General features: G+C 50.7%; 56 protein-coding genes, 3 tRNA genes, 3 pseudogenes and 1 other annotated feature (2 of these 63 only partly in view). Of the genes and pseudogenes, 49 read left to right on the top strand and 13 right to left on the bottom strand.

Annotation, left to right across the window (positions count from 1 at the left end; genetic code table 11):
- The 12 genes from ACESZP_RS13005 to ACESZP_RS13060 form a co-directional block, all read left to right on the top strand.
- Positions 1-779, top strand: the 3' portion of a protein-coding gene (locus tag ACESZP_RS13005; RefSeq protein ID WP_178040044.1) for a L,D-transpeptidase family protein. The gene continues 589 nt to the left of window position 1, outside the view; only the last 779 of its 1,368 coding nucleotides appear in the window; the start codon falls outside the window, past its left edge; it ends in the stop codon at positions 777-779.
- Positions 780-909: 130 nt separating this feature from the next.
- The gene (serC, locus tag ACESZP_RS13010) at positions 910-1,989 is read left to right on the top strand and encodes a 3-phosphoserine/phosphohydroxythreonine transaminase (RefSeq protein WP_178040043.1); all 1,080 of its coding nucleotides are present in this window, start codon (positions 910-912) and stop codon (positions 1,987-1,989) included.
- A gap of 3 nt (positions 1,990-1,992) precedes the next feature.
- A complete protein-coding gene (locus ACESZP_RS13015; protein ID WP_178040042.1) occupies positions 1,993-3,156 on the top strand; it encodes an NAD(P)-dependent oxidoreductase in 1,164 nt (387 codons plus the stop codon).
- Positions 3,156-4,391, top strand: a complete 1,236-nt coding sequence (locus ACESZP_RS13020; RefSeq protein ID WP_499709196.1) for a DUF1015 domain-containing protein — start codon at positions 3,156-3,158, stop codon at positions 4,389-4,391. The genes ACESZP_RS13015 and ACESZP_RS13020 overlap by 1 nt, the downstream gene beginning before the upstream one ends.
- 109 nt (positions 4,392-4,500) lie before the next feature.
- The gene (locus tag ACESZP_RS13025) at positions 4,501-4,962 is read left to right on the top strand and encodes a DUF6465 family protein (protein ID WP_499709197.1); all 462 of its coding nucleotides are present in this window, start codon (positions 4,501-4,503) and stop codon (positions 4,960-4,962) included.
- A 264-nt stretch (positions 4,963-5,226) separates the two neighbouring features.
- The gene (locus tag ACESZP_RS13030) at positions 5,227-6,438 is read left to right on the top strand and encodes an ABC transporter substrate-binding protein (RefSeq protein ID WP_178040039.1); all 1,212 of its coding nucleotides are present in this window, start codon (positions 5,227-5,229) and stop codon (positions 6,436-6,438) included.
- Between the two features lie 96 nt (positions 6,439-6,534).
- The gene (locus ACESZP_RS13035; protein ID WP_178040038.1) at positions 6,535-7,419 is read left to right on the top strand and encodes an ABC transporter permease subunit; all 885 of its coding nucleotides are present in this window, start codon (positions 6,535-6,537) and stop codon (positions 7,417-7,419) included.
- A 14-nt stretch (positions 7,420-7,433) separates the two neighbouring features.
- Entirely contained in the window at positions 7,434-8,519 is a 1,086-nt protein-coding gene (locus ACESZP_RS13040; protein ID WP_499709198.1) for a branched-chain amino acid ABC transporter permease, read from the top strand.
- The gene (locus ACESZP_RS13045) at positions 8,516-9,367 is read left to right on the top strand and encodes an ATP-binding cassette domain-containing protein (RefSeq protein ID WP_178040036.1); all 852 of its coding nucleotides are present in this window, start codon (positions 8,516-8,518) and stop codon (positions 9,365-9,367) included. The genes ACESZP_RS13040 and ACESZP_RS13045 overlap by 4 nt, the downstream gene beginning before the upstream one ends.
- Position 9,368: 1 nt before the next feature.
- Positions 9,369-10,076 (top strand): ATP-binding cassette domain-containing protein, encoded by a 708-nt coding sequence (locus ACESZP_RS13050; protein ID WP_178040049.1) that lies wholly within the window; start codon positions 9,369-9,371, stop codon positions 10,074-10,076.
- A gap of 168 nt (positions 10,077-10,244) precedes the next feature.
- On the top strand, positions 10,245-11,528 hold the full coding sequence (locus tag ACESZP_RS13055) for an adenylosuccinate synthase (RefSeq protein ID WP_499709199.1): 1,284 nt from the start codon (positions 10,245-10,247) through the stop codon (positions 11,526-11,528).
- An 8-nt stretch (positions 11,529-11,536) separates the two neighbouring features.
- Positions 11,537-12,136, top strand: a complete 600-nt coding sequence (locus ACESZP_RS13060) for an HAD family hydrolase (RefSeq protein ID WP_349163413.1) — start codon at positions 11,537-11,539, stop codon at positions 12,134-12,136.
- A gap of 46 nt (positions 12,137-12,182) precedes the next feature.
- Here the strand turns inward: ACESZP_RS13060 and ACESZP_RS13065 are convergent, their stop codons facing one another.
- The gene (locus ACESZP_RS13065) at positions 12,183-12,383 is read right to left on the bottom strand and encodes a hypothetical protein (protein ID WP_499709200.1); all 201 of its coding nucleotides are present in this window, start codon (positions 12,381-12,383) and stop codon (positions 12,183-12,185) included.
- Between the two features lie 358 nt (positions 12,384-12,741).
- On the opposite strand from ACESZP_RS13065, the gene ACESZP_RS13070 reads away from it, so the two are divergent.
- From ACESZP_RS13070 to ACESZP_RS13140, 15 genes are all read left to right on the top strand, one after another.
- Entirely contained in the window at positions 12,742-13,248 is a 507-nt protein-coding gene (locus ACESZP_RS13070) for an SEC-C metal-binding domain-containing protein (RefSeq protein ID WP_158364874.1), read from the top strand.
- Between the two features lie 19 nt (positions 13,249-13,267).
- Positions 13,268-15,181, top strand: coding sequence for a threonine--tRNA ligase (gene thrS / locus ACESZP_RS13075; protein ID WP_499709201.1), 1,914 nt, complete (start codon positions 13,268-13,270; stop codon positions 15,179-15,181).
- A 75-nt stretch (positions 15,182-15,256) separates the two neighbouring features.
- Positions 15,257-16,099 (top strand): NAD(+) diphosphatase, encoded by an 843-nt coding sequence (gene nudC, locus ACESZP_RS13080; RefSeq protein WP_499709202.1) that lies wholly within the window; start codon positions 15,257-15,259, stop codon positions 16,097-16,099.
- A 173-nt stretch (positions 16,100-16,272) separates the two neighbouring features.
- Positions 16,273-16,345 (top strand) — tRNA-Val (locus ACESZP_RS13085).
- 5 nt (positions 16,346-16,350) lie between these two features.
- Positions 16,351-16,424 (top strand) — tRNA-Met (locus ACESZP_RS13090).
- 201 nt (positions 16,425-16,625) lie between these two features.
- Positions 16,626-17,120 carry a DNA-deoxyinosine glycosylase gene (locus tag ACESZP_RS13095; protein ID WP_178040030.1) on the top strand — a complete coding sequence of 165 codons (495 nt, stop codon included), beginning with the start codon at positions 16,626-16,628 and terminating at the stop codon, positions 17,118-17,120.
- A gap of 150 nt (positions 17,121-17,270) precedes the next feature.
- Positions 17,271-17,819, top strand: a complete 549-nt coding sequence (gene ispF, locus ACESZP_RS13100) for a 2-C-methyl-D-erythritol 2,4-cyclodiphosphate synthase (protein ID WP_178040029.1) — start codon at positions 17,271-17,273, stop codon at positions 17,817-17,819.
- Positions 17,820-17,893: 74 nt separating this feature from the next.
- Positions 17,894-18,754 (top strand): GNAT family N-acetyltransferase, encoded by an 861-nt coding sequence (locus ACESZP_RS13105; protein WP_499709203.1) that lies wholly within the window; start codon positions 17,894-17,896, stop codon positions 18,752-18,754.
- Between the two features lie 98 nt (positions 18,755-18,852).
- Positions 18,853-19,100: a binding site (T-box leader), on the top strand.
- Positions 19,101-19,160: 60 nt separating this feature from the next.
- Complete coding sequence (epsC, locus tag ACESZP_RS13110) at positions 19,161-19,883, top strand: serine O-acetyltransferase EpsC (RefSeq protein ID WP_499709204.1); 723 nt, start codon at positions 19,161-19,163, stop codon at positions 19,881-19,883.
- A complete protein-coding gene (cysS, locus tag ACESZP_RS13115) occupies positions 19,870-21,276 on the top strand; it encodes a cysteine--tRNA ligase (RefSeq protein ID WP_178040026.1) in 1,407 nt (468 codons plus the stop codon). Before epsC ends, cysS begins: the two co-directional genes overlap by 14 nt.
- Positions 21,261-21,692 carry a ribonuclease III domain-containing protein gene (locus tag ACESZP_RS13120; protein WP_178040025.1) on the top strand — a complete coding sequence of 144 codons (432 nt, stop codon included), beginning with the start codon at positions 21,261-21,263 and terminating at the stop codon, positions 21,690-21,692. The genes cysS and ACESZP_RS13120 overlap by 16 nt, the downstream gene beginning before the upstream one ends.
- A 4-nt stretch (positions 21,693-21,696) precedes the next feature.
- Positions 21,697-22,440 carry a 23S rRNA (guanosine(2251)-2'-O)-methyltransferase RlmB gene (gene rlmB / locus ACESZP_RS13125; protein WP_178040024.1) on the top strand — a complete coding sequence of 248 codons (744 nt, stop codon included), beginning with the start codon at positions 21,697-21,699 and terminating at the stop codon, positions 22,438-22,440.
- Between the two features lie 3 nt (positions 22,441-22,443).
- The gene (locus ACESZP_RS13130) at positions 22,444-23,025 is read left to right on the top strand and encodes a sigma-70 family RNA polymerase sigma factor (protein WP_178040023.1); all 582 of its coding nucleotides are present in this window, start codon (positions 22,444-22,446) and stop codon (positions 23,023-23,025) included.
- 67 nt (positions 23,026-23,092) lie between these two features.
- Positions 23,093-24,697 carry a VanZ family protein gene (locus ACESZP_RS13135; protein ID WP_499709205.1) on the top strand — a complete coding sequence of 535 codons (1,605 nt, stop codon included), beginning with the start codon at positions 23,093-23,095 and terminating at the stop codon, positions 24,695-24,697.
- A 303-nt stretch (positions 24,698-25,000) separates the two neighbouring features.
- Complete coding sequence (locus ACESZP_RS13140) at positions 25,001-26,197, top strand: S1C family serine protease (RefSeq protein WP_499709206.1); 1,197 nt, start codon at positions 25,001-25,003, stop codon at positions 26,195-26,197.
- Between the two features lie 185 nt (positions 26,198-26,382).
- On the opposite strand, the gene ACESZP_RS13145 is transcribed toward ACESZP_RS13140, so the two are convergent.
- Positions 26,383-27,474 (bottom strand): PucR family transcriptional regulator, encoded by a 1,092-nt coding sequence (locus ACESZP_RS13145; protein WP_499709207.1) that lies wholly within the window; start codon positions 27,472-27,474, stop codon positions 26,383-26,385.
- 200 nt (positions 27,475-27,674) lie between these two features.
- Here ACESZP_RS13145 and ACESZP_RS13150 point away from each other — a divergent pair.
- A tRNA-Thr gene (locus ACESZP_RS13150) sits at positions 27,675-27,747 on the top strand.
- A 148-nt stretch (positions 27,748-27,895) separates the two neighbouring features.
- Here the strand turns inward: ACESZP_RS13150 and ACESZP_RS13155 are convergent.
- Positions 27,896-28,522: a DUF1836 domain-containing protein gene (locus ACESZP_RS13155; RefSeq protein WP_349163428.1), complete on the bottom strand. Its 627-nt coding sequence runs from the start codon at positions 28,520-28,522 to the stop codon at positions 27,896-27,898.
- 169 nt (positions 28,523-28,691) lie between these two features.
- On the opposite strand from ACESZP_RS13155, the gene ACESZP_RS13160 reads away from it, so the two are divergent.
- From ACESZP_RS13160 to rlmD, 6 genes are all read left to right on the top strand, one after another.
- Positions 28,692-29,366, top strand: a complete 675-nt coding sequence (locus tag ACESZP_RS13160; protein ID WP_178040018.1) for a PspA/IM30 family protein — start codon at positions 28,692-28,694, stop codon at positions 29,364-29,366.
- Positions 29,367-29,379: 13 nt separating this feature from the next.
- A complete protein-coding gene (locus ACESZP_RS13165) occupies positions 29,380-30,585 on the top strand; it encodes a TFIIB-type zinc ribbon-containing protein (protein WP_499709208.1) in 1,206 nt (401 codons plus the stop codon).
- Complete coding sequence (locus tag ACESZP_RS13170; protein WP_178040016.1) at positions 30,552-31,532, top strand: SPFH domain-containing protein; 981 nt, start codon at positions 30,552-30,554, stop codon at positions 31,530-31,532. The genes ACESZP_RS13165 and ACESZP_RS13170 overlap by 34 nt, the downstream gene beginning before the upstream one ends.
- Before the next feature lie 39 nt (positions 31,533-31,571).
- The gene (pcrA, locus tag ACESZP_RS13175) at positions 31,572-33,803 is read left to right on the top strand and encodes a DNA helicase PcrA (protein ID WP_499709209.1); all 2,232 of its coding nucleotides are present in this window, start codon (positions 31,572-31,574) and stop codon (positions 33,801-33,803) included.
- Positions 33,804-33,902: 99 nt separating this feature from the next.
- Entirely contained in the window at positions 33,903-34,151 is a 249-nt protein-coding gene (locus ACESZP_RS13180) for a DUF4366 domain-containing protein (protein ID WP_499709210.1), read from the top strand.
- A gap of 101 nt (positions 34,152-34,252) precedes the next feature.
- A complete protein-coding gene (rlmD, locus tag ACESZP_RS13185; protein WP_499709211.1) occupies positions 34,253-35,917 on the top strand; it encodes a 23S rRNA (uracil(1939)-C(5))-methyltransferase RlmD in 1,665 nt (554 codons plus the stop codon).
- Between the two features lie 587 nt (positions 35,918-36,504).
- Here rlmD and ACESZP_RS13190 read toward each other — a convergent pair.
- From ACESZP_RS13190 to ACESZP_RS13210, 5 genes are all read right to left on the bottom strand, one after another.
- Entirely contained in the window at positions 36,505-36,948 is a 444-nt protein-coding gene (locus ACESZP_RS13190) for a hypothetical protein (RefSeq protein WP_015534247.1), read from the bottom strand.
- Between the two features lie 3 nt (positions 36,949-36,951).
- Positions 36,952-37,410: a DUF1700 domain-containing protein gene (locus ACESZP_RS13195; RefSeq protein ID WP_499709212.1), complete on the bottom strand. Its 459-nt coding sequence runs from the start codon at positions 37,408-37,410 to the stop codon at positions 36,952-36,954.
- Entirely contained in the window at positions 37,407-37,766 is a 360-nt protein-coding gene (locus tag ACESZP_RS13200) for a PadR family transcriptional regulator (protein ID WP_015534245.1), read from the bottom strand. The genes ACESZP_RS13195 and ACESZP_RS13200 overlap by 4 nt, the downstream gene beginning before the upstream one ends.
- A gap of 564 nt (positions 37,767-38,330) precedes the next feature.
- The gene (locus ACESZP_RS13205) at positions 38,331-38,993 is read right to left on the bottom strand and encodes a sigma-70 family RNA polymerase sigma factor (RefSeq protein ID WP_499709214.1); all 663 of its coding nucleotides are present in this window, start codon (positions 38,991-38,993) and stop codon (positions 38,331-38,333) included.
- The gene (locus tag ACESZP_RS13210; RefSeq protein WP_499709216.1) at positions 38,974-39,813 is read right to left on the bottom strand and encodes a helix-turn-helix domain-containing protein; all 840 of its coding nucleotides are present in this window, start codon (positions 39,811-39,813) and stop codon (positions 38,974-38,976) included. Before ACESZP_RS13210 ends, ACESZP_RS13205 begins: the two co-directional genes overlap by 20 nt.
- 233 nt (positions 39,814-40,046) lie before the next feature.
- Between ACESZP_RS13210 and ACESZP_RS13215 the strand changes: the two genes are divergently transcribed.
- Both ACESZP_RS13215 and ACESZP_RS13220 read left to right on the top strand, forming a co-directional pair.
- On the top strand, positions 40,047-40,667 hold the full coding sequence (locus ACESZP_RS13215) for a CHC2 zinc finger domain-containing protein (protein WP_499709217.1): 621 nt from the start codon (positions 40,047-40,049) through the stop codon (positions 40,665-40,667).
- Positions 40,642-42,015, top strand: a complete 1,374-nt coding sequence (locus ACESZP_RS13220) for a DNA primase family protein (RefSeq protein ID WP_499709219.1) — start codon at positions 40,642-40,644, stop codon at positions 42,013-42,015. The genes ACESZP_RS13215 and ACESZP_RS13220 overlap by 26 nt, the downstream gene beginning before the upstream one ends.
- Positions 42,016-42,124: 109 nt before the next feature.
- Here the strand turns inward: ACESZP_RS13220 and ACESZP_RS13225 are convergent, their stop codons facing one another.
- Complete coding sequence (locus tag ACESZP_RS13225) at positions 42,125-42,490, bottom strand: hypothetical protein (protein ID WP_499709220.1); 366 nt, start codon at positions 42,488-42,490, stop codon at positions 42,125-42,127.
- Between the two features lie 118 nt (positions 42,491-42,608).
- On the opposite strand from ACESZP_RS13225, the gene ACESZP_RS13230 reads away from it, so the two are divergent.
- The 7 genes and pseudogenes from ACESZP_RS13230 to ACESZP_RS13260 form a co-directional block, all read left to right on the top strand.
- Positions 42,609-42,827, top strand: coding sequence for a hypothetical protein (locus ACESZP_RS13230; RefSeq protein ID WP_015534241.1), 219 nt, complete (start codon positions 42,609-42,611; stop codon positions 42,825-42,827).
- A gap of 2 nt (positions 42,828-42,829) precedes the next feature.
- Positions 42,830-43,816, top strand: a complete 987-nt coding sequence (mobV, locus tag ACESZP_RS13235; RefSeq protein ID WP_015534240.1) for a MobV family relaxase — start codon at positions 42,830-42,832, stop codon at positions 43,814-43,816.
- Positions 43,800-43,997 (top strand): hypothetical protein, encoded by a 198-nt coding sequence (locus ACESZP_RS13240; protein WP_499709223.1) that lies wholly within the window; start codon positions 43,800-43,802, stop codon positions 43,995-43,997. The genes mobV and ACESZP_RS13240 overlap by 17 nt, the downstream gene beginning before the upstream one ends.
- A gap of 87 nt (positions 43,998-44,084) precedes the next feature.
- Entirely contained in the window at positions 44,085-44,330 is a 246-nt protein-coding gene (locus tag ACESZP_RS13245; RefSeq protein WP_054324430.1) for a helix-turn-helix domain-containing protein, read from the top strand.
- The gene (locus ACESZP_RS13250; RefSeq protein ID WP_499709225.1) at positions 44,317-46,263 is read left to right on the top strand and encodes a recombinase family protein; all 1,947 of its coding nucleotides are present in this window, start codon (positions 44,317-44,319) and stop codon (positions 46,261-46,263) included. The genes ACESZP_RS13245 and ACESZP_RS13250 overlap by 14 nt, the downstream gene beginning before the upstream one ends.
- A gap of 31 nt (positions 46,264-46,294) precedes the next feature.
- Positions 46,295-46,516 (top strand): annotated as a pseudogene (locus ACESZP_RS13255) (TnpV protein); the annotation flags it as partial.
- A pseudogene (locus ACESZP_RS13260) lies at positions 46,516-46,689 on the top strand (response regulator); the annotation flags it as partial. The pseudogenes ACESZP_RS13255 and ACESZP_RS13260, both read left to right, overlap by 1 nt.
- A 572-nt stretch (positions 46,690-47,261) precedes the next feature.
- Here ACESZP_RS13260 and ACESZP_RS13265 read toward each other — a convergent pair.
- A complete protein-coding gene (locus tag ACESZP_RS13265) occupies positions 47,262-47,696 on the bottom strand; it encodes an Rrf2 family transcriptional regulator (RefSeq protein ID WP_499709227.1) in 435 nt (144 codons plus the stop codon).
- Positions 47,697-47,922: 226 nt separating this feature from the next.
- Here ACESZP_RS13265 and ACESZP_RS13270 point away from each other — a divergent pair, with 226 nt between their 5' ends.
- The 3 genes and pseudogenes from ACESZP_RS13270 to ACESZP_RS13280 form a co-directional block, all read left to right on the top strand.
- Positions 47,923-48,549, top strand: coding sequence for a DUF3786 domain-containing protein (locus ACESZP_RS13270; protein WP_499709229.1), 627 nt, complete (start codon positions 47,923-47,925; stop codon positions 48,547-48,549).
- A 2-nt stretch (positions 48,550-48,551) separates the two neighbouring features.
- Positions 48,552-48,734, top strand: coding sequence for a hypothetical protein (locus ACESZP_RS13275; protein WP_499709231.1), 183 nt, complete (start codon positions 48,552-48,554; stop codon positions 48,732-48,734).
- Positions 48,703-48,771: pseudogene (locus tag ACESZP_RS13280) on the top strand (family 1 glycosylhydrolase); the annotation flags it as partial. The gene ACESZP_RS13275 and the pseudogene ACESZP_RS13280, both read left to right, overlap by 32 nt.
- Positions 48,772-48,995: 224 nt before the next feature.
- On the opposite strand, the gene nrdG reads toward ACESZP_RS13280, so the two are convergent.
- Together nrdG and nrdD are read right to left on the bottom strand one after the other, a co-directional pair.
- A complete protein-coding gene (nrdG, locus tag ACESZP_RS13285) occupies positions 48,996-49,559 on the bottom strand; it encodes an anaerobic ribonucleoside-triphosphate reductase activating protein (RefSeq protein WP_349163459.1) in 564 nt (187 codons plus the stop codon).
- An 11-nt stretch (positions 49,560-49,570) separates the two neighbouring features.
- A complete protein-coding gene (nrdD, locus tag ACESZP_RS13290; protein WP_349163460.1) occupies positions 49,571-51,748 on the bottom strand; it encodes an anaerobic ribonucleoside-triphosphate reductase in 2,178 nt (725 codons plus the stop codon).
- Positions 51,749-51,991: 243 nt separating this feature from the next.
- On the opposite strand from nrdD, the gene ACESZP_RS13295 reads away from it, so the two are divergent.
- The 3 genes from ACESZP_RS13295 to ACESZP_RS13305 are packed head-to-tail and all read left to right on the top strand — an operon-like array spanning position 51,992 to position 55,861.
- Entirely contained in the window at positions 51,992-52,987 is a 996-nt protein-coding gene (locus ACESZP_RS13295; protein WP_499709233.1) for a leucine-rich repeat protein, read from the top strand.
- A gap of 9 nt (positions 52,988-52,996) precedes the next feature.
- Entirely contained in the window at positions 52,997-54,322 is a 1,326-nt protein-coding gene (locus tag ACESZP_RS13300) for a vWA domain-containing protein (RefSeq protein ID WP_499709235.1), read from the top strand.
- A 15-nt stretch (positions 54,323-54,337) separates the two neighbouring features.
- Positions 54,338-55,861, top strand: a complete 1,524-nt coding sequence (locus ACESZP_RS13305; RefSeq protein WP_499709237.1) for an ATP-binding protein — start codon at positions 54,338-54,340, stop codon at positions 55,859-55,861.
- Between the two features lie 205 nt (positions 55,862-56,066).
- Here the strand turns inward: ACESZP_RS13305 and ACESZP_RS13310 are convergent, their stop codons facing one another.
- On the bottom strand, positions 56,067-56,622 hold the 3' portion of the coding sequence (locus tag ACESZP_RS13310; RefSeq protein ID WP_499709239.1) for a hypothetical protein. Its footprint extends 89 nt past the window's final position; the window shows 556 of its 645 coding nt (coding positions 90-645); its start codon lies off the right edge, out of view; it ends in the stop codon at positions 56,067-56,069.

The raw sequence follows: 56,622 nt of genomic DNA on the forward strand, positions 1-56,622 counted from the left end.
TTACTACAGAATCAGAAGAAATTACATCGCTGACAGCACAGCTTGATGAATGGCTGGGAGCGTCTGTCACTTATACCTTTGGAAAACAGAGTGATGTGGTGGACAAATCCGTTATCAGCGGTTTTATTACCATTGATGATGATTACAAGGCAACACTTTCGGAGCAGGCTGTGACCGATTGGGTGACGGAGCTTGCAAAGGAGCGCGACACCTACAAGCAGGCCCGCAGCTTCAACAGTACGCTGCGCGGTACCATTACGGTAAAGGGTGGCAATTACGGCTGGCAGATTGATAAAGCGACCGAGAGCGCAGCACTTCTCGCTTCTATTGAAAAGGGTGAGACTGTCACAAAGGAGCCGGCGTACAGTCATAAGGGAAATACCTGGGATGGACCCAACGGCGACATCGGAAGCACCTATATCGAGGTAGATATGGGAGCGCAGCATATGTGGTGCTATAAAAATGGTACCCTGGTGGTTGATACCGATGTGGTAACCGGCAATATCAGCCGTGGTTACAATACGCCGGCTATCGTGTCCCAGATCCAGTATAAGACCCGTAACGCAGTGCTGAAGGGCGATAACTACCGTACGCCGGTAAATTACTGGATGCCCTTCTACGGCAATTACGGAATCCATGACGCGTACTGGCGTGCCGAGTTTGGCGGAGAGGTCTATCTGACCAATGGCTCCCATGGCTGTGTCAATACACCACCGGCAGCTATGGCGCAGGTATATGCCAATATGGAAACCGGAACGCCGGTAGTACTGTATTACTAAAAAACATTGACAACAGTTTAACAGAGTAATAGAATAAAGGAAATTATAACACATACGTAAAGGCCCGGCGATAGTCAGGAAGTTCTGAATTATCTGCCGGGCCATGAGTGAAAACGGGAGGAATGAAAACATGAGTCGTGTGTACAATTTTTCAGCAGGACCGGCCGTAATGCCGGAAGAAGTTTTACGCGAGGCAGCAGATGAGATGCTGGACTACAAGGGAACGGGAATGTCTGTGATGGAGATGTCACACCGATCCAAGGCTTTCGAGAATATCATCAATGAGGCAGAACAGGATCTGCGCGATTTGATGCAGATCCCGGACAATTACAAGGTGCTGTTCATGCAGGGCGGCGCGCATTTGCAGTTCGCGGCGATTCCCATGAACCTGATGAAAAATAAGGTGGCGGATTACATCATTACCGGACAGTGGGCAAAGAAAGCATTGAAAGAGGCGCAGATCTACGGACAGGCAAACGCTATCGCGTCATCCGAGGATAAAACCTTCTCTTATATTCCGGATTGCTCCGATCTGCCGATCAGCCCGGACGCAGATTATGTATATATCTGCGAGAACAACACCATCTACGGAACCAAGTTCCATACCCTGCCGGATACCAAGGGCAAGACTCTGGTATCTGATATTTCCTCCTGTTTCTTATCCGAGCCGGTAGACGTAAGCAAATATGGTCTGATCTACGGCGGCGTACAGAAAAATGTGGGTCCCGCAGGCATGGCCATCGTCATCATCCGGGAGGATTTGATTACCGAGGATGTGCTTCCGTACACGCCGACTTATATGAAGTACAAGATCCATGCGGATGCCAATTCTCTTTACAACACTCCGAACTGCTACTGCATCTACATGTGCGGCAAGGTTTTCAAATGGCTGAAGAAGCAGGGCGGTCTGGAAGTGATGAAGGCGAGAAATGAAGAAAAGGCAAAGGTTCTCTATGACTTCCTGGATTCCAGTAAGCTGTTCAAGGGCACGGTCCGCAAAGAAGACCGTTCTATTATGAATGTACCGTTTGTAACCGGTGACAAGGATCTGGACGCCAAATTTATCAAGGAGGCCACCGAGGCAGGCTTTGTGAACCTGAAGGGTCACAGAACCGTTGGCGGCATGCGCGCAAGCATCTACAATGCTATGCCGATCGAGGGCGTCAAGGCTCTGGTAGAGTTTATGAAGAAGTTTGAGGAGGAAAACTAAGCCATGTATCAGTACAAATGCATGAATCAGATCGCGCAGTTCGGTCTGAATCATTTCACAGAGGATTATAAGCAGACCGAGAATATGGAGGAGGCGGACGCACTGCTGGTCAGAAGCGCGGCGCTTCATGAGGTAGAATTCCCGGAAAATCTGAAGGCTATTGCCCGTGCAGGAGCCGGTGTAAATAACATTCCGCTTACCAAATGTGCGGATCAGGGTATCGTTGTATTCAATACACCGGGAGCCAATGCCAACGGCGTTAAGGAGCTGGTACTGGCAGGTATGCTGCTGGCAGCCAGAGATATCGTGGGCGGCGTCAACTGGGTGCAGTCCGAGCGTATGAACGAGGATATCAGTAAGCTTGCGGAAAAGCAGAAGAAGCAGTTTGCAGGCCATGAGATTCAGGGCAAGAAGCTGGGTATCATCGGTCTTGGCGCCATCGGCGTGCAGGTGGCAAACGCAGCCACACATCTTGGCATGGAAGTACTGGGCTATGACCCGTATATCTCCGTAGAGGCAGCCTGGAATCTGTCCCGCAATATCCGTCACATTACCAATGTGGACGATATCTATAAAGAGTGTGATTACATCACCATTCATGTGCCGCTTCTGGACAGCACAAAGGGTATGATCAATGCAGAGGCCATCGAGAAGATGAAGGACGGCGTAGTAGTTCTGAACTATGCCCGGGATCTTCTGGTAGACGAGAAGGCTATGGTGGACGCGCTGAAGAAGGGAAAAGTAGCCCGCTATATGACTGATTTCCCGAACACCACCACCGCAGGCGCGAAGGGTATGATCGTAACCCCACATCTGGGCGCTTCCACGGAGGAAGCAGAGGAGAACTGTGCGCGTATGGCGGTGAAGGAAGTTCGCTGCTATCTGGAGCACGGCAACATTCAGCACTCCGTCAACTATCCGGACTGCGACATGGGTATCCCTAGTTATCCGGCGCGTGTGGCTATCTGCCATAAGAATGTCAAAAATATGCTGAGCCAGTTCACTACCATTCTCGGCGACGCCAACTACAATATCGGCAATATGACCAATAAGAGCCGCGGTGACTACGCGTACTCCATGTTCGATCTGGAAAGTCCGGCAAGCCCGGAGCTTATCGAGAAGCTTGAAGCCGTAGACGGCGTTCTGAAAGTGCGGGTGATCTGCTAATGGCAGAGATCAGAACTTTTCGCGGCATCCGGCCCGCAGCCGGAAAAGAGGCAGATATCGCGGCGCTTCCCTATGATGTATACAATCGGGAAGAGGCAAGAAAGGCCGTAGAGGGAAAGCCCCTGACCTTCCTTCGTATCGACCGCGCGGAGACGCAGCTTTCCGAAGAGACAGATATCTATGCACCGGAGGTGTATCAGAAAGCAAAAGAGCTGCTCTGGGGCATGGTAGAGAACGGTGATTTCGTGCAGGACGACAAGCCCTGTTATTATCTCTATGAGCTGACCATGAACGGCCGCAGTCAGACCGGCATTGTGGCCTGCGCTTCCATTGACGATTATCTGAACGGTATGATCAAGAAGCATGAGAATACCCGTCGGGAGAAGGAAGAAGATCGTGTGCGTCACGTGGACATCTGCGACGCCCAGACCGGCCCGATTTTCCTGGCTTACCGGAATCAGGAGAACCTGAAAAAAATTGTGGCGGACGTAAAGACGGGCGCGGCTCTGTTTGACTTCACCTCGGAGGACGGGATCCGTCATCGAGGCTGGAAGATAGCGGATACAGAGAAAATCAGCGCCATCTATGAGGCCTTTCATCAGATGAACGCCCTCTATATCGCTGACGGCCATCACCGGGCGGCTTCCGCTGTGCGTGTGGGCGTAAAGCGTCGGGAGGAGCATCCGGGCTATACCGGCGAGGAGGAGTTTAACTACTTCCTGTCCGTGATTTTTCCGGATGACGAGTTGATGATTATGGACTACAACCGTGTGGTCCGCGATCTGAACGGCCTGACGCCGGAGGAATTTTTAAGCGGGATCAAAAAGGTCTTTGATGTGGAAACGTTGGACAAGGCAGAGCATCCGAAGAGGAAAGGACAGGTGACTCTGTTCCTGGAGGACAAATGGTATCTGCTGACCCTGAAGCCGGAATATGGGAACTGTGATCCGGTGGAGGGTTTGGATGTATCCATTTTGCAGAAGCAGATTCTGGAGCCGGTTCTGGGCATTCAGGATCCGAAGACAGACAAGCGCATTGACTTTGTCGGCGGAATTCGCGGACTTTCCGAGCTGGAGCGCCGGGTACATACGGATATGAAGGCGGCCTTTGCCATGTATCCGACTTCCATAGGGGAATTATTTGCAGTGGCGGATGCCGGACTGCTGATGCCGCCCAAATCCACTTGGTTTGAGCCAAAGCTCCGCAGCGGATTATTTATCCATGCATTAAAATAAAAGGCTCAGAGAGCTTCTGAATTTACAATAAGCACTTGCAATATATGGAAAAATGCTCTATAATAAGCGCTGTTAGAATTTTGAAAGTAAAAGTCAGAGGAGGATTATGATGGCTGCTAAGAAAACAACACAGACAACGAAAAAGGCAGAAGACGTAAAGATAAACGCTCCGGTAAAGACAGTAGAGATAGTAAAGACAGAGACAGCAGCTCCGGCAGTTAAGGCAGAAGTAAAAGAGACCGTAAAAGAAGCACCGAAGGCTGAGGTAAAAGCAGAGGCTGTAAAGGCTGAGGCACCGAAGGCTGAGAAGAAGGCAGAAGTAAAGGCAGCGCCGAAGAAGCGCGGACCGAAGCCGAAGGCTGAGAAGAAGGAAGCCGTACAGAATGTATATGTGCAGTTTGCAGGTAAGGAGATCCTGACTGCAGATCTGGCAGCACAGGTAACCGAGAAGTGGGTAGCACTGGGACACCGTGCATCCTCCATCAAGGAGCTGAACCTGTATGTAAAGCCGGAAGACAGCGCAGCATACTATGTCATCAACGGCAAAGAGAGCGGAAAGATCGAACTGTAATTTACACCGGATAAAATATATGCGATACGAGGAAAGAGTCAGTCCAGCATGGACGGGCTCTTTTTTTACCATCGCACGTTCGCCCTGTAAAAGCATATGTCCGTCCTGGATACAACTTTTTTATAAAATCCTCTTGCTATTCGATTTTAAACGTGCTATACTAAAGCCCATATTAAAAACCACGCACAAATGTCTTTGCAGGACGAACAAAAGGGTATGAATTGTCGGTGACAGCCGAAGCGTGGACAGAGGAGGAAAAAAGTTATGAAGAAGCGTGCATTATCAGTATTACTTGCGGCGGCTATGGTCAGCACCATGCTGGCAGGATGCTCCGGCGGAAGCTCTGACAGCAGTTCCGCAAGCGCCGACGCATCTGCCACAGACGGAAATGTGGTAAAGATTGGTGTATATGAGCCGGCGTCCGGAGACAACGGAGCAGGCGGAAAGCAGGAAACCTTAGGTATCCAGTATGCCAACTATGTAACTCCGACGGTAGAAATTGGTGGTACTGAGTATACGGTACAGCTTGACATTGTGGACAATGAGTCTTCCAACGATAAAGGACCTTCCGCAGCGGCTACTCTGGTGAGCGACAAGGTATCCGTAGTACTTGGTTCCTACGGATCCGGTGTTTCCATCGCAGCTTCTGACGTATTCAAGGAGGCAGGAATCCCGGCCATCGGCGTTACCTGCACCAACCCGCAGGTTACCGAGGGCAACACCCATTACTTCCGTATCTGCTTTCTGGATCCCTTCCAGGGGACGGTTCACGCGAACTTCGCCAAAGACAAATTTAACGCAAAGAAAGCATACGTCCTGACCAAGCTTGGCGACGACTATTCCACAGGACTTGGTTACTACTTCACACAGGCCTTTGAGGCGCTGGGCGGAGAGGTTGTAGCTGAGACCTTCCAGGAAGGAAACAGCGACTTTACCTCTTACATTACATCTGCAAAGAAGGCAGGAGCCGACGTATTCTTTGCTCCCAGCTCTACCGAGGCAGCAGCCCTGATTATCGAGCAGGCAGCCGCACAGGGACTGGAAATGCCGATTCTTTCCACAGATACCTGGGATTCCAATGTCATTCTGAATGCAGCAAAGGGTAAAGACCTTCAGATTTATGTAACTACCTTCTACCAGGAGGGCGCAAATCAGGAGTTCGATGCAGGCATCAAGGACTGGATTAACAGCGATTCCACCGCAAAGGCAAATAACGGTGGTGACGATACGGTATCCGGTCTGACCGTTATGGGCTATGACGCTTACTACACTGCACTGGAGGCTCTGAAGGCAGCAGGCTCTACCGACCCGGCAGCAGTGAACGAGGCGCTCTGGAACGTGGACTACACCGGCGTAACCGGACACATCACCTTCAATGAGACTGGTGACGCGAACCGTGATACCGCTTACATCAAGCAGGCGAACACCGAGACAGGCGCATGGGAGTTCGTAGCAGAACAGAGTGTAAGCAAGTAATTTAAAAGAAAAGGCTGAAAAGCTTTGGTGGCGGGAGCGCTGATGCGCGCTCCCGCCATACCCATGTTTTCAGCCTGGTTTTTTGGAGGTTATTGTATGGAATGGATTAACCAGAACCTGCCCTACTTGATGGCAGGCATTTCCGTAGGCGGACAGTATGCGCTGATTGCCATCGGCTATACCATGGTCTACGGAATTTTGAGACTGATTAACTTCGCTCACGGCGATATTTTCATGGTGGCAGGTCTGATTATGGTATATGCCATGACGGTCATGCCTATCTATGTGGCGATTCCGCTGATGATTGTTCTGACGGTGCTTCTGGGCTTTACCGTGGAGCGTGTGGCTTATAAGCCGCTTCGAAGCGCTCCGAGAATGTCCATCATGATTTCCGCCATCGGTGTGTCCTATCTGCTGCAGAATCTGGCGCTTTATGTGACCGGAGGTCTGTCCCAGCAGTATCCGGCCATTCCCTGGCTCAGTGATACCATCAGCGTCTTCGGCGCAACCACCAAGCGCGTGACAGTCATCACTCCGGTTCTGACTATTGTGCTGGTGCTGGCTCTGGTAGCCCTGATCAAATACACCAAGATCGGTATGGCCATGCGCGCGGCTTCCCGTGATTTTGAAACTTCCCAGCTGATGGGAATTAAGATTAATTCCGTTATCAGCATGACCTTTATCATCGGAAGCTTTCTGGCGGCCATCGGAAGTATGCTGTTCTTCACCAACTACACCGGCGTCACTCCGACCGCAGGCGCAATGCCCGGTCTGAAGGCCTTTGTCGCAGCCGTATTCGGCGGCATCGGCTCCATTCCGGGCGCGGTCATCGGCGCGTTTATTATCGGTATCTGTGAAAATATCATCAAGGGTCTGGGCTGGACTACCTTTTCTGACGCGTTCACCTTTGCCCTGTTGATTGTCATTCTCATTGCAAAGCCCACGGGTCTGTTCGGTGAGAAAGTCATTGATAAAGTATAAGGAGGCGTTCGGTCATGAAAAAACAGACAAAGGTCATGTGGAACGTCGGCCTGATCGGAGGACTTCTCCTTCTGCTCTTTGTACTGGAGCAGATCCTGCCGTCTGGTTCCATGTTGTTTACAGTATTGAAAAAGGGCGCGATTTACGCGCTGGTGGCAGTGTCCATGAACCTGCTGAACGGCTTCACCGGCCTGTTTTCCTTAGGTCAGGCGGGCTTTATGCTGCTGGGCGCTTATACATACGGTATCCTGACGATTCCGGTGGAATCCAGGGCCAGCGTCTATCAGTATTTTGACGGCGGTATCGTACAGTTTGCCATTCCGGTACCCCTGGCCCTGATTGCGGGCGGTATCGTGGCTGCGATCTTCGCTTACCTCATCGGTCTGCCGGTATTGCGTCTGAAGAGCGATTATCTGGCCATCGCGACTCTCGGCTTTGCGGAGATTATCCGCGCGGTATTCCAGTGGGATAAGCTTGGCCCGCTGACTAACGGCTCTAACCTGCTCCGAAATTTCCCGGCCTTCAAGTCCGTATTATATCCGTTCATCGTGTCGGGTATCTGTATCGCCGTGATTGTGATGCTGATTAACTCTACCTATGGCCGTGCGTTCAAGGCCATCCGTGATGATGAAATCGCTGCGGAGGCCATGGGTATCAATCTGGCCCATCATAAGAGGCTGGCCTTCGTGATCAGTTCCTTTTTTGCAGGTATCTCAGGAGGTCTGCTGGCCATGTATCAGACTACCATTCAGGCGTCTATGTTCAAGTCTGCAATGACCTATGAGATTTTGCTGATTGTGGTCATCGGCGGTATCGGTTCTGTGACCGGAAGCTGCATCAGCTCCTTCCTGTTCATCGCCTGCTCCGAGTGGTGGCTGCGTTTCCTGGACAATGACAACCTGTATATCGGAAGCTTTCATGTGCCGCTCTTACGCGCCGGTTTCCGTAAGGTTGTGTTTGCCGTCATCATCATGTGCGTCGTGCTGTTCTACCGAAAGGGTATCATGGGCGACAAAGAATTTTCGATCGAAGGAATCGCGAATTTCTTCCGTAATCGATTTAAGAAAAAGAAAGTAACGGAAGGAGGCGCTTCCAAATGAGTACGGAAAATGTACTGAAGGTAGAGAATATCACCATGCAGTTTGGCGGTGTCATTGCCGTGGACAATATGAATCTGGAGATCAACAAGGGGGAAATCGTCTCCCTCATCGGCCCTAACGGAGCCGGTAAGACCACAGCCTTCAATGTGATCACAGGCGTATACGCGCCCAGCAACGGCGCCATTTACTATAAGGGCAATAAAATTGTACAGAACCATCCGCAGGGTAAGATGAAGAAGCTGTACCGGGGTGAGAATCCGGCCATGTATACAGGTCAGCATGTGCTGGCTCCCACGCCGGATAAAATTACAAGACTTGGTATCGCCAGAACTTTTCAGAATATCCGTCTGTTCAAGAGCCAGACCGTATTCGACAACATCCTGATAGCCAAGCATATGCTGCGCACCAGCAATATTTTTACGGCCACCTTCCACCTGAATGGAAAGGAAGAGGCGAAGATGCGAGAGGAGACGGAACGGCTTCTGGAGATCGTGGGCCTGACTGATGTGAGAAATGAGCTGGCGACCTCTCTGCCCTATGGCAAGCAGCGTCATCTGGAGATCGCCCGTGCCCTGGCCACCAAGCCGGAGCTTCTGCTTCTGGACGAACCGGCGGCTGGTATGAACCCCCAGGAGACCCTGGAGCTGACGGAGTTCATTGATAAGATCCGCAGGCAGTTTGACCTGACGGTCTTTATGATTGAGCATCATATGGATCTGGTTATGGAGATTTCCGACCGCATCTACGTGCTGGATTTTGGAAAGCCCATCGCGGAGGGTACCCCGGAGGAGATCCGGAACAATCCGAAGGTTATCGAAGCTTATCTGGGAGGTGCGGACGATGAGTAATATTCTGGAAGTCAAAGATTTGAACGTATCCTACGGCGGCATCAAGGCCGTGAAGGATATCAGCTTCGCCGTGCCAAAGGGCGAGGTCGTGACCCTGATTGGAGCCAATGGTGCGGGCAAAAGCTCTACCCTTCGTTCTATCGTGGGCCTGGTGAAGCCGGAGAGCGGCAGTATTCTCCTGAAGGGAGAGGAGCTGGCTGGCATGCCCACGGAGCAGATTGTAACCAAGGGAATTACCCTGGTACCTGAGGGACGCCGGGTGTTCCCGGATATGACCGTAGCCGAGAACCTGAAAATCGGCGCTTATATGCGAAAGGATTCTCTGGACGAGGATATGAACTGGGTCTATGATCTGTTTCCCCGCTTGAAGGAACGTTCCTGGCAGCTGGCCGGAACCCTGTCCGGCGGCGAGCAGCAGATGCTGGCCATCGGTCGCGCGCTGATGTCGAGACCGGAGATTATCATGATGGATGAGCCGTCCCTGGGACTGGCCCCCATCATTGTAAAAGGCGTATTTGATATTATCCGGGAGATCAATAAGCAGGGCGTGACCATCCTCCTGGTAGAGCAGAATGCGAACATGGCCCTGAAGGCCGCAAACCTGGGCTATGTCATGGAGACCGGCCGCATTACCCTGAGCGGAACCGGAGCCGAGCTTCTGGAAAATGAAGCAGTGAAGGCGGCGTATCTGGGAAAAGCAAAGAAGTAAAAAGGACGTTAAAAGGGATCATAAGCGTAAATTATAAATAATCATAATTTATAGAAAGAAATCCATTTACTTTTTGAGAAAAACAAGGTATACTAAACGTCGGTGCAGAGCGTCTGCACTGACGTTATTTAATTTTCAGTATTTAAACCTAATGGAGGGATACAAGCTATGGTAAAAGCAATCGTAGGCGCCAACTGGGGTGACGAGGGAAAGGGCAAGATCACAGACATGCTTGCTCAGGAGTCTGACATCATCGTCCGTTTTCAGGGCGGTGCAAACGCAGGCCACACAATCGTAAACAATTACGGAAAGTTCGCGCTGCACAGCCTGCCGTCTGGTGTATTTTACAATCATACCACCAGCATCATTGGAAATGGAGTCGCACTGAATATTCCGGTTCTGTTCAACGAGATTCAAAGCATTGTGGAGAAGGGAGTTCCGACCCCGAAGATTCTTGTATCCAACCGTGCGCAGATTGTGATGTCTTATCATATCCTGTTTGACCAGTGCGAGGAGGAACGTCTGGGAGGAAAAGCCTTCGGTTCCACCAAGTCCGGTATCGCGCCCTTCTATTCTGATAAATACGCGAAGATTGGTTTCCAGGTCAGCGAGCTGTTCGCGGACGAAAAGTATCTTCGCGACAAGATCGCCAATGTATGCGTGAAGAAGAATGTGGTTCTGGAGAACCTGTATCATAAGCCGGCTCTCGATGAGGACAAGATCTATGAGGAGCTGATGGAGTATAAGAAGATGGTAGAGCCCTACGTATGTGACGTATCCAAGTATCTGTGGGACGCGATCCACGAGGGCAAGAATATCCTGCTGGAGGGTCAGCTTGGTTCCATGAAGGATCCGGATCACGGCATTTACCCGATGGTTACCTCTTCCTCTACCCTGGCAGCTTACGGCGCCATCGGCGCAGGTATTCCGCCCTATGAGATCAAGGAAATCATCGTAGTCAGCAAGGCATATTCCAGTGCCGTAGGCGCAGGCGCGTTCGTCAGCGAGATTTTCGGCGACGAAGCGGACGAGCTGAGACGCAGAGGCGGCGACGGCGGAGAGTTTGGCGCAACCACAGGCCGACCCAGAAGAATGGGCTGGTATGACTGTGTGGCATCCAAGTACGGCTGCCGGATCCAGGGCGCTACCGGCGTAGCCTTCACAGTACTGGACGTACTGGGCTATCTGGATGAAATTCCGGTCTGCACAGGCTACGAGATCGACGGAAAGGTTACCACCGACTTCCCGACTACTCACCTGCTTGAGAAGGCAAAGCCTGTATACGAGGTGCTGCCGGGCTGGAAATGCGACATCCGCGGCATCAAGAAGTACGAGGATCTGCCGGAAAACTGCCGCAAGTACATCGAGTTTATCGAGAAGCACATCGAGTGCCCGATCACCATGGTATCCAACGGACCGGGCCGCGACGATATCATTTTTCGCAATAAATAAGGTACGTTATGATTGATACAGTTATTTTTGATATTGGTAAAGTCCTGATGGATTACAGCTGGGATCAGTATCTGCATGGAATCGTGCCGGATGAGATCCCATACAGAACGCTGGAGGAAGCAGTGTTTCTGAACCCCTGTTGGGAAGAGCATGACAAGGGTCTGATGACAGAGGAAGAGGAACTGTGGGATTTTATATCCAACGCGCCGGATTATGAGCCGGAGATTCGTGCTGTCTATGAGAATCTGGGACAGTGTACCTGGAGCTTTTCCTATGCGAACGCATGGATTGGGGAGCTGAAGGCCCGGGGTCTGAAGGTATATGCCCTGTCGAACTGGCAGAAGCGGATCTTTGAACAGAATGAGGAGACCATGATGGGATTTTTAGGACAGATGGATGGATATCATCTTTCCTATCGAACTCATAAGAATAAGCCGGATCCGGAGGCGTTTACAGGCCTTTTTGAGGCTTACGGCATCATTCCGGAGCAGACCGTGTTCATCGACGACAACGCGGCCAATATTGAAGCAGCGAGAAAGCTGGGGCTTCACGCTATCCGCTTCGTGTCTTATGAGCAGGCGAAAGAAGAACTGAATACATTTCTGTAAAAGTGAAGGCCCGCACGGAACAACGTGCGGGCCTTCTTTCGGCTTTTTACTTTTTCAGATACCGGGCCAGCATGATGCAGGCGTAGATGAAAACAGGTACAAAAATCGTGCATACAATCGAGGCCTTCAGCCAGAGCTTCCCGGCGGTGGGGTCCACGAACGCGAATACCAGGGTCATCAGATACATGCCCGTCAGCAGGATTACGCCGATGAGGGCCAGAATCCGTTTACATTTATTGTCTTTCATAGCAGTTTTTCTATAGAAGAATCCTTTCTGTCTTAGTTCCGGGATGCTGGTTTTCAGTTTCCCTCTCTTTTATTTATCACAAAAAAGAAAAAAGCGCAAATACTTTGTATAAAAGAATGAGGTAGGGATATACTAACATCAGACAAAAGAGAAACGAATTACTTATATCCTCCCCTTTAGCAGATCACCCCGAAGCGCCAGGAACGCTTCGGGGTGATTTCGTCTGCGTACCGGAAAAGGAAAGGACAGATTTGGGCCGGAACATGGCCCGGAATACAAAATACAGCTTGATTTTTAATATCTGTCCTGCTATATTTAGAAGATAGAAATGTTTTAAGCAAAGGATGGAGATTAAATTATGGCATTACTGAAACAGTGGCGCGATATGGCCTACGATGAGAAAGCGAATAAGGGTGACATCCAGAGATTCTGGGCGAACTATTTCAATATTGAGAAGGGCATCTACGAGCAGCTTCTGACCGATCCGGATACCGAGGTAAAGGGTACCGTCAAGGAGCTGGCAGAGAAGTACGGACAGAGCGTCATGACCATGACAGGCTTCCTGGATGGTATCAACGACAGCCTGGTAGAGCCGAACCCCATCGAGGAGATGGAGGAGGACACCGTCGTATCCCTGAAGTTTGACAAAGAGAAGCTGTACAAGAACATGGTAGACGCCAAGGCAGACTGGCTCTATGAGCTGCCCCAGTGGAAAGAGATTTTCTCTGAGGAGAAGCTGCATGAACTGTATTTGGAGCAGAAGAAATCAAACACTATCGTAAAGGGACCGAAGATTGGCCGTAACGACCCCTGCCCCTGCGGAAGCGGAAAGAAATACAAGAAGTGCTGCGGAAAGAACGCATAAGGCGCAGGAGGAGAAGATTATGAAAATCACATTGAAAGACGGCTCCGTAAAGGAGTATGCAGAGAGCAAATCCGTATATGAGATTGCCCGGGACTTAAGCGAAGGCCTGGCGCGCATGACCGTAGCAGGCGAGGTAGACGGCGAGGTTGTAGACCTGAGAACCGTGATCGATAAGGATTGTAACCTGAACATCCTGACTCTGAAGGATGAGAAGGCTTTGTCTGTACTGCGTCACACCGCAAGCCACGTGATGGCACAGGCTGTAAAGCGTCTGTACCCGACCGTAAAGCTGGCCATCGGACCTTCCGTGGCCGACGGCTTCTACTACGATATGGATTTTGAGACTCCGCTGACCTCCGACGACTTTGAGAAGATCGAGGCCGAGATGAAGAAGATCATCAAGGAGAACCTGGAGATCGTACGCTTCACCAAGCCCCGCGAGGAGGCTATCGCATTTATGAAGGAGAAGGGTGAGCCCTACAAGGTAGAGCTGATCGAGGACCTTCCGGAGGATGCGGAAATCAGCTTCTATCAGCAGGGTGAGTTCGTGGACCTGTGCGCAGGACCACACCTTAAGAGTACCAAAGACGTAGGTAAGGCTTTCAAGATCATGAGCCTGGCAGGCGCGTACTGGAGAGGCGACGAGCACAACAAGATGCTGACCCGTCTTTACGCTACCGCATTCCCGAAGAAGGAAGAGCTGGAAGCATACATCACCATGATGGAGGAAGCAAAGAAGCGTGACCACAGAAAGCTTGGCAAGGAGCTGGGCCTCTTTATGATGCACGAAGCAGGACCGGGCTTCCCGTTCTTCCTGCCGAAGGGAATGACGCTTAAGAATACCCTGATTGACTACTGGAGAGAGATCCACAAGAAGGCAGGCTACGTGGAGGTATCTACCCCGATTATCCTGAACAGAAGCCTGTGGGAGACCTCCGGACACTGGGAACACTATAAGAATAACATGTACACCACCGTCATCGACGGCGAGGATTACGCGATCAAACCGATGAACTGCCCGGGTGGCGTTCTGGTTTACGCGGCAGAGCCCCGTTCTTACCGTGACCTGCCCCTGCGTGTGGGCGAGCTGGGTCTGGTACACCGTCATGAGAAATCCGGCCAGCTTCATGGTCTCATGCGTGTGCGCTGCTTTACACAGGACGACGCGCATATCTTCATGACGCCGGAGCAGATCAAGGACGAGATCAAGGGCGTAGTAGCTCTGATCAACGATACCTATTCCATGTTTGGATTTAAGTACCATGTAGAGCTGTCCACCCGTCCCGAGGATTCCATGGGAAGTGATGAGGACTGGGAGATGGCTACAGCAGGCCTTAGAGACGCTCTGGACGAGCTGGGTATGCCTTATGTAGTAAATGAGGGCGACGGCGCGTTCTATGGCCCGAAGATTGATTTCCATCTGGTAGACTGCATTGGCCGTACCTGGCAGTGCGGAACCATTCAGCTGGACTTCCAACTGCCCCAGCGTTTTGAACTGGAGTACGTGGGAGCAGACGGCGAGAAGCACCGCCCGATCATGATCCACCGCGTGGTATTCGGCTCCATCGAGCGTTTCATCGGTATCCTGATTGAGCATTTTGCAGGCGCGTTCCCCACCTGGCTGGCTCCGGTTCAGGTACGTGTACTGCCGATTTCCGACAAGTATATGGATTACGCAGAGCAGGTAAAGAAGTCTCTGGATGAGGCCGGTATCCGTACCGAGCTTGATAAGCGCGCGGAGAAGATTGGCTACAAGATCCGTGAGGCACAGACCGCGAAGATTCCGTATATGCTGGTGGTAGGTCAGAAGGAAGAGGAAGAGGGCGCTGTCTCTGTCAGAAGCCGCGAGGCCGGAGATCAGGGAGTAAAGGCTCTGGACGCTTTCATTGCTGATGTGAAAAAAGAGATTGAAACCAAAGGCAGAGAAGCATAAAATTGTTTGAACGCAGATTCCCCCGCCCGGAGGCGTAAGCCTTCCGGCGGGGGATTTTCATAAAGGAGAATCGATATGATACAGGATATTGCGCCGCATATCTATCACAATGAATACTGCCCGGAGAAGCCGGACGCAGACAGCTATCTGATGTATTTTGAGAGACATAACGCGCTGGCCCGCTGGGATGGGGTGGAGATTGCATTTCCCAGATTCCGGGATTTTCCGGAGGTGAAGACGGAGCTTTCGGAGAACATCATCTATCTGTTCACAGTGGATGATAAGAGATTCTATCTGGTAAAGGAACTGGCCCTGCCGGAACGCAAGGACTTTCGGCTAGAAAGTAACCGGAGATTTCGGGACGCACAGCCTCAGTGGTTATCCTTCGCCGGCATCACTGGCTATCAGCTCTGGCACTGGTACGACGTCCGCAAGTACTGCGGCCACTGCGGCAGCCCCATGGTGCATGACGCAAAGGAGCGCATGATGCGCTGCCTGGACTGCGGCCAGATGGAATACCCGAAGATTTCTCCGGCAGTCATCGTGGGTATTCTACATAAAGATAAGATTCTGATGTCCAAGTATGCGGGCCGGGATAATATCACCTACTACGCGCTGATTGCGGGATTTACCGAGATCGGCGAGAGCATCGAGGAGACCATCCGCCGGGAGGTCATGGAGGAAGTGGGTCTGAAGGTCAAAAATATCCGCTACTACAAGAGCCAGCCCTGGTCCTTCTCCGAGACAGTCCTGATGGGCTTCTTCGTGGATCTGGACGGTGATGACGAGACCGTCACCCTGGACACCGAGGAGCTGGCCACTGCCGAATGGTTCACGCGGGAGGACGCGCCGCCCCAGCCCCTGAATATCAGTCTGACCAGTGAGATGATCTGGCAGTTCAAGAATGGGAAGGTGTAAAAAAACACCTTTCCCGTAAAAAAATAAGGTCAAAAAATCCAGTATTTATGCGGCTTTTGGAGATTCTGAAAAGAAAATGAAAAAAAGTTGAAAAAAGTGCTTGACTTTTCTTCAGTTATAAGGTTATAATAAGCAAGTCGGTTGGGACGGCAAGTCAAAACCGAGAACGAAATGGGATCTTAGCTCAGCTGGGAGAGCATCTGCCTTACAAGCAGAGGGTCATAGGTTCGAGCCCTATAGGTCCCATTTATGGCGAGGTAGCTCAGTTGGCTAGAGCATGCGGTTCATACCCGCAGTGTCGGGGGTTCAAATCCCTTCCTCGCTACTAAGATTCAGACCCAAGAACGAAATCGTTCTTGGGTCTTTTGTTTACACGAGCAACGAGTCAAAGTCCGTGCTTGTACGAGACCTTGACGGTGCTAAGCGCCAGTGGCGCTTGTTCAGCACCGACCGAAGTGGAACGTAGATGCCGCGATAACGAGTAAAATTCGCGAAGCGTATTTTATCTCGTATACAGGAGGATGACATGGAACAGGTGCAGCATGAGATACCGCCGCTCTACGACGGACATTCAAAAATTTTGATTCTGGGCAGCTTTCCGTCGGTGAAATCGCGGGAAGGGCATTTCTTCTACAATCATCCGCAGAATCGATTCTGGCGCGTTCTGGCGGCCGTGACGGGGCAGGAGACGCCGGGGACGATTCTTGAGAAGAAGGAGTTCCTGCTTAGGAGCGGCATTGCCCTGTGGGATGTGATCGCAAGCTGCGAGATCGAGGGCTCCAGTGACAGCAGTATCCGGAACGTGGTGCCCAATGATATCCGCCCCATATTGGAGACAGCGGATATCCGTCAGATCTATGTAAACGGCGGTACGGCGGAGAAGCTGTATAAAAAATACATTTTCCCGGAGACGGGACGGGCAGCGGTGCGGCTGCCATCCACCAGTCCGGCCAACGCGGCGTGTTCATTGGACAATCTAATCGGGCAGTGGAAGGTCATAGGGGAGAGCTTAAACCAGTAGCGAGCCTGCGGGCACAGTGGAAAGCGGTTATTGCAAAAATCGTATCAAGTTGTCATAGATTGGCTATACTTATGCAAACATTTGAGATATAATAACGGCAGAAAATAAGAACGAAAACCGGGCGGATTTCCCCGGAGAAAGAGGTATAGAATGCGGGTAGGAATGGGATATGACGTACACAGACTGGTGGAGGACCGAAAGCTGATCCTGGGCGGCGTGGAAATTCCCTATGAGAAAGGACTTCTGGGACACTCCGACGCAGATGTGCTGCTTCACGCGATTATGGACGCTCTTTTGGGCGCAGCGGCCCTCGGCGACATCGGAAAGCATTTCCCGGACACGGATCCGGCATATAAAGGCATCTCCAGTATCAGGCTTCTGGAGCATGTGGGAAAGCTTCTGGAGGAGCAGAATTATGTGGTGGGCAATATCGACGCCACCATCATCGCCCAGCGCCCGAAAATGGCGCCCCATATTCCTCAGATGCGGGCAAATGTGGCGAAGGCTTTACAGATTGAAGAAAGCCAGATTAACATCAAGGCTACTACAGAAGAGGGCCTCGGTTTTACCGGCACCGGCGAGGGCATTTCTTCTCAGGCCATCTGCGCTCTGATTCCGGTGGCGAATTACGCCTATGAAGACGTGATGCAGCTTCCGAACGGCTGCCCGGGCTGCGGCGGCTGCCAGAAGGCAGAATAGAGCAGCCTATGCCGGTGATTTGGGCGGCGGACATGGCAGATTGGAAAAACAGATATACAGACGAGGTGTAAGCTATGGAGAAGCAGGAACTAAAAACCCAAAAACTGGAAGTGAGATATCTGAAAGATGACGAGCGGATACGTTCCCGGGAACTCTACGAGGAAGTCTTTGTGGAGGATGCGGACGGGTTTTCAGAGCTCTATTACAAAATCAAGGCCCGGGACAATCAGATCCTTGTGGCGGAAAACGACGGCGCCATCGTCTCCATGCTGCACCGGAATCCCTATACCTTCCGGTTCCGCGGCGCGTCCGTTCCGGCAGATTATATCGTAGCGGTGGCTACCAAAGTGACCTGCCGCCATCAGGGCCTGATGCGGACACTGCTCACAAAGGCCCTGCAGGACATGTACACCGACGGCCGCCCCTTCACTTTCCTGATGCCGGCAGACGAGGCCATTTACACGCCCTTTGATTTCCGTCTCATGGGAAATGATGACGAGGAGGGCCTGGTGGCCCAGGGCAGCGAAGAACTGGCGGAGGACTACGAACTGTTCGTGGAAAAGGATGAAGCATATCAGAAGCGCCATATCGACTGGCCGGAATGGGAGAGTACGCCTATGATGCTGCGGCTGGTGGATATCGCAAAGTTCGTGGAGCACATCGGCGCGGAGGAGCCCCAGAGTCTGGTGCTCCGTATCACCGACCTGATTCTGCCGGAAAATGACGGCGTATTCTGCTGGGACTTCACCGAGGATGGCAGCCGTCTCACCCGCTGTGACGCGGAGCCGGAGCTCACCATTTCCATCGCGGATCTGGGCAGCTTTCTCTTCGGCATGCTGGGCGCGGAGGAACTTCCGGGCATTACTAAGACGGCATTTCAGAAGCTGGAGCAGGTGCGCGTGGTGGACGGCGTCTACATCAATGAGCTGGTGTAAGCACGTGTACAAACAAAAACAGGAATATTTCCTGAAATTAGCCGCAAAGGCTTGACAAAAGGAGCATTTTTGCATATCCTATAAAGGAAGTAAATGAGAAAAAGGCGAAGAACGGAAAAGTAATCCGCTTCCAAAGCGTCAGAGAGAAGCTGTCATCGGCTGCAAGCAGCTTTCGCGGGAGGGACGGATGAAGTGCATCCGGGAGCTGATCCGGTGAACAGGCAGAGGATTTTGAAAAATAGAAGAAGCCTGCAGCCGGGTACGTAAGCCCGCACGTTACGCGGAAAAAGGGAAAAGGCGAGAGCCTTTTAAAAAGAGTGGAACCGCGGATTCTTTCGTCTCTTATGGAGAAGAAAGGATCCTTTTTTATTCCATTTTTATCCCGAGGCATAAAAAGGGGAGCAGCATGGGAATTATCAAGTATATCAACGAAGAAATTCAGGTTATCCGGGAGCGGGATCCGGCTATCAAGACCTCGGCCGAGGTACTTCTCTATCCCTGCTTCTGGGCCATCCTGAATTACCGGGTGGCGCATAAGCTGTACAAAAGCGGACATTATTTCTGGGCCAGATGGATTTCCCAGAGGTCGAGGAAGAAGACCGGCATCGAGATTCATCCCGGAGCCACCATCGGCAAGGGCCTGTTTATCGACCATGGTTCCGGTGTTATCATCGGCGAGACCACCATCATCGGCGACAATGTGACTCTCTACCAGGGCGTGACCTTAGGCGGAACCGGTAAGGAGCAGGGCAAGCGTCATCCCACTCTGGAGGACAACGTCATGGTCAGTGCCGGAGCAAAGATTCTGGGTTCCTTTACCATAGGGGAGAATTCCAAGATCGGCGCAGGCTCCGTGGTCCTGAAAGAGGTGCCGCCCAATTGTACCGTGGTAGGCGTACCGGGACGCATCGTCAAGCAGGATAATGTAAAATTACCGCGAAGCGATATGGATCAGGTAAATCTGCCCGACCCGGTTATGGAGGAACTGTTGGCGCTCCGAATGGAAAACGCCGATCTGAACCGGCAGCTTGAGGTGCTGGAAGAAAAAGAGCGACAGAAAGCAGCAAGAAAGGCTGAAAAGAAAAAAGATAAAGCAGAGAAAAAGGAGAAAAGACATGAAGCTGTATAATACGCTGACAAAAAGTAAAGAAGAATTTGTCCCCTTGGAGGAGGGCAAGGTAAAAATGTACGTATGCGGTCCCACCGTATACAATTTCATCCACATTGGTAACGCCCGTCCCATGATTGTATTCGACACCGTGCGCCGCTATCTGGAGTACAAGGGATATGAAGTGAATTATGTATCCAACTTTACGGACGTAGACGACAAGATTATTAAGAAATCAATCGAGGAGGGCGTGCCCGCAAGCGAGGTATCTGAGCGTTACATCGCCGAGTGCAAGAGGGATATGGCCGACATGAATGTAAAACCGGCTACTACCCATCCGCTGGCGACCCGGGAGATTCCGGGCATGATCGAGATGATAGAGACCCTGATCGACAAGGGATACGCTTATGAGGTAAACGGAACCGTATACTTCCGTACCCGTAAATTCGGCCCTTACGGCAAGCTGTCCCACAAGAACCTGGACGATCTTCGGAGCGGTAACCGTTCCCTTCTGGTGTCCGGTGAAAATGAGAAGGAGGATCCCCTGGATTTTGTGCTCTGGAAGCCGAAGAAAGAGGGTGAGCCGGCCTGGGAGTCACCCTGGGGCGAAGGCCGTCCGGGCTGGCATATCGAGTGCTCCGTTATGTCCAAAAAGTATCTGGGCGAGCAGATTGATATCCATGCAGGCGGCGAAGATCTGATTTTCCCGCACCATGAAAATGAGATAGCCCAGAGCGAGGCCTGCAACGGCAAGGAGTTCGCCCACTACTGGCTGCACAACGCTTTCCTGAACATCGACAACCGTAAGATGTCCAAGTCTCTGGGAAACTTCTTTACCGTAAGAGAGATTACCGAGAAATATGACCCGCAGGTGCTCCGTTTCTTCATGCTGAGCGCACACTACAGAAGCCCGTTGAACTTCAGCGCCGATCTGATGCAGTCCTCCAAAACCAGCCTGGAGCGTATCCTGACGGCGGCTGACAATCTGAAGCATCTGATTGCCAACGCAAAGGATGACAGCATGACCGAGAGCGAGACCGCTCACTACGACGCGACAGAAGAGTATGTGAAGAAGTTTGAAGAGGCCATGGACGATGATTTCAACACCGCAGACGCCATCGCAGCCATTTTTGAACTGGTGAAATATCTGAACACCCATACAAGCGCGGAGAACAGCAAATCCTATCTGCAGAAATGCCTGGATCGCCTGAAGACCCTGTGCGATATTCTGGGATTGGTGGCAGATAAGAAGGAAGAGCTTCTGGACGCGGATATCGAGACGCTGATTGCGGAGCGTCAGCAGGCAAGAAAGGAAAAGAACTTCGCGCGGGCAGACGAAATCCGTGCCGAGCTTCTGGAGAAGGGTATCGTTCTGGAGGATACCCGCGAGGGCGTAAAATGGAAAAGAGCATAATGGATCTGATGGCAGGCATCAAGGAGAACTGGGAGCTTCCGGATGTGGACGTGCGGACCTATTCTCCGCTGGTGCTGGCCTATATTGGTGACGCGGTCTATGAGGTAGTGGTTCGTTCCCTTCTGGTGGGGCGAGGCAACGCCCAGGCTAACCGGCTTCATAAGGAGGCCAGTACCCTGGTGAACGCAGGGGCTCAGTCGGCCTCTCTGGAGCGCATCAAGGAGGAACTGACGGAAGAGGAAATGCAGGTCTTTAAGCGGGGCCGCAACGCCAATTCCGCCACCATGGCCAAGCATGCCACCATGTCCGATTACCGCCGGGCTACAGGCTTTGAGGCGCTGATGGGCTATCTGTATCTGACAGGCCGCACGGAGCGTATTCTGGAGCTGGCAAAAAAGGGATTAGAAGAGGATTGAACGTATGAATTACGAAGAACTGACCATAGAGGGAAGAAACGCGGTGCTGGAGGCCTTTCGTTCCGGTAAGACCATTGACAAGCTGTTTGTTCAGGATGGCTGTCAGGACGGAAGCATCAACACCATTAAGAGAGAAGCGAGAAAGCACGATACCATCATCAATTTTGTAACAAAAGAACGCCTGGATCAGATGTCTGCCACAGGACATCATCAGGGCGTCATTGCCCAGGCAGCGGCCTATGATTACGGCACAGTCGAGGAGATGCTGGCAAATGCCAGAGAGAAGGGCGAGGATCCCTTCCTGATTCTGCTGGACGATATTGAGGATCCCCATAATCTGGGAGCCATTATCCGTACGGCAAACCTGGCAGGTGCCCACGGCGTCATCATTCCGAAGCGTCGGGCGGCAGGCCTGACCGCGGTGGTGGCCCGGGCTTCAGCCGGAGCTATCAATTACACACCTGTGGCGAAAGTCACCAACCTGACCAACACCATTAAGGAACTGAAGGAGCAGGGGCTTTGGTTCGTCTGCGCAGATATGGGCGGCGAGACTATGTACGACCTGAATCTGACAGGCCCCATCGGCCTGGTCATTGGAAACGAGGGTGAGGGCGTCAGCCGCCTGGTGCGGGAGTCCTGCGACTTTATCGCTTCCGTTCCCATGAAAGGAAATATTGATTCCCTGAACGCTTCCGTGGCGACAGGCGTGCTGGCCTACGAAATTGTACGGCAGAGGATGAAAAAATAATTCATGACAAAGCTTGAAGAACGTTCAGACGAAGAACTGATGGAAGGGATCCGCGGCGGCGAGCAGGAATGCATGGATGTACTGATTGAACGCTACAAGGGGCAGGTGCGCAAAGAAGCCCGTACCCTGTACCTGATTGGCGGTGACAGCGACGATTTGATTCAGGAGGGCATGCTGGGACTTTTTAAGGCCATTCGGGATTACAGGCCGGAAAAAGAGGCTTCCTTCGGCTCTTTTGCGAAGCTGTGTATCTCAAGACAGCTTTATACTGCCATCCAGGCTGCGTCCCGGCAGAAGCACAGCCCTTTAAATACCTATGTGGAGCTGACAGAAGGCCTGGACGATGTGTCAGACAGTTCCCGGGGAAAAAGCCCGGAGGAGCTGCTCATCGACCAGGAATCGGCGGAGAGCCTGCAGGATCGGATTGAGGCGCTTTTAAGTCCCATGGAGTACGGAATTTTGCAGCGCTATCTGAACGGAGAGAACTATGTACAGATCGCGGAAGGCCTGGAGAGGAACCCGAAGTCCATCGATAACGCGCTGCAGCGGATCCGAAGAAAAATTAAGAAATTTATTCTGAAATAAAAGTCCGCTTTTGAGACAGAACATGTTATACTTATCTCAGGTTACAAAAGAAAAAGGAGGGGATTTTTTGGCAGGATATTTCGGAAGTATCAAACCCTATTTTCTGATAGGAATTATCGTATATATCATTTACCGGGTGCTGCTCCGGCTATTATACCGGAATGGACGGATGAGGGTGCCGGTGGCCCATGAAGTGGGCATGGCGCTGCTTGCCTGGTGGCTGCTGACCTTATTTTCCGCGTCGGTGAGCCCGGCGCTTGGGTTTTCTCTGAAGCCTGCATTTTCGGGAACGAATCTGATTCCCATCTATGGCACGGTACGGATGGTCAGGGAGAGCGGTGTAGGAGCCCTGTTTGGGGCCTTTTTGAAATATATCCCCATCGGTTTCCTGGTGCCGTTTCTGTTCCGCAGAAGCCGTAATCCGGGCAAGGTGTTGTCCCTGTGCGGAAGCGCGGCGCTTTTTATCGAGGTATTTCAGCTTTTCATGCCGTCCATGGTTGTGCGGCTGGATGATATTTTATGGGCGCTCTTTGGAGGCTTTGTGGGCTATTTTCTGTTCGGTCTTTTATGCATGAATATCACAGGCATTGAGCGGATGGCAACCGTGAAGCGTTCCCGTGGACGTCAGGTACCGGCTCCGGTGCGTCTGGAGCTGGAGCTGGTCTTTCTTCTGATGCTGCTGCCGGTGATGGTGCAGGGCACACGTCTGGAAATAGCCCGGGTGCAGGAGGTACGCGCTCAGGAGGAGCAGCAGGCGAAAGCAGCTGCGGAGGCGAAGAAAGCAGCGGAAGAGGCAGAGGCCAAGCGTCTGGCCGAGGCAGAGGCGAAAAAGCTCAAGGAGGCGGACAGCATGCCGGAGCTTTCCCTGGAAGCGGGAGCAGCTGTGCTGTTTTCCGTGGACGATGATCTGATTCTATATGAAAAGGCAGGAGCCGATCAGGAGATTCCGGCCAGCACCACGAAGCTGATGACGGCCCTGACAGTCTTGAATTACTGCGATCCGACGGAGAAGCTGACGGCAGGGGAGGAAATTACCCGTATCAGCGGCCAGGCGTCCAACGCGAGCCTGAAAGAGGGCACCACCGGAACTGTGGAGACTTTTCTGGGTGCTATGCTGATTCCTTCCGGCAATGATGCGGCTTACGCGCTTGCGACCTACACCGGACGGAAGATTCTGGGCAATGACAGCGCGTCGGTGGACGAGGCATTGCAGGCCTTTCTGGATGCGGAAAAGGATCTGGGAACAGAGCTCAATCTGGAGAATTCCAATTTTCTGACGCCGGACGGCGACCAGGCGGACGGTCAGTACAGCTGCGCCCGGGATATGGTTCGGATTGCGCGGGAATGTCTGAAAAATGATACCATTAAGAAGCTCTGCGGCGCGAAATCCTACCGAGGCCTGTTTGACAACCTGGATTTGACTTATAAGAATACCAACGAGCTGATTCAGCCATCTGGCGAGTATTATTACGAGGGAGCTATCGGGATGAAGACCGGCAGCTTCAATGATGTAAAATGCCTGGTAGCAGCGGCTGAGATTGCCGGTAAGACTTATATCGCGGTACTGATGCAGGACGGGGATCCGGGCCGGTATAAGGACGCAAAGATCTTATTTGACTATGTGGCGGGTGATTCCGGGGATACTGGAGAAGACACGCCTGCGGAAGAATAGCAGCATAAAAAGAGCGGATAGCCCGGAGGCGTGAGAATGTCCCCGGGTTATATTTTTATGTAATAGGAAATTCCGATAGAATCCCCTATTACATAAAAAAACATTATCGCACTGCGGCGGAGAATCCTGCAAAGCAGGATTCTCTCTTACTGCCGGTCAAATAATGGAAAATAAAACACAGAAAAGACACAGGAATACCACATTTTCTACATAAAAACACCACAATTGCATCACAGATGTTTTTTATAATGACCTCATCAAATGAAACAAAGCAGACAAACCTGATTTGAGGAGGTCTTAAATATGGGAAACATAAAAAAGGGAAGTAAATTCGTGGCAACGGCTCTGGCATTCGGCGTGCTGGCAAGCACAGCCTTCCAGGGCAGCAATTATCTGTATAACAAAGCAAATGGTGGAACAGTGACAGCCACCGATAAAGCGGAGCTGAATATCGCAAGCGCGGTCAGCAGCAGCTCCACAGATGCTGCAGGTACCGATACGGACAGTAGCGCAAGCGTATCCGCTATCGCGGAGGCGGCTATGCCGTCCCTGGTAGCCATTACGAATAAGAGCGTCCAGGAAATGCAGAGCATGTTCGGCCAGACACAGGCTTATGAAAGCGAGAGCAGCGGCTCCGGCATCATCATCGGTAAGACCGATACGGAGCTTCTGATGGTCACCAATAACCATGTAGTCAGCGGCGCGCAGGATTTGAGCGTGGGCTTTGCGGATGAGAGTGTGGCGGAGGCTACTGTGAAGGGAACGGACGCGGATCATGATATTGCGGTGATTGCAGTGAAGTTAAGTGATTTATCCGAGGATACCCTTTCCACTATCAAGGTTATTGAAATCGGCAGTTCCTCCAACCTGGAGGTGGGCGAGCAGGTGGTAGCTATCGGCAATGCGCTGGGCTATGGACAGTCGGTAACGACGGGCATCGTCAGTGCCCTGAACCGTGAGGTTACCATTGATAATACCACCAACACCCTGATTCAGACGGATGCAGCCATCAATCCGGGCAACAGCGGCGGCGCACTTCTGAATATGTCCGGCCAGTTAGTTGGAATTAACTCTGCAAAGTATTCCGATACATCGGTAGAGGGTATGGGTTACGCCATTCCGGTGGACGACGTGGTGGATATCATTGAGAACCTGATGAACCGTCAGGTGAGAACCGAGAAGGTGGCTGAAGGAGAGAGGGGCTTCCTTGGCATCAGCGGCCAGGATGTGACCAGCGAGGTGTCACAGGCTTATGATATGCCGAAGGGCGTCTATATCACATCGGTGGAGACAGGCAGTGCTGCAGAGCAGGTCGGTCTGCAGAAGGGCGATATCATCACCAAATTCGACGGAACCAGCGTATCTGCTCTGGCTGATCTGAAAGAGCAGCTTGCTTACTATAAGACTGGGGAGCAGGTGGAAATTACCTATAGCACCCGGGAGAATGGGCAGTATGCTGAGAAAACTGCGACAGTGACGCTGGGACAGAATCAGAAATAAATAGACGGACGAAAAACGGCTCCACAGCCGTACAGAAATTTTCCACGCTCGGGGACAGATAGCCCCTCCTTAGGAAAGTTTCTGTACGGCTGTGGAGCCGTTTTTCTGTACATCGAGTACGTGTAGAGTGCATATCGAATGTGTATTAAATGCGTATCGAATACGCATAGAGTTAGAACTATGGCTTAGAGCTGTTCTTTTTCCAGATACTTCATGTAGCTCGCTACCATGAGCGCAATCTTGAAGGTCAGGGCGTCTTCGAAGACGCGGATGTCCAGGCCGGTGGTTTTCTGGAGTTTTTCAAGACGGTATACCAGGGTGTTGCGATGGACGAAAAGCTGGCGGGCGGTCTCGGAGACGTTCAGGTTGTTTTCAAAGAATTTTTCGATGGTGGACAGGGTTTCTTCATCGAAGGTGTCCGGTGTATTCTCATGGAATACTTCCTGCATGAACATTTCGCACAGGGGCTGGGGAAGCTGATAGATCAGACGGCCGATGCCCAGGGTGTGGTAGGCGTTTACCGTGGCTTCCGGGTAGAAAATTTTACCCACTTCCAGAGCCATTTTCGCTTCTTTGTAGGATTTGGACAGGTCGCGGATCTGACTGACCATGGTTCCGTAGGCGACGCGGATGCGGGAACTGTCTTCGTCGGTATTCAGCATACCGGCCAGCATTACGGCTATTTCATCCAGTGTGTCATAAGTGTCCTCTTCGCCGACGGATTTTACAACGACGATATTTTTCTGATCTACGGCAGTTATAATATCCTGGGACTTGGGTGCGAAGACGCTTCGCACAGCTTCCAGTGCCATGACGTCCTTTTCGTCGCGGGTCTCGATCAGATAAACTACACGCATGGCTTCGGTCTGGATGTGGAGCTTTTTGGCCTGGCTGTAGATATCTACCAGCAATAGGTTGTCCAGAAGCAGGTTCTGGATAAAGTTATTGCGATCGTAGCGTTCCTTATAGGCTACAATCAGGTTCTGAAGCTCGCTGACTGCCACTTTGCCTATCATGTATGCGTCGTCGCCGCTGCCTTTTGCAAGCAGGATGTATGCGAGAATGCCTTCATCATATACTTTAAAGAAATGACATCCCTGAAGATTCTGCCCTTCTGCCGGAGACTGGGCGAAGCTCCGGGTCATTTCCGGGGTTATGCCGGATGCGTCGAAGGTGGATGCGACCTGGCTTCCGTCTGTCTCCAGTACGCAGAGATCAATTCTTGTTATACCGCGCAGCTCTTCCAGACTTGACTGTATCACCTGATGGGAAATCATATTAATACACCTCCATGGTTTCATTGGTTCGATTATAACATGCCTCTTTGATATCTGGAAAGATCTTTTTCGTCAAAATGACCAAAAACTGCCCGAAAAATACCGAAATAAAATTTTTTGAAAAAATTTCATTTTAACGCTTGACATTACCTGAAAGTGATGGTACTATAATCTAGCGCGTTGCGCAAGACATTAAAAACGCTGCTGTGGCTCAGTCGGTAGAGCGTCGCATTGGTAGTGCGGAGGTCACGGGTCCGATTCCCGTCAGCAGCTTGTCGAAAAAAAACGGAAAACCTTTAAGATGAAGGTTTTCCGTTTTTTTGTTTTTGAAAAGCGGTACGGTTTGGTACGCGACGGACGAAAAAAGAGAACTCCGGAATCACCAATGCGATTGGAAGTTCTCTTTTGTTTTCTGCTTTTATCAGGTTGTTTCTTTTTTCTTTTTGTCATGCTTCGGATCCGGCTTCGGCAGCTGATCTACCAGCCGTTCGATCACGGCCTTTTTCATATAGACGTCGAAACTCAGCAGACAGATGAAGGAGAAGAGCTGCAGGAACTGCTTATCCTCGTCGGACGCGTCGGGAAAGGTCTGCTCGGAAACCTGATATTTCTGAACCAGATCCTTTTTGAGATCCTCAAGCTGTTCTTTTTCCAGGCAGAAGACCTCGTCGTAGATGCGGTCCAGCTGAAACGCATGGTCTGTATGGAAGTACTTGTCCGTCAGCGGCGTCAGCAGGTTCTGAATATCGCTGATAGAGAGAATATTTTTAAAATAATAGATAAAAATCAGGAGCAGCATGTGCTCTTTGGAATATTTCTTCTTCTCGGGCGGGGGAAGCAGACGGTTCTTGGCGTAGTTGTTAATCATGGTCTTCGTCAGAATCTTGTCATCTTCATACCGTTTGGAGCTCTTTAACTGGCTGTCCATAAAGGTCGTCACCTGATCCATGTAAAGATCGATGCCCGGGATGTCTTCCGGATGGATATAGTCGATCCGATCCAGACTTTCCAGAATGCTCTCCAGGAGATTTTGACTGTCTATTGTCATAGGTATCACCTCGGAACCTATTATATAGTATTCAAAACTATATGACAAGAGGTAAATATTTAAAGTTTTTTTAAGATGCAGAAAAGGAATGACAGGAGACGAAAATTGTAATATAATAGAAACCATTAAGGGGCAGACAAACTTTCAGTTTCTGCAGAAGGAGGATAAAATGGCTAACATTTTAAAAAGATTTGGGGACATCATGTCAGCGAACATCAATGCGCTGCTGGACAAGGCAGAGGATCCGGAGAAAATGATCGATCAGTATCTGCGTGAGGTTGAAAGTGACCTGGGAAAAGTGAAAGCTGAGACAGCGGCTGTGATGGCGGCTGAGACCAAGGCCAAGAGAGAACTGGACGAGTGCGGCGCAGAAGTGGAGAAGATGCAGAAGTACGCGGAGAAAGCCCTTCTGGCAGGCAATGAGGGCGACGCGCGCCAGTTCCTGGAGAAAAAAGCGGATCTGACGAAGAAGCAGGAGAGCCTTCAGAAGTCCTATGAGGCAGCGGCAGCCAACGCGGTTCAGATGAAGGAGATGCATGATAAGCTGGTGAAGGATATGGAGACCCTGGAGTCCAAGCGCGATGCGATTAAGACCAAGGTGGCAGTAGCGAAGACCCAGGAGAAGCTGAACAAGATCGGTTCCAGCGTAGCGGGCGCAGGCGACGCCATCGCAGCATTTGAGAAGATGGAAGCCAAGGCGGACAAGATGCTGGATGAGGCCAACGCCATGTCTGAGCTCAATAAGAAAGAGGGAAGCATCGACGATCTGACCAAGAAATATGACAGCACAGCATCCGATGTGGATGACGAGCTGGCAGCGCTGAAGGCAAAGATGGGATTATAAGCTGGGAACATCGATGGATAACAAAATTTACTACTGTGAAAACTGTGGCGGCGTTATGGAATTTGACGCCGCCTCTCAGAGTCTCAAATGCCCCAACTGCGGCACAGAGATAAAGATAAAAAATGATAAGAAAAAGATTGTAGAGCACAGTCTGACCCGTCACGCCATGCAGACTATCACAGCGTCGGAGAAAAAGAGCCAGACCATGATCTGTAAGGGCTGCGGCGCGAAAATTGAGGTGGCGGCCAACAGTACGGCTACCAGCTGTCCCTATTGCGGTTCCAAGTATGTGTTGGCCGACAAGCAGGAAGACGCCATCATTCCCGACGGCGTACTGCCCTTCCAGATAGACCGAAACCGGGTGGGCGAGCTGTTCCGAAAATGGCTGAAGGGCCGCTGGATGGCTCCGGGCGAGCTGAAGCACCTGTATCAGCAGGAGAAGCTTCAGGGCATCTATCTGCCCTACTGGACCTTTGATGCGAAGGCAGACGCCCGCTATACGGCTCAGGGCGGGCGCAGACGTACCGTGACACGGAAGGGGCCGGATGGCAAGACCGTGCAGGAGACGGTAGTGGACTGGTATCCCACTTCCGGCAGTATCCGGCACTTTTTTGACGACGTACTGATTCCGGCGTCAAAGAGCCTGAAAAGAAATCTCTTGGACCGGGTCGGAAGCTTCGGTCTGACGCAGGTGGCCTCGTATTCCCCGGAGTATTTCTCGGGTTATAACGCGGAGGTCTATACCGTGGATCTGGATGACGCCCACAGCGACGCCAGACAGTACATGGAGTTTAATCTGGAAGAAATGGCCCGGCAGGATGTGCTGCGCCGTTACGATGAAGTGCGGGGCGTGAGCGTGCGCGCCAGCTACAGCGACGAGACCTACAAGCATGTGATGCTTCCGGTTTATGCTACGGCATATACCTATAAGGGTAAGAAATATCACGTTCTGATCAACGGTCAGAGCGGCAGGGTAGAGGGCGATTATCCGAAGAGCCCGGCGAAAATCATAGCGATTATTCTGGGTATTCTGGCGGTGATATTCCTGATTTACCTGTTCAGCACCGGTAGTGACGACAGCTATTACGGCATGCGCGCAGTTCCGACTGAGAGCGTGCTTCTGACGGCGGACAGCCAGGCAGAGGGGCCGATAACCCTGCAGGAAGAAAATGAGGAGGCAGTGACATGGGATTATTTAGCGGACAGTTTGCCAATGTAGTAGAATGGCAGGAATTCCGGGATGATATGCTCTTCTGGAAATGGAGCAACAAGGAGATTAAGAAAGGAAGCCGGCTGATTATCCGTCCGGGCCAGGACGCGATTTTCCTCTACAACGGCAAGGTAGAGGGTATCTTCCGGGACGAGGGAAGCTACGACATTGAATCGGCGATCATTCCGTTCCTGTCTACCTTAAAGGGATTCAAGTTCGGTTTTAACAGCGGCCTGCGGGCGGAAGTGCTGTTTATCAATACCAAAGAGGTGCTGGTAAAATGGGGAACCAAGAGTCCGGTACTGATTCCGACACCGGGACTTCCGGGCGGTATGCCCATCCGGGCTTTCGGTACCTTCGCGTGCAAGGTATCCGATTACGACGCTCTGATTGAAAAGGTAGCGGGCATCAAGCAGCAGTATTCTGTGGAGGATGTGCGGGAGCGCATCATCGGTATGCTGGATCAGCTTCTGATGAAATGGATTTCAAAGGAAGGCAAAGATATGTTCAATCTTCAGGCCAACGCGGACGCCATTGGCCGTGGTATCCGGGAGGATTTGGACATGGAGATGAGTAAGATTGGTATCAGCATTGCCAGCTTCGCGATTTCCAGCTTCAACTATCCGGAGGAAGTCCAGAAGATGGCTGAGAAGGCGGCGGCCCAGAGCATGATTGGTGATGTGGGACGCTTCCAGCAGGTAGCCATGGGCGAGGCGATGGCTAAAGGTCAGGGCGGCGGAACCGCTTCCGATATGGCTGGTATGGCCATGGGAATGGCCATGGGCCAGCAGATGGCGTCTCAGATGGCACAGGCCATGAACGGCGGCGCACAGCAGACCGCGGTTCCGAATCAGGGCGCGGCAGCAGGCGGCACAGCTCCGAATTTCTGTCCCAACTGTGGTACGAAGACCAATGGAGCGAATTTCTGCCCCAATTGCGGACAGAAGCTGGTATAAAAGGGCGGAATGTAACGAGACAGGGAGATAAAGAGAGTTATGAGTAGTTATGATCTTTTGAACCCGGAACAAAAAGAAGCGGTGCTTCATACCGAAGGACCGCTTCTGATTTTGGCGGGAGCCGGTTCCGGCAAGACCCGTGTGCTGACGCACCGGGTGGCATATCTGATAGAGCAGGGTGTTGCGCCCTGGAATATTCTGGCTATTACCTTTACCAATAAGGCGGCAGGGGAGATGCGGGAACGCGTAGACAAGCTGGTGGGCCTTGGCAGCGACAGTATCTGGGTCAGTACCTTCCATTCCACCTGTGTGCGGATTCTGCGGCGCTATATCGATCGGCTAGGCTATGACACCTCATTTTCCATCTACGATACAGATGACCAGAAGTCGGTGATGAAGGAGGTCTGCAAAAAGCTGCAGATCGACACGAAGATCTATAAAGAAAGGATGCTTCTCGGCGCTATTTCCCATGCAAAGGATGAGCTGATGAATCCGGTGCAGATGCAGCTGGATGCGGGCAGCGACTGGAATCAGCAGAAGATCGCCGGGGTCTATGCGGAATACCAGGCTCAGCTTCATAAGAATAACGCGCTGGATTTCGACGATCTGATTATGAAGACTGTGGAGTTGTTCCAGAACTGTCCGGATGTGCTGGATTTTTATCAGGAGCGGTTCCGCTATATCATGGTGGACGAGTATCAGGATACCAATACAGCCCAGTTTAAGCTGGTAAGCCTGTTGGCGGCAAAGTATCAGAATCTCTGTGTGGTGGGTGACGACGATCAGTCTATTTACCGGTTTCGTGGCGCAAATATCATGAATATCCTGAACTTTGAGCAGGTATTTCCGGACGCGAAGGTCATCAAGCTGGAGCAGAACTACCGTTCCACCAGCAATATTCTGAACGCGGCCAACGAGGTCATTCACCATAACCAGGGTCGGAAGGACAAGCGGCTGTGGACGGATAACGGTGCAGGCGTGCCGGTGCGCTTCCGGCAGTTCCAGAATGCCTTTGAGGAGGCGGAGCATGTCATTGGCAATATTACCAGCCATATCCAGAAGGAGGAGGCAGAGTATAAAGATCATGCGATCCTCTACCGCACCAACGCCCAGTCCCGCCTCTTTGAGGAAAAGCTGATTTACGCAAATATCCCCTATAAGATCATCGGCGGCGTCAATTTTTATGCCCGCAAGGAGATCAAGGATCTGCTGGCTTACTTAAAGACCGTGGACAATGGCCGTGACGAGGTGGCCGTGCGCCGCATCATCAACGTGCCCAAACGGGGCATCGGCGCGACAACTTTAAGCCGTGTGGGTGAATATGCCGTGGCCAACGATATGGGCTTTTATGAGGCCCTTCTGAACGCGGAGCAGATTCCGGGCATTGGCCGTGGCGCGTCCAAGGTGCTGCCTTTTACAGTGCTGATTCAGACCCTCAGGGCCAAGCAGGAGCATGCGAAGGTCAGTGAGCTTCTGGAGACTATTCTGGAGGAGACCGGTTACCGCAGAGAGCTGATCCTGGAGGGCACCGATGAGTCGGAGGCCCGTCTGGAGAATATCGACGAACTCATGAGCAAGGTCAAGGATTATGATGAAAATGCGGAGAATCCGTCCCTCAGCGGCTTCCTGGAGGAAGTGGCTCTGGTGGCTGATATCGATAACCTGGAGGAGGAGAGCAATCATGTGGTGCTGATGACGCTTCACAGCGCCAAGGGTCTGGAGTTTCCCTATGTCTATATGGTCGGCATGGAGGAGGGAATGTTCCCCAGTTACATGTCCATTGTGGCCGATAATCCCCAGGAGGAGATAGAAGAGGAGCGTCGCCTCTGTTATGTGGGTATCACCCGCGCCAAGAAGGAGCTGACCATGACGGCGGCCAGACAGCGTATGCTACGGGGGGAGGTCCAGTACAATATGATTTCCCGCTTCGTCAAGGAGATTCCGGACGAGTATCTGGAAAATAAGACCGAAAGCCCGGGACAGAGGGCAAAAGAGGCTAAGGAGCAGCGCATCAACCAGCGCAGACAGGCTATGCTGGAGGCCAGAAAAAGTCTTCGGACCAAGCCCATTCAGTCCAAAATGGTAGCGGCTACCAAGGCGTCCCATCTGGACTACAGCGTGGGAGACCGGGTGAAGCATATCCGTTTCGGCGAGGGTACGGTGCTTGAGATTATCGAAGGCGCCAAGGACTATGAGGTGCGCGTGAACTTCGATGTGGCGGGTGTGAAGAAGCTGTTCGCCTCCTTTGCCAAGCTTCAGAAGGTGTATTGACCGGAATCGCATTTTTTTGACGGAACCCATAGTATTTTAAAAGGGAATATGATATAATATCTAAAACAAGCGGCAGTCTGCGGAAAGGATGTAGGAACGATGAATAATAAGATGGAAGATTTTCTGACAGCAACCAAATTAAATGAACTGATTCACAAGAAAGAGATCGAGGAGAAGAACAAGAACACGGTTCTCTGGACTCTGGCAGTGATCGGAGCGGTAGCGGCAGTGGCAGGAATCGCCTATGCAGTATATCGTTTCTTTGCACCGTCCTATCTGGATGAGTTCGAAGATGACTTCGATGACGATGAGTTTGACGATGATTTCTTCGATGACGAGGAAGAATAAGAAAAAGAAGTGAGCGAAGAGTGTCTCAGGACGGAACAGATGTTTTGAGACACTCTTTTTCGGTTCTCTGTTTTGGATTTTGTGACAGAAAGAGGAAGTTTATGAAAAAAGGTGAAATTTACGAGGGAATCGTCGAAAAGACGGAGTTTCCGAATAAAGGAATTGTGACCGTGGAAGATCGCCGCGTGGCGGTGAAGAACACATTGCCGGGACAGAAAGTGCAGTTTCGGCTTAAAAAGGTGCGAAAAGGTGTAGGCGAAGGGCAGCTTCTTCAGATTCTGGAGCCTGCGGCCAATGAGATTACGTCGGTCTGTCCGCATTTTGTAAACTGCGGCGGATGTACCTGGCAGAATTTGTCCTACGAAGATCAGAGGCTCTTAAAAGAAGGGCAGCTTAAGGAACTTCTGGACGGCGCGATTACAGCCCCCTATGTATTTGAAGGCGTTAAGGGCAGCCCGAGACAGCTGGAGTACCGCAATAAGATGGAGTTCTCCTTCGGCGATGAGGAAAAGGACGGCCCGCTGGCTCTTGGTATGCACAAGAGAGGCAGCTTCTACGACATCGTAACGGCAGACAAGTGTCAGATTGTGGATGCGGATTTCCGGAAGATTCTCTGCTGTGTGCTGGAGCATTTTGAAAAGAAAAAGTTACCCTTCTATCACAGACTGCGCCACACCGGGTATCTGCGCCATCTGCTGGTGCGTAAAGCGGTGAATACCGGGGAGATCCTGGTCGATCTGATTACCACCACCCAGCACCTCGGAGAGGACGGCGGCGATTACAGCGCCCTGGCAGCGGACGAGTCCTGGGCGGAAGAGCTGCGCGCGCTTTCGCTGGAGGGTGAGATTGTGGGTATCCTGCATACCTATAATGACAGTCTGGCAGATGTGGTGCAGAATGACCGAACCGAGCTTCTGTATGGACGGGATTATTTCTACGAGGAGCTTCTGGGGCTCCGGTTTAAGATTTCCCCCTTCTCCTTCTTCCAGACCAATTCCCTGGGAGCAGAGCTGCTCTATGAGACTGCCCGGGGCTATATCGGAGAGACGGACGATCGTGTGATCTTCGACCTGTACAGCGGCACCGGCACCATTGCCCAGATGCTGGCTCCGGTGGCCAAAAAGGTAGTGGGCGTGGAAATCGTGGAGGAGGCTGTAGAAGCCGCCAAAGTGAATGCCCGGCTGAACGGCCTGACCAACTGTTCCTTTATCGCCGGCGATGTGCTGAAGGTTATCGATGAGCTGACAGATAAGCCGGATCTCATTGTGCTGGATCCGCCCCGGGACGGAATTCACCCCAAGGCGTTGCAGAAGATCATTGATTTCGGCGTAAACCGGATTGTCTATATCAGCTGTAAGCCCACCAGCCTGACGCGTGATCTGGAGCTTCTGCAGGGCAGAGGCTACCGGGTGGAGAAGTGCGTGGGCGTGGATATGTTCCCGTTTACGGGGAATGTCGAGACGGTTGTTTTGCTTTCCAAGGGAGAAATCGACTCGAAGAAGGTGCGGGTGGAGTTCTCGCTGGAAGATATGGATATGTCCGGCTTCCAGAAGGGCGCGACTTATGAACAGATCAAGGCGTATGTGTTGGAGCATACCGGTTTGAAGGTATCTTCCCTGTACATCTCACAGATAAAGCGCAAGTGCGGGCTGGATGTGGGGCAAAATTATAACCTGTCAAAGAAGGAAGATGCCAAAGTGCCAAAATGTCCGCCGGAGAAGGAAGCGGCGATCAGGGATGCGTTGAAATATTTTCAGATGATTTAAGAGTCTATTGAGCAAAAAAGCAGTAAATCAATTTCAGATTTACTGCTTTTGCTGGCCGGGCCGGTGAGCTACGAGCATTCATGACTTTTTGATAACTTGTTCCATACTGATATATTAAGCGGAAAGTTGTGGCCCTGTATTTTCAGAGGGAAACGAATGCTCCTTGAATATATCCCACAAAATATGCCATCGCTATACTCAGTGCAATGCAACATATACATAGTATTTCAGCAATTACCTTTTTTTCGATTATTTCATTTATGGACTTTCCGTAATCAATAGTAGACCATACCATTGAAAGCAAAAATAGAATTGAAATCCATTGAGTATGAAATGATAGTCCCATGCTAACAAATACATAGTTTGAGATGATGTAAAAAGCGCTTCTGACTACAACTTCTGTCACTTTTACAATCCGATTTCTCATAGAATTCTCCCTCTCTGATAATACTGTGGGCGGCAGCACTCCTTGCTGTCGCCCCTTGATTGCCTATCTGCAAAGGCGGGCGGGGCTGTCAACGGCGGCGTTGCGCCGTTCATCTTGACCGTTGACTGGCTCGGCTGGCTTTGCTATTCCGTGATCTCTTTCAGTTATTGTCAAAGGAAATGTAGATAGTTAGACTATTGGGTATGTAGCTGATACTTAACCACTTTTCGTCGTTTGATAAAAGTGTCCCGATAGAAACATAGTTTTCTCCCTCGATTTCCTCTGACACATTTTCAATTACAGAAAAGCCTTCTTGGTTCAAAAGCTCCATATACTCGTTATAGTCGTTTTCGCTAATACCGGTAAGGTTGATATTACAATTCTCATGTTCTGTATCAAGTGTAGCCCATGCAACCGTACCAGGCGCAACAGGAAGCCCCTCTGTGTACTCATTCTCAGGCCAAACACCCTCGTCCAATTTTGTAACACTATTAGATTGCGTATTGTTCTCATTGCTTGTCGGTGTAGATGAGGTATTTTGATTAGAACACGCAGCCAAAAAAATCATAATCATGATTGTGAATACAGAAATATATTTCTTCATTGGTTACCTCCTGTTTTTGTGTATGGTTCGGATAATTAACAAAAGAGCAATAGCTGTTGCTGCAAACCCAATAGCCAAAAGGATTTGCGAAATATCAAAGGCAAACGCGCCCTCAATCTGTATATTTGTTGTCGCGTCGGCTTGTCCGATTGCTCCTTCTGGTACTTTTCCTGATTGTGTAACAACATATACCGAAAAGGTAGCAGCCGCGATAACAAGCGCAGCAAGAGTAGAAATGATACCGTTCCTTTTTTTCGATTTGGTGTTATCAATGCCAAACTGTTCTGCGGTGCTGTCTGCAAATTCTTTTGGCGTCCCCAAACGCTGGATAATCTGCTGCTCTGTTTCTCCATGCTCCATAGCAGACGCAAAAACTTCATTCAAGTCACGTACAACCTCTTTTTTCATTTTGCGTGGTAAAGATAGTTCCTTTTCAACCTGTTTGATATATTGTTCTTTCATTTGGATACCCTCGCTTGTTGATAACTTTCTATAAAGCCGTTTACGCAGTTTTCATAGCTTGACCAAAATAAGATTAGTTCATCAAGTACATTCCTGCCTTTATCCGTTAAAGAATAATACTTTTTTGAGCCGCCATTTGCCGCAGCCGGAGCCAATCGGCATTTGATTAGTTCTGCTTCCTGCAAACGATACAAAATGGGGTAAATGGTTCCCTCTTTCGCATATCCCAAAACAGACGCACTATTGTTCAATTCAGTTATAATTTCATATCCATAAGTTTCCTTGCGTCCGATTAGGCATAAAAGTATCATTTCCAGAGAGCCTTTTTTGAATTGCTGGACATATTTGTTATTCATATCGTTGCCTCTCTTTAGCTTTGCTATTTAGGTTCACTAAGTAGCAACTATATTATATCTCTTCCGAAGTATCAGAGTCAATAGGCTTAACGAAAAAGTTACAAGATGTCTGTGTAAGGTAATGACAGAATAGCGGTGTGCTGGCGAACTATGCTTTATTTTGTTTTTTATCTAAATCATTCAATAGGGCGGTAGCATCCCTATTGGCAAGGGGATTCCAAAAGGGGAACAGAGTTCTCCTTTGTCTGGGGTGTTCAGAGGGGATAGAGTTCCCCTTTGACCGGAAGAATCCAAAGAAACCGGCGGTTTCGTGGCACACGACTTTCCTCGGAAAGTCTAGTGTGTTATACCTTTATGGAGCAGATGGCAGCCGGAATTGTAGCACGCCCCGGAAAGTGCGGCTACAGTTGCGGCGTTCTGGCGGGAAAGGTTGCCCCCCTTGCGGGGCAGCATAAGCGACAGAAAAAGGCTGGCAGGCGGTGCGAGCGAGCACTGTCTGTCAGCCGTGTCATTTGCGGAACAAAGGTATATCAAAGCCCCCGTCAGCCGCTGCTTCCCATCGTATCAAAACCACCACGGCAGCTTCCCGCGCAGACTGTCCATCGCCTCGCCCTCCACCTTCTTTGTCCGGCTCTCACTGAGGTGGAAATGGAGCGCCGTACCGATCAGCGGGTGCTCGATTCCATCGGTAAAGCCATAGCGGTACAGCAGATAGGTCTGCTCTCTGGCCGTCAGCTTGTCCAGCGCCGCATACAATTCTGTCAGCTGTTCTTTTTGGATATAGATTTGCTCCGGCGTTTGGGTGTGAGGGTCGGCTATGGCTTCGATCCGCAGCATCCGTTCATCCTCTGAGAGAACGTCATCCAGATATACTCTCTGGAAGCCGGGGCCGTCTTTCTTATCCACCATCCGTTGTTCAAATAAAGCCAGAGCGGCACGGATGCAGTCTGTCATGGCATTGCGGACTGCCGGTGCTGCATAGGTCAGAAATTTCATGCCGCGTCCAGTGTCAAACAAAGGGATCGCGTTCAGCAGGCCGATACTTCCCTCCTGCACCAAATCATCTAAATCAATTCCAATATCATTTTCATCCAATCCCATGCTTCGATATTGTTCCAGTGCTATTTTTCGGATGAATCCCAGATTGTTTTCCAACAAAATGTCACGGGCAGCCGTATCCCCTGCCTGTGCCAGTCTGCACAGCTGCTCATTGCTTCGGGTCGGCATTTTGCTTCTCCTGCGCGTGGTCTAAGGTGGATTGGAGAAATTCCGTCAGCGCCTGACCAAACTTGTCTAACGCTTCCTTTTGCACGCCGTCCATCCCTGCCGCGCTCTGGGTAACGGCGGCGGAAATCATTTCCGGCGTGATGGTCGGTGCCTGGACATCCTGGCCTTTTGTCAACTCGGAGAACATCTGCTGGGTGATGCCCTTGGTCAAAGACTGCGCCGCCGTAAAATCATTGCCGATCTCTTTCTTCACTTCCCGCAGTGCTGCCATAAATGTGTTCTGTATCATCGTCAGGTCTGCCTGATATACAGGGACTTTCTGCCTGCTAACAGTTCTGGCAGCCTGCACCGCAACGTCTGTTTTATTGTTCCGGCGCAGCATGGCGCTGAGGGTGGTAAGCATTTGATTCTGTCCGGCGAAACCGGAGGCCAGCGTATCGTCAAAATATTGCTCGATCATGTAGGTGACTTCTGCAAAACGCGGACTTTCCAATAGGCGGTTGACGATCTCCGCATTGGCTTTTCCGGTGTACAGGTTTCGCGCAGCCTGCACCGACAGGCCCAGTTCTTCAATATCAAAATTTGTCCGGTCGGGCGTGTTGACTTCCCCCAGCAGGAAATCTGTGGAGACTTCAAACACTTTTGCAATGCGGAGCAAATGTTCTGTGCTGATCTTATCGGTCTTGCCGCTGACAAACCGGCTGATGGCGCTTTCGGTGCTGCCGATGCGGGTCGCCAGCTGTGCCTGGGTAATTTTATGTTCCTTCATAAGCTCCTGCATCCGCTGCCGGATATTTCCGGGCAGGTAGGCTCCCTCCATATGACGCACCTCTTTTCTGCAAATTCTCATTAACCATTATACCTTATAAAACCAGTGCGGGCAAATGCTTTCCGCTGGCTTCACCGCTCTGAGGTCTTGCATTTTTGCAAGATTTCAGGGCGGCATTTTTTCGTTTCTTGCACTTTTGGCGGATTTTTCGGTCTATAGGCTTTTTCTCCGTATATTCAGGCAGACGGGCAGATACCGTCAATAAATGATGGAGGGCAAAGCCTATGAATTTGTTTGAAACTGTGAAAAACTCTGTCACCGTGAAGCAGGCCGCCGAACGCTACGGCTACAAGGTCAACCGGGGCGACATGATCTGCTGCCCCTTCCACGATGACCGGTATCCCAGCATGAAGCTGAACAGGGATTATTTCTATTGCTTCGGCTGTGGGGCCACCGGGGACGTGATTGACTTTGTGGCGCGACTGTTCGGCCTGAGCAGCTACGAGGCCGCAAAGAAGCTGGCCTATGACTTCGGCATCGACCCGGACAAGCCCCCGGCAGCTGCGGCGCTGAAAAAGCCTTATCCGCTGGCGAGGGCCTTCCGCAACGATGAGATGTACTGCCAACGGGTGCTGTGCGATTATCTGCATCTGCTGGAACACTGGAAAATCGAGTATGCCCCACAGTTGCCGGAGGACAATCCAGACGATCGTTTTGTGGAGGCGTGTCATATGATCGAGTATGTAGATCATTTGTTGGACGTGCTCATGTTTGCGGAACTGGAGCAGCGCATGAAGGCGGTGGATATGCTCCTGAAGGACGGAACCATTGCTGCGCTGGAGCAGCGGCTGAAACGTCTGGGAAAGGAGGTGCAGCACCGTGGCGAAGAACGAGCAATCGCGTGAGGTCAACCAGCCTGTCTGGTTTGACGGCAAGAGCATCAACGAAGCCCTGTTTTGTGATGATTTTCTGAGCAGACACAAAATCATCTACACAAACGGGGCTTTTTTTACGCCCGATGGCCGTGTAACTAATGACCTGCCCCTACGCAGCGAAATCTTTGACGAGCTTCGCTGCTGTGCGGTCAGCAATATTCCTCGCAAGATCAGCAACATTGTGGAGCTGATGAAGCTGGCTGCACTGATGGAGGATTTCCCACCGGAAACCGATCGCATCCACCTGGCAAATGGCACATTATTTCTGGATGGCACCTTTACAGAGGGGAAACCGGAAATCGTGCGCTGTCGTTTGCCGGTGGCCTACAATCCCAACGCCCCCACACCGGCCCGCTGGCTGGCGTTTTTGGATGGGCTGCTTTACCCGGAGGACATTCCGACTTTGCAGGAATATATCGGCTACTGCCTGATCCCCAGCAACAAAGGCCAGCGGATGATGGTTATCAAGGGCAACGGCGGCGAGGGCAAGAGTCAGATAGGCGCGGTGCTGTCCGCCCTGTTCGGAAGCAACATGAAGGACGGCAGCATCGGCAAAATTTCCGAGAACCGCTTCGCCCGCGCTGATCTGGAACACATTCTGCTGTGTGTGGATGACGATATGCGGATGGAGGCCCTGCGTCAGACCAACTATGTCAAATCTATCGTCACCGCCCAGGGCAAGATGGACTTGGAGCGCAAGGGCAAGCAGAGTTATCAGGGATGGATGTGTGCCCGGTTGCTGGCATTCAGCAACGGCGACTTGCAAGCCCTCTTTGACCGCAGCGATGGCTTCTACCGGCGTCAGTTAGTGTTGACCACCAAAGAAAAACCTGCTGACCGTGTGGACGATCCAGACCTGGCTGAAAAGATGAAAGCAGAGATCGAGAGCATCTTCCTGTGGGCCTTTGCGGGATTGCAGCGACTGGTCGCCAACAGCTTCAAGTTCGCCGAGAGTCAACGCACCAGAGAGAACCGGGAAGCCGTCAAGCGTGACAACAACAATGTGTTCGATTTTCTGGAATCCGAGGGCTATATTCGGCTGAAAGCTGATGCGTCTATCAGTTCTAAGGATTGCTACGACATTTACCGGATGTGGTGCGAGGAAAACAGTCTGACTGCACTCAAACGCCGCAGCTTCAGCGATGTGCTGGTGGCAGTCTGCGGCAAGTACAATCTGGAACACTGCAACACGATCACCAATTCGGCAGGACGCCGGGTATGGGGCTTTATGGGTATTGAGGCAGTGGCAAGGCCGCATATAAACGAGTTTACGGACGCTTCACAGTGTACGTACGTACCAGAAGACTGGCGGGATTGATTTCCGCTCTGGTCGCCGGTACGTATGTACGCAGCGATTGACCCTGTTACCTCATATATTGTAGAGGCGCTTCATTTGGATAAAGTGGTCGTGCCCATTTTGGGTACACCTATTTTGATGTGTAAAAGTGGTTATGGACATTTTGTCCACCACCAGAACCGTGAAATTCTTCGCGCTTTTGTGCTGTGAAGTAGGTGTGGTCATTTTGACCACAGCTGAAGCGGTCAGTAAAAGCGGTGATTTTGCAGGCATACTTTAGAGCAATCTCAAAACGGCGAAATGTTTCTCTTTTATCCGTATACAGTTCGCCGCATAGCGGCTCACGGAACAACGTACAGATTGCAGCATTTTGTGACAATACAGCCCGAACAGTGAAAAGTCCCGCATTTCTGTGAAGTCGAATATTCCGCCGTTGACCAACGATACGCAGGGAATCATTTCTATCGCAAAACAGCATTTGCACAAATTTCACCATTGACCAAAGCCGGTGCGCTCCCCAGCGTAGCCGGTTCTTTTTATGACGCAACCGAAAATCATGTTTTATCTATCAAGTGACAAAGGGCTTCACTTGCGAAAATGGAGGAATATATTTTATGAAGTCAAGTATCCGAAACGAAATCAAGGCGCAGATCATCCGCGCCGGTTACACCATGCAGGAAGTCGTTGACCAGCTGCACGATGAGTATGGGTGGAGCGACAGCGTATCCAATCTTTCCGGAAAATTGCAGCGGGAATCGCTGCGGTATCGGGAGGCCGTGGAGTTGGCTGACGTGCTGGGATATGACATTGTCTGGCAGAAACGGAGGGATTGAGTATGGAAAAAGCACAATACGCGATTATGCGATTTGCCAAATATAAGGGGCCTGAAATCGGCAATATCGAGGCCCATAACGAGCGCACAAAGGAAAAGTACGCCAGTAATCCCGATGTGGATACCAGCCGAAGCAAGTACAACTTCCATCTGGTCAAACCGCCCGGCAAGTACCGGGCCGAGTCAGAGAGGCAAATTGCCGCTGCCGGATGCCGTACCCGGAAAGACAGTATCCGTATGATCGAGACGCTGTTCACAGCCAGCCCGGAGTTCTTTAAGGGAAAGAAACGGGCGGAAATTCGGGTATTTTTCGAGGAAGCTCTGCACTTTCTGGAACAGCATCAGTCCAAAGAGACAATTATATCCGCCGTGGTGCATATGGACGAGAAAACGCCCCATATGCACCTTTGTTTTGTCCCTTTGACGGAGGATGGCAGGCTCAGCGCCAAAGACATCATGGGCAATAAAAAGAAGCTGACCTGGTGGCAGGATGAGTTTTGGAAACACATGGTCAAGAAGTTTCCAGATTTGGAGCGTGGCGAGAGCGCCAGCCTGACCGGGCGCGACCATATCCCGCCCCGCGTATTTAAGGAGATGACCAGACTGACCAAACAGAAAAGCAAACTGGAGGATCTGCTCACTGGAATCAATCCCTTTAACGCCAAAAGCCGGGCGGAGGAAATCTGCAAGATTCTGGATAGCTATATTCCAAGCGTGGAGAAGATGGACACGCTACTGCGGAAATATGGTGTGGCTTTTACGAAAACAGCATCCGAAAACAAAAAGCTGAAAACGAAAAATGCCGAGCTGGAAGAATCTCTTGCATCGGCGCAGAAGGTCAGCACCCTAAAGCAGATCGAAGACCTCAAGCTGCGGCGCGACTATGACAGTGCCGTGGCGATTTTGGAACAGATACCGGCAGAAGTTTTGAACATCTATGCGCAGAGCAGCCATAGAGGAAAGGAGCGGCCTATTGAGCAAAGTTTATGATGATCCAAAATATAATGCGGCATTTGACCGCTGTGTTGATGTGATGGCGCGGCTGTTGCAGAAGTACGGGCCGCAGCTGTTGGAGCAGATGCAGGAGACTGCGAAGGATGGCTGTACACAGTCTGCGGTATCAGGAAAGCAACCCGTTCCTGTGTATCAGGAATTTGGCAAAGCCGCTTGATATAAATTGAATTTACACGTTGCGTATTTGCTTGGCGTATGCTATAATAAATACGCAACGTGTATTTTGCTTTATGGGGTAAATGAAATGGACTGCAAAACCAAAATAAAAGAACTGCGGGAAAGCACCGGCATGAACCGCAAGGAATTTTGTAAATATTTTCGGATTCCTTATCGGACTGTGACAGAGTGGGAACTGGATAACCGCCATGCGCCGGAATATGTACTCCGTTTGTTGGAGTATTACATTCAGAATGAAGGTCTGGCGAAGAAGAAAGTAACGGATGAATGTTCAGAGCTGGAAGAAAGGAGCGGCCTGCATGAAGAAAACTAAAACAAAATGTTATCTCTACACACGGGTATCTACATCCATGCAGGTGGACGGATATAGTCTGGATGCTCAGCGAGACAAGCTGCGGAAATACGCTGAATACGAAGATATGGTAGTGGCCGGTGAATATTCTGACGAAGGCTTTTCCGGCAAGAATATTCAGGGCAGACATGAATTTCAGCGGATGCTGCAAGACATTCAGGACTGCAAAGACGGCGTGGAATATGTGCTGGTATTCAAGCTGTCCCGGTTCGGCAGGAATGCCGCTGATGTGCTGAATTCCTTGCAGCTAATGCAGGATTTCGGCGTCAATCTGATTTGTGTGGAAGACGGCATTGACAGTTCCAAAGATTCCGGCAAGCTGATGATTTCTGTCCTTTCTGCGGTGGCAGAGATTGAGCGTGAGAATATCCGGACACAGACGATGGCTGGACGAGAGCAGAAAGCCCGTGAGGGAAAATGGAATGGCGGCTTTGCTCCTTATGGATACCGCCTTGAAAAAGGCGAATTACTGATTGCCGAGGATGAAGTGGATGTGATCCGTACTATCTTTGACCGTTATATTCACACCAACGATGGTGTCAGCGGTGTGGCGAAATATCTGAACCGGCAGGGCTTTGTGAAGAAGTTGCGGCAGAACGGCACCATTCCCGGTTTTTCTGCCAGCTTTGTGAAAAGTATCATTGATAATCCGGTATATATGGGGAAAATTGCCTATGGCAGACGCCGGACAGAGAAGAAGATCGGCACACGGAATGAGATGCACGTGGTTGAGCAATCGGAGTTCCCTGTGTACGAGGGGAAGCATGAGGCTATCATTTCAGAAGAAGATTGGAACCTCGCGCAGGAAAAACGGAAAATCAATGCTTACCGGCGTGAGAAAGTCAATGACCCTACCCACGCACATATCTTGTCCGGTATTCTGAAATGCCCCTGCTGCGGCAAAAGTCTGTACGGGAATATTGCGAAAGCCCACAGCAAGGACAAAAAGACCCGCTATTACTATTACTGCAAGAATACGGTGACGCCAACAGGCCACGAGTGTACCTTCCGGCTGAATATTGAGCAGATGGAAATGAACCGCATGGTAGCGTCAATCATCTCTGCTATGGTCAGTGACCCACGGTTTGCGGATGCAATCAAGGCGAAAATCGGCTCCGCTGTCGATACGAACGATTTGGAGAAGCAGCTGGAAGCATTACAGGCGCAGCTTCGGCAGACATTAGGCACAAAGGCCCGACTGGAACGGCAGATGGACGGTTTAGATGTGAATGACCCGTATTATGACCGGAAAATTTCTGATTTGCAGCGCCGATATGACGAGCAATATGGCGCAATAGATGAGATTGAAGTCCAGATTGACGATGTGCAAAGCCAGATACGGAGTATCCGGCAGGAGAAGATTTCGGGTGACAATATCTACCGCCTGCTACTGGCGTTCGATCAGGTCTATGAAGCTGCCTCCGAGGTGGAGAGGAAGGAGTTCATGCGGGCATTCATTGAACGGATCGAGTTATTTCCGGAAAAGCAGCCGGACGGAAACTGGATCAGGAAGATTATCTTCAATTTCCCCGTTCCTGTGAATGGGGCGGAAGTGAAAGAATTGCCCTTGGAAAATGGAACAATGGTCGAGACGGTTGTTCTTTTGTCCCAACAAAAACCAGATGACACGATAGAGATCGACTTAGACCTGGACGAGCTGGATGCCACCAGTGCCGAGTTGAAAGCAACCTATCAGGAAATCAAAGATTATGTGTTGAAAGAATTTGGCTTGAAGGTTTCAAGTTTATATATTTCTCAGGTAAAACGCAAATGTGGAATTGAAGTGGGAGAAAACTATAATCTTCCAAAATCAGAAAATGCAAGAGTTCCACAATGTCCGAAAGAGAAAGAAGATGCTATCAAGGCTGCCCTGAAATATTATGCGATGATCTAAGGACATCGCTGATTTCAAGGAGGAATAACACATGAAAAGCACATTTGAAAAAATGGGTGGAACCAACACACTTGGCGCAGACGGAATTTACTATCCGAATCTTGTCAGTACAGATGAAGAACCGCATTATGGGAAATATGGAATGATGCGGAAAACATATCTGAAAGAGCATCGTCCGGCAATGTATTCACTGTATACGTTGGAAGACAGATTGACAGAACATCTGAATGTTGTAGACGATGAAGCACAGGAACTGCAGCAATCAGGAGCCTTCATGGTGAAAAGGGAAAACTGCCGATTGTTGCCATGACTGCCAATGCTTTTGCAGAAGATGTACAGTTGGCCAAAAATACAGGCATGAATGGACATATCGCGAAACCGCTGGATATGAATAAGCTGAATGATGTTCTGGAAAACTGGCTGTAATTTGCCTTCCTGGATGCATGGGAAAAGCAGCTAGGAAACACAACTTCTGGATAAGATGTCTGCAGATTTTACTTCTGTCTATTATGTTGAATTAAATACCGGTTCCTTTGAAATTCTCCATTTGAGTGCTGGGACCAACGTAAAAAAATGAATCTGAAGCAGTATGATGATTTCAATTATTTCGTTGACCAATATACGATCCAGTATCTGTATGAGAAAGAAAGAGAGAAATTTAAAAACTGGCTTTCGACAGGGCATCTGAAGGAACAGCTTTCCCGGAGTGAACGCATTACATACCATTATAGAAGCAAACCGAATCCGGAACATCATAAATTTTTTGAAGTGCGGGCAAGCAGAATATATCAATGATATTGTCAAGATTAGATAAAATCATCCATACCGACGGAAAACATAAATTATGTTTTTGACCTCTTTCGCCGCAAACAGAAGCAAGCATGCATATCATCTGGAAAAAATATCAAGTATTTTCTAAAGCGTCTGAAAAATTTTTAGAAAAATTAAAATTAATTTCTTTATGATAATTTATAAAAGGGGCTGCCGCTCATCATCTATTATTGATTTTGCATGGATATTCGCTGATAATAGGTATTTATGATATCCTGTAAAGTAATCATATTCATTTTTTCTTCAGCAGTTTTTTGGATTTCATGATAGAATCCCTGCAAAGACAACTGAATATTAATGCCAACGCCGCAATCAGGGTTGGTATGAGTATCTAAATGAAGCAGTGGTTTCTCACCTTCAACTGCTTTATAAATATCCAGCAATGTGATCTGTTCGGTTGGTTTTGAAAGAGAAGGACGGGCATGTCCGGCTACACTGGTCATAAGTCCGGCTTTTTTTAGTTTTAACATAAGCTGGCGTACAAAGCCGGGATTTGTATGGATACTTTCTGCAATTGAGGCACTGGAGAGAGATTTTTCCTGGTTGATAGCAATCAGAACCATTACATGAACAGTATCGCTTAATTTCGTTGAGTATTTCATGATAAGAAACTCCTTGTAGTATGATATAATGATTTTGTTTTCACATATTTTTAATTTTGACGATTGTAAATAATATAGTTACAACTATAATAAAGCTTAAAGGAAAAGTCAACACAGGGATGGATAAAAGAGAATCCGGACAAAGCCAGATTTATGAAACCACCAAAATTCTTGCATAAACATTGATTATTATATGATGCGACAAAATATTCACAAAGGAGAACTTATGGAATACAAAAATCAAACAGAAAATCGTGCATTTCAGGAAATGCTGCAGGCAGCTGTAAAACGGCTGCAAAATCGTTCCGGAGAGGAGATTGCTGCAAAAAGCGGAGCTGTTTTTCATAGCAGTCGAAATATGCTTGAGGTACCGAGCTTTCATGAAGTGTTTGCAATTCAACTTCCTGAGTTTTATATTAACTCAGATATAGATGAATGGCATTACCTGACATTGCTGCATTATCTGGATATGGCAGATGGAACAGAAGGCTCACAGAAGCTCATTACTTTTGGCAACCTGAAAGATGGATTAATTCGGGGGACCAAGTTTGACCGGACTGCAGAGCAGAAACTGGAAAAGCTTTTGCAGGACAAAGAACCTGAGAAAATTCAGAAAGCATGTACAAGTCTGGGTGCGGAATTCATAGAGACAACGGCAGATCTGTGTGCTGTTTTTCCAGTTCTGCCAAGATATCCGGTAACTTTAAAGATATGGTTTGCAGATGAAGAATTTCCTGTATCCGGCAAAATATTTCTTCAGGATCATGCTGATCATTATCTGGGTGTAGAAGATGCGGTAACAGTTGGAGAAATTTTACTGCAAAAATTATCGGAAGCATTTTCTTCTCTCTGATCATGAATCAGAAAACTTTCCAGTCCGGCTTTGATAAATTTGTCAGTACCCTGATTGAAATTATGACGGCGGCCGTTTTTATCATTTCCCTCTGGGTAATATATTATAAGCGCTGTTTTCAGAGCCGGAAGCAGACGCTGCTCTATATGGTATCTGATGGGATATACACCCTGGGGCTGTATTGACCTTGTTTCTGCGTCTACCGGAGAATATGCGAAGAGGGAGTTCAATTTGCATTGAACTCCCTGAGCGAAATGATTGATAAAATTTCCAAGCAAGTGGTGTGCTACAATAAGAACGAATCCGATAGTATATCATGAGGAGGTAACCACGATGGAATTCACAGAAGTAATCAAAAACCGCTATTCCTGCAAGGATTATGAGCCGAAGCACAATTCCAGAAAGGAGCTGGCTGAGACGGTACGGTATATTAAAAAAATTAAAAACTAATCCTCATGGATGTTTCCGCTACCCATTTTCCGCTGCCAGACGCCCGGCAGAAGTACCATGTGTCCGGCTTTCAGAGAGGCGGGGACGTCGATGATATTCTGATTGGCGGAGCCACGGAACAGGAGAGAAGCGTCGTGCTCCTCTTCCACGTATTTCCCGTCCACCAGCACGTCGATGAGAGAGAGCAGATCCCGGGCGACAGCCGGATCGCCGACGGAACCGGTCAGCAGGTCGCGTTCAAAGGAAAAGCCGGTGTAGCACCAGAGATTCTTTTCAGGAAAGCGTTCCTTAAAGCGGCGGGCCAGTACAAGCAGACCTTCCTGATTCTCAGGCTCAAAGGGTTCGCCGCCCAGAAAGGATAATCCGGCCACGTAAGCAGGGGCCAGAGCCTCCAGAATCTCATCCATGACGGCCTCGGTGAAGGGCTGGCCAAAGGAAAAATCCCAGGCTTCATAGTTGAAGCAGTTTTTGCAGTGGTGACGGCAGCCGCTGACAAAGAGGGATACGCGGATGCCGGGACCATTGGCGATATCATTTTTCTTGATGACTGCGTAATTCATAGTTCAGACTCCTACAAATGCAGAACACGCTCCTTGATTTCCTGGGTTCTTCCCTGATTCCAGAACTGAGTGCCGATGTAGCCGCAGGTACGGCGTGCCACGTTCAGCTTATTCTGGTCGGTGTTGCCGCAGTTGGGGCAGGTCCAGATGAGCTTGCCGTGCTCGTCTTCCTTGATCTCAATCTCTCCGTCATAGCCGCATACCTGGCAGTAATCACTCTTGGTATTCAGCTCTGCGTACATGATGTTGTTGTAGATAAACTTCATGACGGACAGAACAGCCTCCAGGTTATTCTGCATGTTCGGAACCTCCACATAGGAGATAGCTCCGCCCGGCGACAGTGCCTGGAACTTGGATTCCAGCGCCAGCTTGTCAAAGGCGTCGATCTTCTCGGTCACATGTACGTGATAGCTGTTCGTAATGTAGTTGCGATCCGTTACACCCTTTACGATACCGAAACGCTTCTGCAGACATTTGGCAAACTTGTAGGTGGTGCTTTCCAGCGGAGTACCGTACAGGGAGTAGTCGATATTTTCAGCTGCTTTCCATTTGGCCGTGTACTCGTTGAGCTTCTTCATAATCTCCAGGCCCAGCTCCTCGCCTTCCGGCTCTGTGAGCTTCTTGCCGTTCAGGCTGTATACGCACTCCCAGAGGCCTGCGTAGCCCAAAGACAGGGTGGAGTAACCGCCGTGGAGATATTTATCAATGGTCTCGCCTTTTTCCAGACGGAGCAGCGCGCCGTGTTGCCACAGAATCGGAGCCGCGTCGGAAACGGTGCCGCTTAAGCGCTCATGGCGGCACTGGAGAGCCCGGTGACAAAGCTCCATACGGTCGTCGAAGATCTCCCAGAACTTATTCAGATCGCCTTCGGCGGAAAGTCCGATATCTACCAGATTTACCGTAACCACGCCCTGATTAAAGCGGCCGTAGTACTTCGGCTTGCCGTTCTCATCCACATAGGGGGTCAGGAAACTGCGGCAGCCCATGCAGGTGTAGCAGTGGCCCTCGCCGTTCTTGTCCACTTTGTTCTGGAACATGATTTTCTCGGAAATATAATCCGGAACCATGCGCTTGGCGGTACATTTGGCAGCCAGCTTCGTCAGATAGTAGTAGGGGTCCTCGTCGTGGATATTGTCATCCTCCAGCACATAGATCAGCTTCGGGAAGGCCGGGGTGATCCAGACACCCTTTTCATTTTTCACGCCCTGATAACGCTGGCGCAGAGTCTCTTCTATAATAAGAGCCAGATCCTTCTTTTCCTGTTCGTTCTTTGCTTCGTTCAGATACATGAAGACGGTGACGAAAGGAGCCTGTCCGTTGGTGGTCATCAGCGTGACAACCTGATACTGAATCATCTGTACGCCGTTTTTAACCTCTTCCCGCAGACGCTTCTCGGTAATGAAATCGATCTCCTCCTGGGTCACAGCCTCGCGGATGGAGTGTAGCTCATCGGCCACCTGACGGCGGATCTTCTTCCGGCTGATATCCACGAAGGGAGCCAGATGGGTCAGGGAAATACTCTGGCCGCCGTACTGACAGGAAGCTACCTGGGCAATGATCTGTGTGGCGATGTTGCAGGCAGTGGAGAAGCTGTGGGGCTTCTCGATAAGAGTACCGCTGATAACGGTACCATTCTGCAGCATATCCTCCAGATTGACCAGATCACAGTTGTGCATATGCTGGGCAAAATAATCCGCGTCGTGAAAATGGATGATGCCCTCCTGATGGGCCTCCACGATATCCGGCGGAAGCAGAATACGGCGGGTGATATCCTTGCTGACCTCGCCTGCCATATAGTCGCGCTGTACGCTGTTGACAGTGGGGTTCTTATTGGAATTCTCCTGCTTGACTTCCTCATTATTACATTCAATCAGGCTTAAGATCTGCTCGTCCGTGGTGTTGGACTTCCGCACCAGGGCGCGGGTATAGCGGTAGGTGATGTACTGTCTCGCCACGTCAAAGGCGCGCTGATTCATGATCTGATCCTCGACCATATCCTGAATTTCCTCCACGCTTAAGGAACGCTTGATATTCAGCGCCGCGCTCTCCACGTCTTCGGCGATTCGCTTAATCTGAACCGGGGTCATCCGGGCGCTGGGAACGACGCTGTCATTGGCCTTGGAGACCGCAACGACGATCTTGTGAGGATCAAATTCAACCTCTGCTCCGCTTCGTTTAATGATTTTCATGTGCTACACTCCCTCTATGATAAAAATTGTAATCAAAATTAGCGACAAGTTTATTGTAACAAGATATAGTAGTGGTGTCAATGATGATTTACTATATATTGTTGTATACATGCGTGAAAATATACAGGAATTCTTTGCTATTTACACATTCTTTCTGGAAATAACAGAAAGTTTATGGTATGATGCAAGAGCATAAGGGCTTTGCGAAAAAAGAAGACTGACAAAAGGAGACAAAGGCAGAAAATGAGGTTTGCCTACGAGATAAAAAACGGGTGCGCGGTGGTGCGCCGCTGTTATGATTTTGGAAATGAGGCGGAAATTCCGTCCGAAATTGACGGCCATCCTGTGACGGAACTGGGAGCCTATGCTTTTTCCGCCCATATGGATCGGGAACAGTTTTGGCATGAGCTTGAAAATAGAACTGTAAAAATATGGAATCCCGAAACGGGAGAACAGGAAGTATCCGAACCGGATGCGGAGACGGTCCCGGGGCTTCAGGGGATGCAGGTGGAAACAGTCCGCCTGCCGGAGGGCCTTCGTAAAATCGGAGCGTATGCCTTCTATAATTGTAACGCACTATCGGAGCTACATTTCCACAGCAGTCTGAAAGATTTGGGGGCGGGCCTGTTTACCGGCTGTCACCATCTGCGGCGGCTGAATGTGACGTTGGATGAGACGGAAACATCCTGCCTGAAGGAGATTCTGATCGAGGTGCCGGAGAAAATGGCCGTGACCGTGGAGGGACAGTTTCGGGCGAAGCTCCTGTTCCCGGAATTTTTCGAGGAGAGCGTGGAGAATACCCCGGCCCGCATCCTGATGACTCATATGCACGGCAGCGGCATGAATTTCCGCAACAGCTTTTATATGAAGAAACTGGATTTCCGGGCCTACGATGCCTGCTACTATATGGCGAAGGCGGAAGAAGATTTTGATACGGTATTGGAAATGACCCTGAACCGGCTTCAGTACCCGGTGGGTCTGTCGGAGGATCGCCGGGAGGATTATGAGAGCTGGCTTAACGGACATCTTGTGCAGGCCTTTGAAAAGGCAGTGGAGCATCGGGATCTGGACATGCTCATGTGGCTGACCGAACGCGGAAAACCGGATGATGGCCTGCTTTCACAGACGGCCATCGCGGCGGCGGACGGATTCCCGGAGGGCGTGGTGTATCTGCAGGATCGATTGAGCGCTTTAGGGCATACAAAAAAACAGTCGTTCCTGGATCGGTTTGAGCTGTAGGAGGGCATCATGATAAAAAGCGCGATATTGGAAGAACAAAAGGCGCAGTTGAAAAAGGAGGAGTTGGCGGCCCGGATCCTGAACCAGTCCAGGAACGAGCTGTACCTGAAGCTGCGCTATCTGGATCTGGCTCTGGGCAATCTGGCCCTGGCCCCGGGCACGGTGTCGCCAGCCGGAACCGATGGCGGAGCGCTGTACTATTTCCCGGATGGGCTGCTGTCACTCTATGAGCAGCGGGGGCGGGCGGCCTGCACCAGGCTCTATCTGCATGGAATTCTTCATTGCCTGTTCTGTCATCCCTTTGATCGGAAAGGGCGGAATGAGAGACTTTGGAATCTGGCCTGCGACGTGGCTACGGAAGCGCTGATTGACAGCCTGTATCTGCGCTGCGTCCACATTTCCTCGGGTGCCTTTCGAAAAAGCGTGTACGCAAGACTCCGGGAAAAGCTGCCGGTGCTGACTGCGGAAGGAATTTATAAATTTATAGAGGAAACGCTTGTGGAGGCGGAAATCAGCCGCTGGCAGATGGAGTTCCGGTTGGACGACCACAGTCTCTGGGAGCAGGATTCGAAGAACGGCCCGAGGAATCCGAATCCCAACCGAAAGAAATGGGACGATATCCGGGAACGGATGGAGACTGAGGTGATGCTTTTCTCCAACGAGGCCTCGGAGGGGGAAGGTGATCTGAAGGAGCAGCTGCGGGTCAGCAATCGCTCCCGTTATGACTACAAGGAATTCCTGCGGAAATTTACGGTGCTCCATGAGGAGATGCAGATTGATCCGGACAGCTTTGATTACATTTTCTACCACTACGGAATGGAAATGTATGGGAATATGCCGCTGATCGAGCCGCTGGAGACCAGCGAGGTGCGGAAAATCGAAGAGTTCGTCATCGTCATTGACACATCCATGTCCTGCAAGGAGGGGCTGGTAAAGCGGTTTCTGGAAGAAACCTACGACGTGCTCTCCCAGACAGAAAATTTCTTCAGGCGCATGCGGATCCACATCCTCCAGTGCGACGAGCGGGTCCAGTCCGACGTGCTCATCGAGAGCCAGGAGGCACTGAAAGAGTACATGGAGCATTTCACGATCCTGGGCGGAGGCGGTACGGATTTCCGCCCGGCCTTTACTTATGTGGAAGAGCAGCTGGCGAAGAAGAAATTCTGGCGGCTGCGGGGGCTTCTGTACTTTACGGATGGCTATGGGGTGTTTCCGGTGAAAATGCCACCCTATGAAACCGCGTTTATCTTTGTGCAGAACCATTACCGGGACGTGGATGTGCCGGCGTGGGCGATTAAGCTGATACTGCAGGAGAGCGATCTGGAAAACAGATAAAAGAAGGAGAAAAAAATGAACATCAAGAGAGCAAAACAGGAGATCAAAGACGCGATAGAAGCGTATCTTTTAAAAGATGAATACGGCGACTACGTCATCCCCACCGTGCGCCAGCGCCCGGTTCTGTTGCTGGGCGCGCCAGGTATCGGCAAGACTCAGATCATGGAACAGGTAGCCAGAGAGTGCGGCGTGGGCCTGGTGGCCTACACCATCACCCACCACACGCGCCAGAGCGCCATCGGTCTGCCCTTTATCTCGGAAATGGAATTTGGCGGTCAGAAAAAAGCCGTCACCGAATACACCATGAGTGAAATCGTGGCCTCCATCTATGAAAAAATGAAGAAAACGGGGTTGAAAGAAGGCATTCTCTTCATCGACGAGATCAACTGTGTCTCCGAGACCCTGGCCCCGGCCATGCTTCAGTTCCTCCAGTGTAAGACCTTCGGTAATCACCCAATTCCCGAGGGCTGGATCATCGTAGCCGCAGGCAACCCGCCCGAGTACAACAAATCCGTCCGGGAGTTTGACGTGGTTACCCTGGACCGTGTGAAGAAGATTGAAGTGGAGCCGGATTATGGCGTATGGCGGGAATACGCGGTACAGTCCCGGATCCATCCGGTGGTGATTTCCTATCTGGATGCCCGCCCTGCCCATTTTTATCAGATGGAAAGCACGGTGGACGGCCGCCGTTTTGCCACGCCCCGTGGCTGGGAGGATTTGTCCCGCCTTTTAGAAGTCTATGAAAAGCTGGGAAAGAAGGCGGATAAAGACGTGGTGCGCCAGTACATCCAGCATGACAAAATCGCCGGAGAATTCGCCAACTATCTGGAACTCTACCGGAAATATGAGAGTGATTATCAGATAGAGGAAATCCTGGGCGGTACCATCCGGGAGGCAACCCTGAAAAAGCTGTCCCACGCCTCCTTTGACGAGCGATTAAGCGTGGTCAATCTGCTTCTTTCCGGGTGCATTGAGCGCCTGCGGAAGGTTCGGGAGCAGGAATGCTTCACCGAGGCCCTGTTCGCCCAGATGAAAGCAGCGGGCTCCGTGCTGAATGCAGAAAATTTTGCGGCAGACGGCGAAGGGATTCCGAAGGTTCTTGAAAATCTGCGGGATACAGTGGAAGAAAAACGGCAGCAGAAAAAAGAGGCAGAGCTCCTGACCAAGGATGAGGAGAAACGTCTCCTGCGTCTGGAAGAAACTCTGTTGTCCTATGAGAACACATTGAAAGCCGAGCATCCTGCAGATGGCCCGGCTGCCTTCGAGATTTTACGCCGTCTCTTTGGGGAGCAGCGGGCCCGCTATGCCGGTGAGCAGGAGGCCGGAAGCGGGTGCCTTGAGCATGCTTTTGATTTTCTGGAGGCAGCCTTTGGCGACAGCCAGGAGATGGTCATCTTCCTGACCGGCCTTAACATGTCGGAGGCTGCGGTGGCCTTCCTGCAGACCACCGAGTGTGAACGGTATGAGCGTTACAATAAGAGATTGCTTTTTAATGAGAGTGATCGTGAGATACGGGACGAGATCGCAAGATTGAAGTAGAAGTCAGTTAGGGAAATTCCATTTCCCGTGCGTTCGTAATCGAAAACAAAAAGGGTTACGCATGAGCGTACCCCCCCCTTGAGACAATCTTCCGGGAGTTCTCCCGGCCAACCCCAGGTTGGAAAATCAACTTTCCTAAGGAGAGGCTAGATCGCCTCGAACGTGGAAAATTGATTTTCCGACCGTCCGTTGTAGAAGCCCCCTCTTACGAAGTCCTTTTATCTCGCACTGCCGCTTCAATTCGCACCTGCTCCTCCAGCATGGCGTCAATCCGCGCGTCTTCGGAAAAGTCCGCTGCCAGCTTATCTAACAGCTTCACATCTTCTTCAGAAAACTGCTTATGAAGCACTTCTTTGATAGCTTCATACTTTTTCCGATAAAGCGACTCCAGTTCATTGACCGGTACCGTCACCGGCAGTTCTGCAATTTCCGGAGCAGCGATGCCCTCCGTCTCAAACCACTTCTTAATATTCTTGATCCGCGCATGCTCCGCAGGTCCTTCGGCCAGAATCTTCTTCGACTTTTGAATCTGTGCCACAGCCACCCCGATAAAAGCCAGAAACAGCACACTCATACTGTAAGGCGCGATTTTCGGTAAGGGAAGCTGAAGGGAACCGGTGATGGCGAGTATCATGGCCGCCAGGCCCAGTACGCCCACCAGCAGCAGTGTCATGGCCGTGCTCCTGGCGTCGGCGCAGCGTTCTTCCACGGTCTTGAAAAGCTTGGACTCGTCCGGTCTCTTGATGGGGCCGTCCAGAATA

The organism is Candidatus Dorea massiliensis AP6, assembly GCF_964245105.1.
Taxonomy (GTDB): Bacteria; Bacillota; Clostridia; order Lachnospirales; family Lachnospiraceae; genus Laedolimicola; species Laedolimicola intestinihominis.

Coding starts and splice junctions, on each gene's coding strand:
- ACESZP_RS13155 (WP_349163428.1), bottom strand. CDS start 28,522: ATGACAATAGACAGTCAAAATCTCCTGGAGAGCATTCTGGAAAGTCTG.
- ACESZP_RS13305 (WP_499709237.1), top strand. CDS start 54,338: ATGAACATCAAGAGAGCAAAACAGGAGATCAAAGACGCGATAGAAGCG.
- ACESZP_RS13270 (WP_499709229.1), top strand. CDS start 47,923: ATGGAATACAAAAATCAAACAGAAAATCGTGCATTTCAGGAAATGCTG.
- ACESZP_RS13040 (WP_499709198.1), top strand. CDS start 7,434: ATGAAAAAACAGACAAAGGTCATGTGGAACGTCGGCCTGATCGGAGGA.
- ACESZP_RS13120 (WP_178040025.1), top strand. CDS start 21,261: ATGGAAAAGAGCATAATGGATCTGATGGCAGGCATCAAGGAGAACTGG.
- ACESZP_RS13215 (WP_499709217.1), top strand. CDS start 40,047: ATGAATTTGTTTGAAACTGTGAAAAACTCTGTCACCGTGAAGCAGGCC.
- rlmB (WP_178040024.1), top strand. CDS start 21,697: ATGAATTACGAAGAACTGACCATAGAGGGAAGAAACGCGGTGCTGGAG.
- ACESZP_RS13015 (WP_178040042.1), top strand. CDS start 1,993: ATGTATCAGTACAAATGCATGAATCAGATCGCGCAGTTCGGTCTGAAT.
- ACESZP_RS13300 (WP_499709235.1), top strand. CDS start 52,997: ATGATAAAAAGCGCGATATTGGAAGAACAAAAGGCGCAGTTGAAAAAG.
- ACESZP_RS13070 (WP_158364874.1), top strand. CDS start 12,742: ATGGCATTACTGAAACAGTGGCGCGATATGGCCTACGATGAGAAAGCG.
- ACESZP_RS13165 (WP_499709208.1), top strand. CDS start 29,380: ATGGATAACAAAATTTACTACTGTGAAAACTGTGGCGGCGTTATGGAA.
- ACESZP_RS13145 (WP_499709207.1), bottom strand. CDS start 27,474: ATGATTTCCCATCAGGTGATACAGTCAAGTCTGGAAGAGCTGCGCGGT.
- ACESZP_RS13020 (WP_499709196.1), top strand. CDS start 3,156: ATGGCAGAGATCAGAACTTTTCGCGGCATCCGGCCCGCAGCCGGAAAA.
- ACESZP_RS13160 (WP_178040018.1), top strand. CDS start 28,692: ATGGCTAACATTTTAAAAAGATTTGGGGACATCATGTCAGCGAACATC.
- ACESZP_RS13025 (WP_499709197.1), top strand. CDS start 4,501: ATGGCTGCTAAGAAAACAACACAGACAACGAAAAAGGCAGAAGACGTA.
- rlmD (WP_499709211.1), top strand. CDS start 34,253: ATGAAAAAAGGTGAAATTTACGAGGGAATCGTCGAAAAGACGGAGTTT.
- nrdG (WP_349163459.1), bottom strand. CDS start 49,559: ATGAATTACGCAGTCATCAAGAAAAATGATATCGCCAATGGTCCCGGC.
- ACESZP_RS13210 (WP_499709216.1), bottom strand. CDS start 39,813: ATGGAGGGAGCCTACCTGCCCGGAAATATCCGGCAGCGGATGCAGGAG.
- nrdD (WP_349163460.1), bottom strand. CDS start 51,748: ATGAAAATCATTAAACGAAGCGGAGCAGAGGTTGAATTTGATCCTCAC.
- ACESZP_RS13295 (WP_499709233.1), top strand. CDS start 51,992: ATGAGGTTTGCCTACGAGATAAAAAACGGGTGCGCGGTGGTGCGCCGC.
- ACESZP_RS13045 (WP_178040036.1), top strand. CDS start 8,516: ATGAGTACGGAAAATGTACTGAAGGTAGAGAATATCACCATGCAGTTT.
- thrS (WP_499709201.1), top strand. CDS start 13,268: ATGAAAATCACATTGAAAGACGGCTCCGTAAAGGAGTATGCAGAGAGC.
- serC (WP_178040043.1), top strand. CDS start 910: ATGAGTCGTGTGTACAATTTTTCAGCAGGACCGGCCGTAATGCCGGAA.
- ACESZP_RS13265 (WP_499709227.1), bottom strand. CDS start 47,696: ATGAAATACTCAACGAAATTAAGCGATACTGTTCATGTAATGGTTCTG.
- epsC (WP_499709204.1), top strand. CDS start 19,161: ATGGGAATTATCAAGTATATCAACGAAGAAATTCAGGTTATCCGGGAG.
- ACESZP_RS13140 (WP_499709206.1), top strand. CDS start 25,001: ATGGGAAACATAAAAAAGGGAAGTAAATTCGTGGCAACGGCTCTGGCA.
- cysS (WP_178040026.1), top strand. CDS start 19,870: ATGAAGCTGTATAATACGCTGACAAAAAGTAAAGAAGAATTTGTCCCC.
- mobV (WP_015534240.1), top strand. CDS start 42,830: ATGGAAAAAGCACAATACGCGATTATGCGATTTGCCAAATATAAGGGG.
- ACESZP_RS13245 (WP_054324430.1), top strand. CDS start 44,085: ATGGACTGCAAAACCAAAATAAAAGAACTGCGGGAAAGCACCGGCATG.
- ACESZP_RS13030 (WP_178040039.1), top strand. CDS start 5,227: ATGAAGAAGCGTGCATTATCAGTATTACTTGCGGCGGCTATGGTCAGC.
- ACESZP_RS13095 (WP_178040030.1), top strand. CDS start 16,626: ATGGAACAGGTGCAGCATGAGATACCGCCGCTCTACGACGGACATTCA.
- pcrA (WP_499709209.1), top strand. CDS start 31,572: ATGAGTAGTTATGATCTTTTGAACCCGGAACAAAAAGAAGCGGTGCTT.
- ACESZP_RS13065 (WP_499709200.1), bottom strand. CDS start 12,383: ATGAAAGACAATAAATGTAAACGGATTCTGGCCCTCATCGGCGTAATC.
- ACESZP_RS13060 (WP_349163413.1), top strand. CDS start 11,537: ATGATTGATACAGTTATTTTTGATATTGGTAAAGTCCTGATGGATTAC.
- ACESZP_RS13250 (WP_499709225.1), top strand. CDS start 44,317: ATGAAGAAAACTAAAACAAAATGTTATCTCTACACACGGGTATCTACA.
- ACESZP_RS13190 (WP_015534247.1), bottom strand. CDS start 36,948: ATGAAGAAATATATTTCTGTATTCACAATCATGATTATGATTTTTTTG.
- ACESZP_RS13170 (WP_178040016.1), top strand. CDS start 30,552: ATGGGATTATTTAGCGGACAGTTTGCCAATGTAGTAGAATGGCAGGAA.
- ACESZP_RS13130 (WP_178040023.1), top strand. CDS start 22,444: ATGACAAAGCTTGAAGAACGTTCAGACGAAGAACTGATGGAAGGGATC.
- ACESZP_RS13225 (WP_499709220.1), bottom strand. CDS start 42,490: ATGGTGAAATTTGTGCAAATGCTGTTTTGCGATAGAAATGATTCCCTG.
- ACESZP_RS13230 (WP_015534241.1), top strand. CDS start 42,609: ATGAAGTCAAGTATCCGAAACGAAATCAAGGCGCAGATCATCCGCGCC.
- ACESZP_RS13205 (WP_499709214.1), bottom strand. CDS start 38,993: ATGCCGACCCGAAGCAATGAGCAGCTGTGCAGACTGGCACAGGCAGGG.
- ACESZP_RS13275 (WP_499709231.1), top strand. CDS start 48,552: ATGAATCAGAAAACTTTCCAGTCCGGCTTTGATAAATTTGTCAGTACC.
- ACESZP_RS13200 (WP_015534245.1), bottom strand. CDS start 37,766: ATGAATAACAAATATGTCCAGCAATTCAAAAAAGGCTCTCTGGAAATG.
- ispF (WP_178040029.1), top strand. CDS start 17,271: ATGCGGGTAGGAATGGGATATGACGTACACAGACTGGTGGAGGACCGA.
- ACESZP_RS13105 (WP_499709203.1), top strand. CDS start 17,894: ATGGAGAAGCAGGAACTAAAAACCCAAAAACTGGAAGTGAGATATCTG.
- ACESZP_RS13055 (WP_499709199.1), top strand. CDS start 10,245: ATGGTAAAAGCAATCGTAGGCGCCAACTGGGGTGACGAGGGAAAGGGC.
- ACESZP_RS13035 (WP_178040038.1), top strand. CDS start 6,535: ATGGAATGGATTAACCAGAACCTGCCCTACTTGATGGCAGGCATTTCC.
- ACESZP_RS13180 (WP_499709210.1), top strand. CDS start 33,903: ATGAATAATAAGATGGAAGATTTTCTGACAGCAACCAAATTAAATGAA.
- nudC (WP_499709202.1), top strand. CDS start 15,257: ATGATACAGGATATTGCGCCGCATATCTATCACAATGAATACTGCCCG.
- ACESZP_RS13195 (WP_499709212.1), bottom strand. CDS start 37,410: ATGAAAGAACAATATATCAAACAGGTTGAAAAGGAACTATCTTTACCA.